Source organism: Achromobacter kerstersii (assembly GCF_902859595.1).
Taxonomy (GTDB): Bacteria; Pseudomonadota; Gammaproteobacteria; order Burkholderiales; family Burkholderiaceae_B; genus Achromobacter; species Achromobacter kerstersii.
In genome coordinates this window covers 1-55,933 of sequence record NZ_CADIJQ010000005.1, presented here as the reverse complement: position 1 = coordinate 55,933, position 55,933 = coordinate 1, and the positions used below count along the sequence as shown (strand labels likewise).

Annotated in this window: 54 protein-coding genes (1 of these 54 cut by a window edge); 20 read left to right on the top strand and 34 right to left on the bottom strand. The window is 64.1% G+C overall.

All coding sequences use genetic code 11. The features are described 5' to 3' along the window. From HV765_RS16040 to HV765_RS16025, 4 genes are all read right to left on the bottom strand, one after another. On the bottom strand, positions 1-151 hold the start of the coding sequence (locus tag HV765_RS16040) for a transglutaminase family protein (protein ID WP_054420726.1). 653 nt of this gene lie to the left of the window's left edge; only the first 151 of its 804 coding nucleotides appear in the window; it begins with the start codon at positions 149-151; the stop codon falls past the left edge of the window. A gap of 13 nt (positions 152-164) precedes the next feature. Further along, positions 165-1,139 (bottom strand): alpha-E domain-containing protein, encoded by a 975-nt coding sequence (locus tag HV765_RS16035; RefSeq protein ID WP_054420725.1) that lies wholly within the window; start codon positions 1,137-1,139, stop codon positions 165-167. Between the two features lie 2 nt (positions 1,140-1,141). Beyond that, positions 1,142-2,572 carry a circularly permuted type 2 ATP-grasp protein gene (locus HV765_RS16030; protein ID WP_054420724.1) on the bottom strand — a complete coding sequence of 477 codons (1,431 nt, stop codon included), beginning with the start codon at positions 2,570-2,572 and terminating at the stop codon, positions 1,142-1,144. A 267-nt stretch (positions 2,573-2,839) separates the two neighbouring features. Continuing rightward, on the bottom strand, positions 2,840-3,517 hold the full coding sequence (locus tag HV765_RS16025; RefSeq protein ID WP_175170329.1) for a 5-formyltetrahydrofolate cyclo-ligase: 678 nt from the start codon (positions 3,515-3,517) through the stop codon (positions 2,840-2,842). A gap of 142 nt (positions 3,518-3,659) precedes the next feature. On the opposite strand from HV765_RS16025, the gene HV765_RS16020 reads away from it, so the two are divergent. Both HV765_RS16020 and HV765_RS16015 read left to right on the top strand, forming a co-directional pair. Continuing rightward, complete coding sequence (locus HV765_RS16020) at positions 3,660-5,795, top strand: lytic transglycosylase domain-containing protein (RefSeq protein ID WP_175170328.1); 2,136 nt, start codon at positions 3,660-3,662, stop codon at positions 5,793-5,795. Beyond that, positions 5,792-6,895, top strand: coding sequence for a tRNA nucleotidyltransferase/poly(A) polymerase-related protein (locus tag HV765_RS16015; RefSeq protein WP_175170327.1), 1,104 nt, complete (start codon positions 5,792-5,794; stop codon positions 6,893-6,895). The genes HV765_RS16020 and HV765_RS16015 overlap by 4 nt, the downstream gene beginning before the upstream one ends. 55 nt (positions 6,896-6,950) lie before the next feature. Here HV765_RS16015 and HV765_RS16010 read toward each other — a convergent pair whose 3' ends face one another. The 4 genes from HV765_RS16010 to HV765_RS15995 form a co-directional block, all read right to left on the bottom strand. Next, positions 6,951-8,138: a class I SAM-dependent methyltransferase gene (locus tag HV765_RS16010; protein WP_175170504.1), complete on the bottom strand. Its 1,188-nt coding sequence runs from the start codon at positions 8,136-8,138 to the stop codon at positions 6,951-6,953. A gap of 139 nt (positions 8,139-8,277) precedes the next feature. Next, on the bottom strand, positions 8,278-10,092 hold the full coding sequence (locus tag HV765_RS16005; RefSeq protein WP_054420720.1) for a DEAD/DEAH box helicase: 1,815 nt from the start codon (positions 10,090-10,092) through the stop codon (positions 8,278-8,280). Positions 10,093-10,370: 278 nt separating this feature from the next. Then, positions 10,371-11,132, bottom strand: a complete 762-nt coding sequence (locus HV765_RS16000) for a uracil-DNA glycosylase (RefSeq protein WP_175170326.1) — start codon at positions 11,130-11,132, stop codon at positions 10,371-10,373. Between the two features lie 163 nt (positions 11,133-11,295). Next, entirely contained in the window at positions 11,296-12,081 is a 786-nt protein-coding gene (locus HV765_RS15995; protein WP_175170325.1) for a 3-hydroxybutyrate dehydrogenase, read from the bottom strand. Positions 12,082-12,344: 263 nt separating this feature from the next. On the opposite strand from HV765_RS15995, the gene HV765_RS15990 reads away from it, so the two are divergent. Beyond that, on the top strand, positions 12,345-12,989 hold the full coding sequence (locus tag HV765_RS15990; protein WP_175170503.1) for an N-acetylmuramoyl-L-alanine amidase family protein: 645 nt from the start codon (positions 12,345-12,347) through the stop codon (positions 12,987-12,989). Positions 12,990-12,993: 4 nt separating this feature from the next. On the opposite strand, the gene nhaA is transcribed toward HV765_RS15990, so the two are convergent. Further along, on the bottom strand, positions 12,994-14,223 hold the full coding sequence (gene nhaA, locus HV765_RS15985) for a Na+/H+ antiporter NhaA (protein WP_175170324.1): 1,230 nt from the start codon (positions 14,221-14,223) through the stop codon (positions 12,994-12,996). Between the two features lie 315 nt (positions 14,224-14,538). Between nhaA and HV765_RS15980 the strand changes: the two genes are divergently transcribed. Both HV765_RS15980 and HV765_RS15975 read left to right on the top strand, forming a co-directional pair. Continuing rightward, positions 14,539-14,928, top strand: a complete 390-nt coding sequence (locus tag HV765_RS15980; RefSeq protein ID WP_175170323.1) for a hydrogenase — start codon at positions 14,539-14,541, stop codon at positions 14,926-14,928. After that, the gene (locus HV765_RS15975; RefSeq protein WP_420840122.1) at positions 14,915-16,081 is read left to right on the top strand and encodes a glycosyltransferase; all 1,167 of its coding nucleotides are present in this window, start codon (positions 14,915-14,917) and stop codon (positions 16,079-16,081) included. The genes HV765_RS15980 and HV765_RS15975 overlap by 14 nt, the downstream gene beginning before the upstream one ends. Here the strand turns inward: HV765_RS15975 and HV765_RS15970 are convergent. The 4 genes from HV765_RS15970 to HV765_RS15955 form a co-directional block, all read right to left on the bottom strand. Then, positions 16,071-16,535 carry an HIT family protein gene (locus HV765_RS15970; protein ID WP_175170321.1) on the bottom strand — a complete coding sequence of 155 codons (465 nt, stop codon included), beginning with the start codon at positions 16,533-16,535 and terminating at the stop codon, positions 16,071-16,073. The two genes, HV765_RS15975 and HV765_RS15970, sit on opposite strands and share 11 nt — an antisense overlap. Next, positions 16,532-16,981, bottom strand: coding sequence for a GNAT family N-acetyltransferase (locus tag HV765_RS15965; RefSeq protein ID WP_175170320.1), 450 nt, complete (start codon positions 16,979-16,981; stop codon positions 16,532-16,534). The genes HV765_RS15970 and HV765_RS15965 overlap by 4 nt, the downstream gene beginning before the upstream one ends. A gap of 42 nt (positions 16,982-17,023) precedes the next feature. Next, the gene (pap, locus tag HV765_RS15960) at positions 17,024-18,490 is read right to left on the bottom strand and encodes a polyphosphate:AMP phosphotransferase (RefSeq protein ID WP_054420712.1); all 1,467 of its coding nucleotides are present in this window, start codon (positions 18,488-18,490) and stop codon (positions 17,024-17,026) included. Positions 18,491-18,580: 90 nt separating this feature from the next. Then, complete coding sequence (locus HV765_RS15955; protein ID WP_175170319.1) at positions 18,581-19,435, bottom strand: MBL fold metallo-hydrolase; 855 nt, start codon at positions 19,433-19,435, stop codon at positions 18,581-18,583. A gap of 98 nt (positions 19,436-19,533) precedes the next feature. Here HV765_RS15955 and HV765_RS15950 point away from each other — a divergent pair, with 98 nt between their 5' ends. The 3 genes from HV765_RS15950 to HV765_RS15940 are packed head-to-tail and all read left to right on the top strand — an operon-like array spanning position 19,534 to position 20,718. Continuing rightward, complete coding sequence (locus tag HV765_RS15950; protein WP_054420711.1) at positions 19,534-19,869, top strand: ArsR/SmtB family transcription factor; 336 nt, start codon at positions 19,534-19,536, stop codon at positions 19,867-19,869. Continuing rightward, on the top strand, positions 19,866-20,297 hold the full coding sequence (locus HV765_RS15945; protein ID WP_175170318.1) for a YeeE/YedE family protein: 432 nt from the start codon (positions 19,866-19,868) through the stop codon (positions 20,295-20,297). Before HV765_RS15950 ends, HV765_RS15945 begins: the two co-directional genes overlap by 4 nt. A 1-nt stretch (position 20,298) precedes the next feature. Beyond that, a complete protein-coding gene (locus HV765_RS15940) occupies positions 20,299-20,718 on the top strand; it encodes a DUF6691 family protein (RefSeq protein WP_175170317.1) in 420 nt (139 codons plus the stop codon). A 163-nt stretch (positions 20,719-20,881) separates the two neighbouring features. Here HV765_RS15940 and HV765_RS15935 read toward each other — a convergent pair whose 3' ends face one another. The 7 genes from HV765_RS15935 to HV765_RS15905 all read right to left on the bottom strand — a co-directional run bounded on the left by HV765_RS15935 (position 20,882) and on the right by HV765_RS15905 (position 29,375). Then, complete coding sequence (locus HV765_RS15935; RefSeq protein ID WP_175170316.1) at positions 20,882-22,150, bottom strand: phenylacetate--CoA ligase family protein; 1,269 nt, start codon at positions 22,148-22,150, stop codon at positions 20,882-20,884. Between the two features lie 16 nt (positions 22,151-22,166). Continuing rightward, positions 22,167-23,021 carry an ABC transporter ATP-binding protein gene (locus HV765_RS15930; RefSeq protein WP_054420707.1) on the bottom strand — a complete coding sequence of 285 codons (855 nt, stop codon included), beginning with the start codon at positions 23,019-23,021 and terminating at the stop codon, positions 22,167-22,169. Between the two features lie 60 nt (positions 23,022-23,081). Beyond that, a complete protein-coding gene (locus tag HV765_RS15925) occupies positions 23,082-24,422 on the bottom strand; it encodes an ABC transporter substrate-binding protein (protein WP_082386889.1) in 1,341 nt (446 codons plus the stop codon). Positions 24,423-24,564: 142 nt separating this feature from the next. After that, positions 24,565-25,629 (bottom strand): branched-chain amino acid ABC transporter permease, encoded by a 1,065-nt coding sequence (locus tag HV765_RS15920; protein WP_054420706.1) that lies wholly within the window; start codon positions 25,627-25,629, stop codon positions 24,565-24,567. A 25-nt stretch (positions 25,630-25,654) separates the two neighbouring features. After that, the gene (locus tag HV765_RS15915; protein ID WP_046803042.1) at positions 25,655-26,584 is read right to left on the bottom strand and encodes a branched-chain amino acid ABC transporter permease; all 930 of its coding nucleotides are present in this window, start codon (positions 26,582-26,584) and stop codon (positions 25,655-25,657) included. A gap of 11 nt (positions 26,585-26,595) precedes the next feature. Then, positions 26,596-27,393, bottom strand: a complete 798-nt coding sequence (locus HV765_RS15910; RefSeq protein WP_054420705.1) for an ABC transporter ATP-binding protein — start codon at positions 27,391-27,393, stop codon at positions 26,596-26,598. Positions 27,394-27,398: 5 nt separating this feature from the next. After that, a complete protein-coding gene (locus HV765_RS15905) occupies positions 27,399-29,375 on the bottom strand; it encodes an AMP-dependent synthetase/ligase (protein WP_175170315.1) in 1,977 nt (658 codons plus the stop codon). A gap of 168 nt (positions 29,376-29,543) precedes the next feature. Between HV765_RS15905 and HV765_RS15900 the strand changes: the two genes are divergently transcribed. The 3 genes from HV765_RS15900 to HV765_RS15890 all read left to right on the top strand — a co-directional run bounded on the left by HV765_RS15900 (position 29,544) and on the right by HV765_RS15890 (position 31,347). Next, a complete protein-coding gene (locus tag HV765_RS15900) occupies positions 29,544-30,251 on the top strand; it encodes a Crp/Fnr family transcriptional regulator (RefSeq protein WP_054420703.1) in 708 nt (235 codons plus the stop codon). A gap of 75 nt (positions 30,252-30,326) precedes the next feature. Further along, positions 30,327-30,788 carry a MarR family winged helix-turn-helix transcriptional regulator gene (locus HV765_RS15895; protein WP_175170314.1) on the top strand — a complete coding sequence of 154 codons (462 nt, stop codon included), beginning with the start codon at positions 30,327-30,329 and terminating at the stop codon, positions 30,786-30,788. A gap of 133 nt (positions 30,789-30,921) precedes the next feature. After that, positions 30,922-31,347 carry an organic hydroperoxide resistance protein gene (locus HV765_RS15890; protein ID WP_054420701.1) on the top strand — a complete coding sequence of 142 codons (426 nt, stop codon included), beginning with the start codon at positions 30,922-30,924 and terminating at the stop codon, positions 31,345-31,347. A gap of 563 nt (positions 31,348-31,910) precedes the next feature. On the opposite strand, the gene HV765_RS15885 is transcribed toward HV765_RS15890, so the two are convergent. The 6 genes from HV765_RS15885 to HV765_RS15860 form a co-directional block, all read right to left on the bottom strand. Then, positions 31,911-32,633 (bottom strand): ABC transporter ATP-binding protein, encoded by a 723-nt coding sequence (locus HV765_RS15885; protein ID WP_054420700.1) that lies wholly within the window; start codon positions 32,631-32,633, stop codon positions 31,911-31,913. Positions 32,634-32,651: 18 nt separating this feature from the next. Then, positions 32,652-34,577 (bottom strand): branched-chain amino acid ABC transporter ATP-binding protein/permease, encoded by a 1,926-nt coding sequence (locus HV765_RS15880; protein ID WP_054420699.1) that lies wholly within the window; start codon positions 34,575-34,577, stop codon positions 32,652-32,654. 3 nt (positions 34,578-34,580) lie between these two features. Beyond that, positions 34,581-35,453 (bottom strand): branched-chain amino acid ABC transporter permease, encoded by an 873-nt coding sequence (locus HV765_RS15875; RefSeq protein WP_006216335.1) that lies wholly within the window; start codon positions 35,451-35,453, stop codon positions 34,581-34,583. 142 nt (positions 35,454-35,595) lie between these two features. Then, positions 35,596-36,759: an ABC transporter substrate-binding protein gene (locus tag HV765_RS15870; RefSeq protein ID WP_175170313.1), complete on the bottom strand. Its 1,164-nt coding sequence runs from the start codon at positions 36,757-36,759 to the stop codon at positions 35,596-35,598. Between the two features lie 211 nt (positions 36,760-36,970). After that, the gene (locus tag HV765_RS15865; protein WP_254600609.1) at positions 36,971-37,927 is read right to left on the bottom strand and encodes a LysR substrate-binding domain-containing protein; all 957 of its coding nucleotides are present in this window, start codon (positions 37,925-37,927) and stop codon (positions 36,971-36,973) included. 139 nt (positions 37,928-38,066) lie between these two features. After that, a complete protein-coding gene (locus HV765_RS15860) occupies positions 38,067-38,699 on the bottom strand; it encodes a LysE/ArgO family amino acid transporter (protein WP_054420696.1) in 633 nt (210 codons plus the stop codon). A 148-nt stretch (positions 38,700-38,847) separates the two neighbouring features. Here HV765_RS15860 and HV765_RS15855 point away from each other — a divergent pair, with 148 nt between their 5' ends. Next, a complete protein-coding gene (locus tag HV765_RS15855) occupies positions 38,848-39,747 on the top strand; it encodes a LysR family transcriptional regulator ArgP (RefSeq protein WP_054420695.1) in 900 nt (299 codons plus the stop codon). Between the two features lie 19 nt (positions 39,748-39,766). Continuing rightward, positions 39,767-40,258 (top strand): copper chaperone PCu(A)C, encoded by a 492-nt coding sequence (locus tag HV765_RS15850; RefSeq protein ID WP_054420694.1) that lies wholly within the window; start codon positions 39,767-39,769, stop codon positions 40,256-40,258. 147 nt (positions 40,259-40,405) lie between these two features. On the opposite strand, the gene gdhA is transcribed toward HV765_RS15850, so the two are convergent. Both gdhA and HV765_RS15840 read right to left on the bottom strand, forming a co-directional pair. Continuing rightward, on the bottom strand, positions 40,406-41,752 hold the full coding sequence (gene gdhA / locus HV765_RS15845) for an NADP-specific glutamate dehydrogenase (protein ID WP_054420693.1): 1,347 nt from the start codon (positions 41,750-41,752) through the stop codon (positions 40,406-40,408). Positions 41,753-42,173: 421 nt separating this feature from the next. Beyond that, positions 42,174-42,785, bottom strand: coding sequence for a LysE family translocator (locus HV765_RS15840; RefSeq protein ID WP_175170312.1), 612 nt, complete (start codon positions 42,783-42,785; stop codon positions 42,174-42,176). Positions 42,786-42,896: 111 nt separating this feature from the next. Between HV765_RS15840 and HV765_RS15835 the strand changes: the two genes are divergently transcribed. Continuing rightward, positions 42,897-43,811, top strand: a complete 915-nt coding sequence (locus HV765_RS15835) for a LysR substrate-binding domain-containing protein (protein ID WP_175170311.1) — start codon at positions 42,897-42,899, stop codon at positions 43,809-43,811. Here the strand turns inward: HV765_RS15835 and HV765_RS15830 are convergent. Further along, positions 43,808-44,596 (bottom strand): exodeoxyribonuclease III, encoded by a 789-nt coding sequence (locus tag HV765_RS15830; RefSeq protein WP_054420691.1) that lies wholly within the window; start codon positions 44,594-44,596, stop codon positions 43,808-43,810. The two genes, HV765_RS15835 and HV765_RS15830, sit on opposite strands and share 4 nt — an antisense overlap. 99 nt (positions 44,597-44,695) lie before the next feature. Here HV765_RS15830 and pyrE point away from each other — a divergent pair, with 99 nt between their 5' ends. Next, positions 44,696-45,418, top strand: coding sequence for an orotate phosphoribosyltransferase (pyrE, locus tag HV765_RS15825; protein WP_156336313.1), 723 nt, complete (start codon positions 44,696-44,698; stop codon positions 45,416-45,418). Between the two features lie 39 nt (positions 45,419-45,457). Here pyrE and HV765_RS15820 read toward each other — a convergent pair whose 3' ends face one another. The 5 genes from HV765_RS15820 to gatC form a co-directional block, all read right to left on the bottom strand. After that, positions 45,458-45,916: a type II toxin-antitoxin system VapC family toxin gene (locus HV765_RS15820; RefSeq protein ID WP_054420690.1), complete on the bottom strand. Its 459-nt coding sequence runs from the start codon at positions 45,914-45,916 to the stop codon at positions 45,458-45,460. Next, positions 45,913-46,161 carry a hypothetical protein gene (locus HV765_RS15815; RefSeq protein ID WP_054420689.1) on the bottom strand — a complete coding sequence of 83 codons (249 nt, stop codon included), beginning with the start codon at positions 46,159-46,161 and terminating at the stop codon, positions 45,913-45,915. Before HV765_RS15815 ends, HV765_RS15820 begins: the two co-directional genes overlap by 4 nt. 102 nt (positions 46,162-46,263) lie before the next feature. Continuing rightward, on the bottom strand, positions 46,264-47,721 hold the full coding sequence (gene gatB / locus HV765_RS15810; protein ID WP_054420688.1) for an Asp-tRNA(Asn)/Glu-tRNA(Gln) amidotransferase subunit GatB: 1,458 nt from the start codon (positions 47,719-47,721) through the stop codon (positions 46,264-46,266). A gap of 106 nt (positions 47,722-47,827) precedes the next feature. Continuing rightward, complete coding sequence (gatA, locus tag HV765_RS15805; RefSeq protein ID WP_175170310.1) at positions 47,828-49,354, bottom strand: Asp-tRNA(Asn)/Glu-tRNA(Gln) amidotransferase subunit GatA; 1,527 nt, start codon at positions 49,352-49,354, stop codon at positions 47,828-47,830. Between the two features lie 3 nt (positions 49,355-49,357). After that, positions 49,358-49,666, bottom strand: coding sequence for an Asp-tRNA(Asn)/Glu-tRNA(Gln) amidotransferase subunit GatC (gene gatC, locus HV765_RS15800; RefSeq protein WP_054420686.1), 309 nt, complete (start codon positions 49,664-49,666; stop codon positions 49,358-49,360). Positions 49,667-49,893: 227 nt separating this feature from the next. Here gatC and HV765_RS15795 point away from each other — a divergent pair, with 227 nt between their 5' ends. The 5 genes from HV765_RS15795 (at position 49,894) to rodA (ending at position 55,530) form a co-directional block, all read left to right on the top strand. Continuing rightward, entirely contained in the window at positions 49,894-50,937 is a 1,044-nt protein-coding gene (locus HV765_RS15795) for a rod shape-determining protein (RefSeq protein WP_006216320.1), read from the top strand. A gap of 84 nt (positions 50,938-51,021) precedes the next feature. Further along, positions 51,022-51,906 (top strand): rod shape-determining protein MreC, encoded by an 885-nt coding sequence (gene mreC / locus HV765_RS15790; RefSeq protein ID WP_054420685.1) that lies wholly within the window; start codon positions 51,022-51,024, stop codon positions 51,904-51,906. Continuing rightward, on the top strand, positions 51,893-52,453 hold the full coding sequence (gene mreD, locus HV765_RS15785; RefSeq protein WP_054420684.1) for a rod shape-determining protein MreD: 561 nt from the start codon (positions 51,893-51,895) through the stop codon (positions 52,451-52,453). Before mreC ends, mreD begins: the two co-directional genes overlap by 14 nt. Positions 52,454-52,468: 15 nt before the next feature. Beyond that, entirely contained in the window at positions 52,469-54,394 is a 1,926-nt protein-coding gene (gene mrdA / locus HV765_RS15780) for a penicillin-binding protein 2 (RefSeq protein ID WP_054420683.1), read from the top strand. Beyond that, entirely contained in the window at positions 54,394-55,530 is a 1,137-nt protein-coding gene (gene rodA, locus HV765_RS15775) for a rod shape-determining protein RodA (RefSeq protein ID WP_054420682.1), read from the top strand. The genes mrdA and rodA overlap by 1 nt, the downstream gene beginning before the upstream one ends. Positions 55,531-55,933: the final 403 nt, after the last annotated feature.

The window sequence follows — 55,933 nt, the reverse complement described above, 5'->3', positions numbered from 1 at the left end:
CCTGTTTTTCCAGCGCGCCAGGCGCTTCGATGTTCCAGCGCAGCACGCGCTGGTGTTCGTCGTCGCGCGGCGTCAGGCGCAAGGTCTGGATGCTGTAGGTGACCGGCGCGGTGTAGCGGTAATGCGTGACGTGCGTGATGAACTGTTTCATTGCTGTCTCCGTGTTATGCCGACAGCGGGACCAGGAAGTCCTGGCTGATCCGGTTGCCCAGGTCGTTGATGCGGTCCAGGAAGTGGTCTAGGTACTGATGCAGTCCACTGTCCAGGATGTCTTCGACGCGGCCGTATTGCAGTTCGGCGCACAGCATGCCCGCGCGGCGCTCCGTTTCGGTCGAGCGCTGGTTGGACACGCGCGCCAGGTCCTCGGCCACCGCGCGCATCGATGCCAGCAGCGAACGCGGCATGTCGCCATGCAGGATCAAGAGTTCCGCGACGCGGTCTGGCGTGATGACGTCGCGATACACCTTGCGGTAGATCTCCAGCCCCGACACGGAACTCAGCAGCGCCGACCAGCGATAGAACTCGCTTTGCAGCGCGGCGTTGCCGGTGGGTTCGGCGCGCGCTTCGTGCGACCCGTTGCTGCCGCGTTCATGAAATTTCACGTCCAGCATGCGCGCGGTACTGTCCGCGCGTTCAAGGTGCATGCCGATGCGCAGGAAGTACAGCGCTTCGTCTTCAAGCATCGTGCCGATGGTGACGCCACGCGCCAGATGCGAACGGAACTTCACCCATTCGAAAAACTCGCCCGGGTTGCGTTCAAGCAGCCCGGTGTGCAGGTGCTTCAGCAGTTCCAGCCACGTTGTGTTGTAGGTCTCCCAGACTTCGGTGGTCAGGCTGCCGCGCACGGCGCGCGCGTTCTCGCGGGCGGCGCGCATGCAGGAATAGATGGACGACGGGTTCTCCGGGTCGCGCACCATGTATTGCAGGACATCGTTGGGCGAGATGGATGCGTACTTGCTTTGGTACAGGCCCTGCAGCTCGGAAATGCGCAGCACACCCAGCCACGAGCCTTCGCGCGTTTGCGGGTCTTGCGGCAAGAGCGACATCTGCAGATTCACGTCCAGCATGCGCGCGGTGTTCTCGGCGCGTTCGGTGTATCGGCACATCCAGAACAGGTTGTCGGCGGTACGGCTCAGCATGTTCAGTCCTCCAGAACCCAGGTGTCTTTGGTGCCGCCGCCCTGGCTGCTGTTGACGACCAGCGAGCCTTCGGTCAGCGCCACGCGGCACAGTCCGCCTGGCACCGTGCGGATGTCTTTGCCGCACAGCACGTAGGGGCGCAGATCAACGTGGCGGGGCGCCACGCCGGATTCCACATAGGTGGGGATGGTGGACAGCGCCAGCGTGGGCTGCGCGATGTAGTTGGCCGGGTTGGCGCGCACGCGGTCCTTGAACGCATCGACTTCGGCGCGCGTGGACGAGGGGCCCACCAGCATGCCGTAGCCGCCTGCGCCGTGTACTTCCTTCACGACCAGGTCGTGCATGTTGGCCAGCACGTGGGACAGCTCGTCAGGCCGGCCGCAGCGCCAGGTCGGCACGTTCGACAGGATGGGTTCTTCGCTGAGGTAAAACCGAATCATGTCCGGCACGTACAGATAGGTGGACTTGTCGTCGGCGATGCCGGTGCCGATGGCGTTGGCCAGCGTGACGCGGCCGGCGCGATACACCGACAAGAGACCCGGCACGCCCAGCGCGGAGTCGGCGCGAAAGGACAGCGGGTCAAGAAAGTCGTCGTCCAGGCGGCGGTAGATGACGTCCACCTTGCGCGGGCCTTGCGTGGTGCGCATGTAGACGGTGTTCTGTTCCACGAACAGATCCTGCCCTTCAACAAGCTCCACGCCCATCTGCTGCGCCAGGAACGCATGTTCGAAGTAGGCCGAGTTATACATGCCCGGCGTCAGTACGACGACGGTCGGGTCGTCGCCACCGTGCGGCGCGACTTCACGCAGGTTGTCCAGCAGCAGGTCGGGGTAGTGCGCCACCGGTTCGACCTTGATGCGGCTGAACGCATCGGGCATCAGCCGCATCGACATCTTGCGGTTCTCAAGCATGTAGGACACGCCTGAGGGCACGCGCAGATTGTCTTCCAGTACGTAGAACTCGCCTGCGCCCGCGCGCACGATGTCGACCCCGGCGATGTGGCAGTAGATGTCTTCCGCCACGTCCACGTCCTGCATTTCGGGGCGGTATTGGGCGTTCAGGAACACCTGTTCGGCCGGCACGATGCCGGCGCGCACGATGTCGTGGCCGTGATAGATGTCGTGGATGAACATGTTCAGCGCGCGTACGCGCTGCTTCAAGCCGGCTTCCAGATGCCGCCATTCGTCGGCGGGAATGACCCGGGGAATCAGGTCGAAGGGAATCAGGCGTTCGGTGCCGGCGGCGTCGCCCGCCACCGAAAAGGTGATGCCGACGCGGCGAAAGCTCAGGTCTGCTTCAAGCCGCCGTACGGCCATGGCCTCGGCCGATTGCTCTTGATGCCAGCGCTCGAAGGCCTGGTACTGGGAGCGTATGCCGCCTGCGCTGTCGCGCATTTCGTCAAAAGCGGCTGGACGGGATGGTCTGTCCTTCATGGCTCCTCCGATGCTAGTGCTGGCGGCCGGCTTGCAGGCGGCAGCCTTGCACACGGTCATAACCCGGCCGATGTGTGGCCGGTCCCAAACAATAAGCAACCCGCATGCCAGCTTTCAGGGCAGGCGGCGGCCCTGGGCACAATATCCTCTGAAGCGCGCGGAAACGCCATCCCCGCAGTGGCCGAGGGGCTCGGCAAGCCCGCGGGGGAAACGCTGGAAATCTAATTGCACCAGATTGGTGCAAACCGCCGGGGCGGTTCTGGTGCGTCAGTTCATGCGGTAGGTGTGCAGCGTGGTGCCGCTGCCCGTCGCGCCTTGCTCAAGCGGGGCGTGCGGCACCCAGCCGTCCTGAGTCAGCACGGCGTCCAGCGGGAAGTCGTGCGGGGCGGGTTCGTAGTCAGCGTCGAGCTCGCCGCAGCTCCAGGCGATGCCGATGGTGACGAACGGGTGGCCGCGTTCGCGCAGGGCGGCCAGCGTGCGGTCGTAGTAACCGCCGCCGTAGCCCAGGCGGTCGCCTTGCTCGGTATAGCCCAGCGTGGGCACCAGGATCACGTCGGGCAGCACCTCGTCGCCAGCGGCGGGTTCCTGGATGCCGTAGGGGCCGGCGCGCAGTTCGGCCTCGGGCGTCCAGGGCAGGAAGGCCAGCGGGGCGTTGCGCGTGCGGACCACCGGCAGCGCCACGGCCACCCCGTTTTCCACCCATTGCGACAGCAGCGGGCGCAGGTCGGGTTCATCCGCCATGGGCCAGAAGGCCGCGACGGTGGCCGGCGCGGCACGGCCGGCGCGCACCGCTTCGTCACGCGCCACATTCAGCCACGTGAAGAGCCGCGCGCGCATCAGCAAACCGCCACGGCTGCGCTGGTCTTCGGGCAATTCGGCACGCAGTTTCCGCAATCGCGTGCGGTGCTGGACTGCGGTATCCTCTGGAGTATTTTGCGTAGTCATGCAGTGGCTGTGATGGGGGATGGACAATGAAGGCGAACGTGCTGGAATCGGGCATGCAGGAAGTCGGCATGCTGGCGGGCAAGGCCGGTGCGTGCATGGCCGGTGTAGGTTGCAGTGTAGGTCGGCAAATGAGGGACACCGCATGACACAGACCCTGCAATCGCGACGGTATCAGAAAACCGCCCGGAAATCCCCGCGTACCCCCTTCACCTCGGACCCTCGCGCCGGCTTGCGCCGCTGGCTGCCGCTGCTGGCATTGTTCACCGCCGCCTGTGCGCCGGTTGATGCGCAACAACGCAGCGCCGCCGTCAATACCCAGCCCCAACCCCAGGCCGCTGCCCAAGCGGCGCAGCCCGTGATTTCGGTGCCGCCGGCCGTGCTGGCCGGCCTGCCTCCCACAGCCGACACGCCCGCGCTTGCCGCCGTGGTTGCCGCGCGCGAAGCCATGAACCGCAAGCAGTGGTCGGTGCTGGGCGCGCTGGTGCCCCAGGCTAAATCCGACACGCTGGGCATGTACCCCGAATACTGGCTACTGCGCTATCAGCTGTGGACGCCGCCCGCCACGGGCCGGCCCACCGCTGACCTGCAACGTTTCATCAGCAGCAATAACGACGCCTACCTGGCTGACCGTTTGCGTGGCGACTGGCTGCTGGCCGCCGCCCGCAGCGGCGACTTCGAAACCGTGCGCAAGCTGGCGCCCGTGAAGAATAGCAACGCCCAGATCGAATGCGCCATCCTGGACGCCAAGCACATGACCGGCCAGCGCGCCACGGCCGCGCAGGCGCAGGCGGTGTTTGCACCGGGGGGCTCGTGCTGGGCGCTGTATGACCAGCTGGTCGCCGACAACATTCTGGGCTGGGATCAGCTGGAACCGCAGTTGCGCGACGCCATCGAGGCCGACAAGACCACAGACGCCCGCAAGCTCGTGCAGTACATGTTCGAGGCGCGCGACCTGAAGACGTACGACGCCATGATGAAGGACCCCATGAAGTGGCTGACGCGGCAAGACCGCATGCCCGTGGGCCGCAACGAGAAAGAACTGGTGAACATCGCGCTGGCCCGGCTGGCGCGGTCGGATGTCAGCGTGGCGGATTCGTATATGCGCCGCGAATGGGCCAAGTCCATGTCCAAGCCGAATCTGGCCTGGGTGCGCGGCCAGTACGCGCTGATGGCCGCGCTGAAACTGGATAGCCGCGCCGACGACTGGTATCACGAGGCCGGCCACATCCGCATGACGGAATACAACGCGGGCTGGAAGGTGCGCGCCGCGTTGCGCCAACCGAAGATCGACTGGAAGTGGGTCATCGAGTCCATCGACGAGATGCCCGCCTCGCAGCGCGACGATACGTCGTGGGTGTACTGGAAGGCGCGCGGCCTGGCCGCAACCGGCCGCAAGGAACAAGCCAACGCGCTGTACGCCGGCATTGCCGACCGTTTCGATTTCTACGGCCAGTTGTCGGCCGAAGAACTGGGCCGCCGCATCAACGTGCCGCCGCGCCCCGCGCCCGTCAGCGATCGCGAAATCGCCGAAGCCCGCGCCAACCCGGGCCTGCAACGCGCCGTGCAATTGTTCCGCCTGGGCTGGCGGGCCGAAGCCGTGCCGGAATGGAACTACACGCTGCGCGGCATGAGCGACCGCCAACTGATGGCCGCTGCCGAACTGGCGCGCGCCGAAAATATCTTTGATCGCGTGGTCAATACGTCTGACCGCACCGAAAAGGAATTCGACTTCAGCCAGCGCTTCATCGCGCCGTTTGAAGGGCGCGTCACCGCCAAGGCAAACGCCATCGCGCTGGACCCGGCCTGGGTCTACGGGCTGATCCGCCAGGAATCGCGCTTCATCATGGATGCGCGTTCGCACGTGGGCGCCTCCGGCCTGATGCAGCTGATGCCGGCCACCGCCAAGTGGGTTGCGGGCAAGATCGGCATGACCGATTTCACGCCCGCCAGCGTGAACGATTTCGACACCAACACCGAGCTCGGCACCAACTACCTGAACATGGTGCTGCGCGATTTGAACGGCTCGCAAATGTTGGCCAGCGCAGGCTACAACGCCGGGCCGCGCCGCCCGCACAACTGGCGCTCGACGTTCTCGCATCCCGTGGAAGGCGCAATCTTCGCCGAGACCATCCCGTTTAACGAAACGCGCACCTACGTGAAGAACGTGATGTCCAACGCCGTCTACTACGCGGCGATGTTCAGCGGGCAGTCGCAGTCCTTGAAGGAACGGCTGGGCAACATCGTGCCGCTGGGCGCCGAAAGCACGTCGATTCCATGACGCCAGATCCGGCCATCGACGGCTTGCAGGTGTATATCGTGGGCGGGGCGGTGCGTGATGCCCTGCTTGGCCTGCGCCCCGGCGATCACGACTGGGTCGTGGTGGGCGCTACGCCCGAAGACATGGCCCGCCGTGGCTTCATCCCGGTGGGCGGTGACTTCCCCGTTTTCCTGCACCCGCGCACCAAAGAGGAATACGCGCTGGCGCGCACCGAGCGCAAGTCCGGCCGCGGCTACAAGGGCTTTACGTTCTACACCGGCAGCGATGTCACGCTGGAAGAAGACCTGCGCCGCCGCGACCTGACCGTCAACGCCATCGCCCAGACGCAAGACGGTGAACTCGTCGACCCCTTGGGCGGCGCGGCCGATGTGCGCGCGCGCGTCTTCCGGCATGTGGGCGACGCGTTCCAGGAAGACCCGGTGCGCATCTTGCGGCTGGGACGTTTCGCCGCGCGCTTTGACGATTTCACCATCGCGCCGGAAACGATGGCGCTGTGCCGCCACATGGTGGACGCCGGCGAGGCCGATGCGCTGGTGGCCGAACGGGTCTGGAAGGAATTGTCGCGCGGGCTGATGGCGAAAAAGCCGTCGCGCATGTTGGGCGTGTTGCAGGATTCCGGCGCGCTCGCGCGCGTGATGCCCGAGCTGCAAGGCGTGGAGGAAGCCGGCGCGGATGTCGATCGTGCGGCGCAGTCGGGCTTGTCGATGGCGGGGCGCTACGCCTTGCTGTGCCGGCTGACGCCTGAACGCGAGGCGCTGGGGCGGCGCATGCGCGTGCCGACCGAATGCAATGATTACGCCCGACTGCTGCCCGAGGTCTTGGCAGGCTTGAACGCCACCGAGCAAGGCGGCCCCGACGCGCAGCTGGCGCTGATGGAACGCGCCGACGCCTTGCGCAAACCGGAACGCTTTTTTGATCTCTTGAAAACGGCTGCCATCTTGCAGCCCGTGGATACCGACGCGTGGCAATCACGCGTGGATGCTGTGCGCGGTGTGGATGCGGGGGCTATTGCCAAGGCCTGCGCAGGCGACCCGGCCCGCATCAAGGACAGCGTGCGCCAGGCGCGGCTGGAACAACTGGAAAGCTTGCAGGTGGGCTGACGCTTGCAGGAACGGGGCGGCGCGGCCAACATGCCGCGCCCTCCGCCTGACGTCCTTACAGCTTGCCCAGACGGTCGCCGCGCGCAAAGCCAGCCAGCGGTTCCGTCATGCCCCGGCCCACGGCCAGCACCTTGAAGAGTTCGCCCATCTCGGCTTCGGACAGCAGCTTCTGCACGGGCGCGACGGCCTGCGCGTACTGTTGCGCGTCCGACGGGTCCAACTGCGCCAGCAGATCCATCAGCCCCGCATTCATCAGAAAGCGCGCCTGCGACGTATAGCCAAGCACCTGCAAGCCGGCTTCCAGTGCCGCGTCCGCCATGGCCGTGAAATCCACGTGCGCGGTGATGTCCTGCAACCCGGGGGCGGTGAAGGGGTCGCCATGCGCGTGATGGCGCAGATGGCACATCAGCGTGCCGCCCGCGCGCTGCGGATGGTAGTACTCACTGCGCGGAAAACCGTAGTCGATCAGTAGCGCCGCGCCGCGTTCCAGCCAGGCGCCCATCGCGGCAATCCACGCTTCGCCTTGCAGATTGATTTCCGACACATAGCCCGGCAGGGCAGGCATGCGCGCCGCGACGGCGGCGGCAAGCGCGGGCGCGGCAGGGCGGTCGGCCCACGCGAAATGCTGATCGGCATCCAGCGACACGCCGCGCTCCAGCACGGCGCCATCTTCGCCCCAGCAAAACAGCGATACCGGCATCGCGTCCAGCACTTCATTGGCCAGCACGCAACCGGCAAAGGTATTGGGCAGCGCGTCCAGCCATTGCACACGGCTGCCGAACGGCGCCAGCCGCTCGGCCTGACGCGCGCGCAAGTCGGCCGAAACTTCCAGGATCAAGTACTGCGTCTGGTTCAGCCCCAGCGCATCCAGCTCGCGCAGCACGCCTTCGGCCAGCGCGCCGGTGCCGGCGCCAAACTCCAGCACGGCTTGCGTTTGTGTCTGGCGCAGCACCTGCGCCGCCTGACGGGCGATGGTGCGTGCGAAGAGCGGGGTCAATTGCGGGGCGGTGACGAAATCGCCCGCAGGCGTCTTGGCGTCGTCATCCCCATCCGCCAGCTTGACGTTGCCTGCGGCGTAATAGCCCAGCCCGGGCGCGTACAGCGCTTCGGCCATCCAGTGATCAAACGGCAGCCAGCCGCCATTGGCGATGATCGCGGCGCGCAGGTGTGCGGCGGTGGCGTCGCTATGTTGCTGGGCGGCGGGGGACAGCGGGGGCAGGTTGGCGGGCGCGGGGCGTTGCATGGTCGAGGAAGGCGTGGTCATGGGCGCATTTTCCCAAAAAAAGAACGGCCCCGCTGGGGGCGTGGCCGCATCTGTTGGTGACCCCAAAAAACAAACCCCGCGACGGGCGCGGGGTTTGTTAGGGGATCAAGCGGGCGAATTAGCCGCGGCGATCAGCCGGCTTGGCGAAGCGCTTGGCGGGGCCGCCGGGGCGCTTGTCGAACGAGGGCTTGGCGCCACGGAAACCGCCTTCCGGACGGTCACCGCCGCGGAAGCCGCCTTCGCGCTGGGGACGGTCGCCGAAGCTGGGGCGATCGCCGAAGCTCGGACGGGCGTCACGGTCACCACCGCGGAAACCGCCTTCGCGGGGAGCACGCTCGCTGAACGGGCGGGCATCGCGCTGGGGACGATCACCAAAGCTGGGGCGGTCGCCGCCGAAGCTGGGACGCGCATCGCGGTCACCGCCACGGAAGCCGCCTTCACGCTGGGGGCGGTCGCCGAAGGGACGATTGCCCTGGTAGCCGCCTTCGCGCTGGGGACGATCACCGAAGCTGGGACGATCGCTGAACGAACGGGCCGGGCGGTCGCCGAAAGGACGATTGCCTTGGTAGCCGCCTTCACGCGGGGCGCCGTCGCGGTTGCCTTGGTAACCACCTTCACGCGGCTTGAACTCGCCACGGGGAGCGCCGCCTTCACGCGGGCCGGCAAAGGAACGGCCTTCGCGGTTGCCTTGGTAGCCGCCTTCATGACGCGAACCACCGAAACCACCGGGGCGCTTGCCAAACGGCTTGCCGCCACGCGGGGCGCCGCTGCCACCGGCCGACGGACGGGGCGTGCGCTTGGGTTCCAGACCGGCGATGGTTTCCGCCGTAATCGTTTGACCGATGTAGTGCTCGATACGGCGAACCTTGTGGCGCTCGGAGTGCGTCGCCAGCGTGAACGCCAGGCCGCTGCGGCCGGCGCGGCCGGTACGGCCGATACGGTGCACGTAGTCTTCGGCTTGCATCGGCAGGTCGAAGTTCACAGCGTGGCTGATGCCTTGCACGTCGATGCCGCGGGCGGCAACGTCGGTGGCAACCAGAATACGCAGCTGGCCGCGTTGCAGTTGCGACAGGGTACGGGTGCGCTGGCGCTGGTTCATGTCGCCGTGCAGGGCGGCGGCGGCAAAGCCTTGGTCAGCCAGGCGGTCGGCCAGGTCATCGGCGCCACGCTTGGTGGACGTGAAGACAATGGCTTGATCCAGCTTGGCGTCACGCAGCACGTGATCCAGCAATTGCATCTTGTGGCCAGCGTCGTCTGCGTACAGCAGGCTTTGCGTGATGTTGGTGTGCTTTTCCTTGGCGCCAGCCAGCTCGATACGCTGCGGGTCGCGCATCATTTTCGAAGCCAGCTTGGCGATCGTGCCGTCCAGCGTGGCCGAGAACAGCAGCGTTTGGCGATCTTCCGGCAGGCGGCTGACGATGGTTTCGATGTCTTCAATGAAGCCCATGTCCAGCATGCGGTCGGCTTCGTCGAGCACCAGCGTGTGCACGGTGTTCAGCTTGACGCGGCCCGATTGCAGGTGATCGATCAGACGGCCGGGGGTGGCGACCAGCACGTCAACGCGGCGCGACAGCGCCTTCAGTTGCGCGCCGTAGGGCATGCCGCCGACGACGGTGGCGGTGCGCAGGTCAGCCAGCTTGCGGCCGTAGGTGGCGGTGGCTTCGGTAACTTGCAGAGCCAGTTCGCGGGTCGGGGTCAGCACCAGCACTTGCACGCCGACGCCCTTGTTGGCGGGCATCTGGGCAATACGGTGCAGGGCCGGCAGCATGAAGGCGGCGGTCTTGCCGCTGCCCGTCTGCGAGGACACCATCAGGTCGTGACCGGCCAGCGCTTGCGGAATGGCAGCAGCTTGGACGGCGGTGGGGGTGTTGAAGCCAGCTTCTTGGACGGCCGACAACAGAGCGGGTGCAAGACCCAGGTTTTCGAAAGACATTACTTTCCCTTGCCGCAATCAATGCGACGCAGTGCTTGGTCGGGCCAGGGGATTAGGCGGCCGGATCCAGGCGACGGTTGATGGAGCATCGTGCCGACCGAATCAACCGTGCGCATGGCGCGTTCTCGTATACAGATTGGAACGCAGGGCGAAAGGAAAGGAGGTCAGGAATCGATGATAGTTCGGCATGGGGCCGGGGCTAGACTGCCCGGCAGACTGCAAAAAATTCCGCTAAATCAAGGCGGTAAATGCCGAACTCGTTTTGTGCAGTGCGGCGATCATAACCCGAATTCGCCATGCAAGGAAATTATTTTTTTGTCCAGTCCCCAATCAATAGGGTTTTTCCCTTGGTTTACCAGCCACTGGTTTGTGGTCAGGAAGTGGCCGCAGCCCAGAAACGGAACGGGCGGCCTGCGGGCGGACAGCGGGGAGGGGTGGTTGGACATCAGGATCAGATGGCCGCTGTTGTCGGGCAGCAACAAGCGCTTGGCCTGCGCATGCGCGCCCCACAGCATGAAGACCTTGGGCGAGGGGTCGCGGGCCACCAGCGAAATCAATGCATCCGTCACCGTTTCCCACCCGCGTTTGGCGTGCGAGGCGGGCTGGCCGTCTTCCACGGTAAGCGCGGTGTTCAACAGCAGCACACCCTGATCGGCCCAGGGGCTCAGGTCGTTGCCCGCGGGTACGGCCGTGCCGGGAAACTCTGCGGCGATTTCATTGAAGATGTTGCGCAGGCTGGGCGGGCGCTTGCAGTCGTCCGGGACCGAGAACGCCATGCCTTGGGCCTGGCCCGCGCCGTGGTACGGGTCCTGGCCCAGAATCACCACGCGCACGTCTGACGGCGCCATGCCGTGCAGCGCGCGAAAGGGCGTAGCGGGATACACGACCGCGCCTTCGGCAAGCCGCTTTTCCACATGCGCGGTGGCGGCGGCCAAGGCGTCGGCCACGGCGCGCGGCGCAAAAGCGGCCGCCCAGGCGGCGGGAAGTTGCGCCGTCTGAGCGGCGAGGGTGTTGGGTAGCAGGCGGTTATCGAGGGGCATGGGCGCAATTTTGGCATAGCGGCGCGGATTGTCCGGCGTGCCGCACGCGGACCGATCAGCTACTGCAATCCGCTACTGCATCTACCCGCCCCGCACATGCCAGCCGCGGCTGACCCCAAACCCGCCTACTGCATGTCCCAGCCGTGGCAGACCCCAAACTCACCTACTGCATATACCAGCCGTGGCTGACCACGAACGACTGGCCGGTGAACGCCGCGCTGGGGAAGGTGCACAGGAACAGCGCGGTCTGCGCCACGTCTTCAACGGTGGTGAACACGCCGTCCACCGTGTCGCCCAGCATCACCTTTTTCACAACGTCTTCTTCGCTGATGCCCAGCTCTTTGGCTTGCTCGGGAATCTGCTTTTCAACCAGCGGCGTGCGCACAAAGCCCGGGCAGATCACATGCGAGCGCACGTTATGCGCGGCACCTTCCTTGGCCAGCACGCGCGCCAGGCCCAGCAGCGCGTGCTTGGCGGCCACATAGGCCGACTTCAACGGCGAAGCTTCGTGGGAATGCACCGAGCCCATGTAGATGACCACGCCGCCGCGATCGCCCTGATACATGTGCTTGAGCGCCGCCTTGGTGGTGAGGAAGGCGCCGTCCACGTGGATGGCCTGCATCTTCTTCCAGTCCGAGAAGGCGAACTTGTCGATCGGGTTGACGATCTGGATGCCGGCGTTCGAGATCAGGATGTCGATGCTGCCGTAGGCGGCCGCCACCTTGTCGATGCCTTGATTCACGGCGTGTTCGCTGGTGACGTCCATGGCCACGCCCATCGCCTTGCCGCCGGCCTGTTCAATTTCTTTGGCCACCGCGTCCGCGCCCGCCTGATTCAGGTCGGCAATCGCGATGGTGGCGCCTGCGCGGGCGAGCGTCAGTGCAATTTCCTTGCCGATACCGCTGGCCGCGCCGGTGACAACGGCGACTTTTCCATTCAACGAGTTCATGCTGCAACCTCCTGGTGGGGAATGCCAAGTCTTGATCGTAGTCCTTCAGCTTGAGCGCAGGCTGAATGCCCGTGTCGTTTTTGTCTCGGAATCGAATCGGATCATTGCGTCCGCCGGGGCGCTGCGCGAGAATCCGCCCCAACCGGCGGCGGGAGCCCTTCCCACGACGCCCTACATTCCTCTAGGCGGTCAGCCGCGTGGCATTTCCATTTATCACTCGCCTTCCCCGGCTGGCGCGCCGCACGGCGCTGTGCATCGCCGCGATGTTTGCCGCACTGCCCGCGCACGCGGCGCATATCGTGGTGGACACCGGCCACACGCCCGCTCGCCCCGGCGCTACCGGCGCGAGCGGGCGGGTTGAGTATCTGTACAACCTGGACATCAGCAACCGCGTGGCGATGGCGTTGCGCGTCATGGGCGACCGTGTGACGCAAGTGGCCGCCGATGGCGCCGAGATAGATCTGGGCAAGCGCTCAAGGATCGCGCCGCGCGCGGATTTTTTTGTCTCGATTCACCACGATTCCATGCAGCAGTGGCTGATCGATGCGGGCCGTCAGCGCGAGTTCTCGGGCTACGCCGTCTTCGTGTCATCGCGCAATCCCCGATACGAGCAGAGCGTGCGATGCGCCCGGGCAATTGGCGAACAGCTGCTGGCCGCGGGCGAGAAGCCGTCGCTGTATCACGCGGACCCGATCGTGGGCGAAAGCCGGCCCGTGATTGACGCCCGGCTTGGCGTGCAGCGCTTCGATAACCTGGCGGTGCTGAAGACCGCGCCGATGGCCGGTGTGCTGGTCGAGGTGGGGGTGATTGTGAACCCGGACGAAGAGCGCCGCCTGGCCCGGCCCGAGGTCATTGACCGGCTGGCGCGTGCGATTGCCGATGGCGCGCACGCTTGCCAGCAGCCGTAGGCAGTCAGGAGGCGGCTTGGTGCGCCACGTCTTCCGATGGCGCTGCGGGCTTGATACGCAGCAACAGGAAGCCAATCAAGCCAGAGGCCAGTGAACCCGCCAGCACGCCGATCTTCGTGGCGTCAACGTTCGCGGCATCGGTAAAGGCCAGCGCACCGATGAACAGACTCATCGTGAAGCCGATGCCGCACAGCAAGGCGATGCCGTACAGCTGCGTGAACGTGGCATGGCGTGGCAGGCTGGCGACGCCGGCTTTGATGGCCAGCCACGCGAAACCGAACACGCCCAGCTGCTTGCCCAGGAACAGGCCCAACGCCACACCCATCGGCACAGGCTGCGCCAGGCTGGCCAGGCCCATCCCGGCAAACGACACGCCCGCGTTGGCGAAGCCGAAGATCGGCACGATCAGCAAGGCGACCGGCTTGTGCAACGCGTGCTCCAGATCATGCAAGGGGGAATGGGCGCCGGGCTTGCCGGCATTGCGCGGGCTCAGCGGGATGGTCAGCGCCAGCGCCACGCCGGCAAGCGTTGCATGCACGCCGGATTTCAGTACGAAGTACCACAGCACAGCGCCGATCAGCAGATACGGGGTCAGGCGTGTGACGCCCGCGCGGTTCAGGCAGAACAGGCAGACCAGCAGCGCGCCCGCCATGGCCAGCGCCACCACCTTGAGCTGCGCGGTATAGAACAGCGCGATGATGATGATGGCGCCCAGGTCATCCAGGATGGCCAGCGCGGTCAGGAAGATTTTCAGCGATGTCGGCACGCGGCTGCCCAGCAGCGCCAGGATGCCAAGCGCGAACGCGATATCGGTGGCGGCGGGAATGGCCCAGCCGCGCAGCGTTTCAGGGCTGCCGATGTTGATCAGCACGTAGATCAAGGCGGGCGCGACCATGCCGCCCAGCGCAGCGATACCCGGCAAGACGATGCGCGAGACGCCACGCAACTGGCCGTCCAGCACTTCGCGCTTGATTTCCAACCCGACCAGCAGGAAGAACACGGCCATCAGGCCATCATTGATCCAGTGCAGCACCGTCTCGCGCAGCACGATGGGGCCCGCCTGGAAACCCAGTTTGCTACCCAGCACATCAAAGTAGAGCGGCGCTGCCGGACTGTTGGCGATGATCAACGCGGCCAGCGCGGCCGCCATGAGCACGTAGCCGCCGAGCGCCTCGGAGCGCAGAAAGGCCTGAAGAAATGAGGGGCGAGGGTGCGGGGTTACCACGTGGGTCAAAGGAAATTCCTGGATTCGGGTTGCGAAAAATAGAGCTGAATTTTACCTGAACGATAGGAAAATTCCGGGCATTGTCGGCGAAATGCGTGCCATTTTGCTGTCATCCTGAGGCCCGCTGATGGAGAGCCGGCTGTGGCCGGAAGCGGGTTTTCGAGCAGGGTGTTGCTGCGTCGGGTGGTCTGAGCAGCCGATCATCACGAGATGTATGGCGACGGGGAATATTAATGACCCGCAATGCCTACAAGAATAAGAAAGTTCTCGAACATTTTGCGCCTCGGGCGGAATGCAATAACGCCTTGTTATGAGTGCGATGCGATGCCCTTCCTGCCTTCCCTTTCCGTTTTAACTCACACGCTTTCGACCGCCAGCGCCATACCTCGCTTGGTGGACATCGGGTTGTCGTTGACGCCACCCGCTGACGCCGCGTCAAACGGGGTCTATCAACTTACGCGCCTGGTACCCAGCGCGCGGGTGCAGACGTGGCGCCGCGACGGCGCAGAGTTTTCGATGTCGCCGATGGGCGCTATCCGCGTCTGGCAAAAGCAACGCTTGGTTGCGTCGGAATGCGTCCATGATCGTCAGGCGCACGGCGCGGCGCCGCTGAACCCGGAAGACTACGCCTACCTTGAAGCCTTCCTGCTCCTTGAGGGGCGCGCGTGGAATGATCTCCATCCGGTGCAGGCCAAGGGGCATGACGATGCGTAATTCCCCTGCGCCGCGCGGCGCCCGGGCCACCGGCGGCCTGCGCATCCTGCACACCGAGGCCGCCACGTCGTTTGGGGGTCAGGAGTTCTGCATCTACAAAGAGATGATCGCCATGCGCAAGCGCGGCCATCATCTGGAACTGGTCTGCCAGCCGGGGGCGGAATTGGGCGATCGTCTGGCGCAAGCCGGTTTCACCGTGCACCACACCGTGATGGACGGCCCCTTCAATTTCTTGCGCAGCGTCGCGGTTATCCACCGCCTGCTGCGGCGCGAACGCTTTGATGTGCTCAACACCCACAGCCGTCGCGATACCGTGCTGGCGGCATTGGCCGCCCGGCTGGCCGGCACGCCGCTGATCGTGCGCACGCGCCATTTGGCCAACCCCATCCGTTCCCTCTATGCCTATACGTGGCTGGCGCATCGGGTCATTGCCGTCAGCCGGTTCGTGCGCAAGCAGCTGCTGGATGGCGGTGCGCGGCCCGGGTCCGTCGCCACCATTCATTCCCCGGTGGAGTTGCCGCAGTTGCGCGAAGGCGCTTGCGTGCGGCGCGAATTGGGTTTGCCGGACGACGCTCTCGTGGTGGGTTGCGTCGCCGTGATGCGGGCCGACAAGGGCCATGCTGATCTTATCGACGCCTTCCTGCATGTATCCGCCCGCTTCCCGTCGGCGCACCTGGTGTTGGTGGGCGACGGCATGCCGGTGCTGAGCCAATTGCACGCGCTGGTGGCAACCCTGGGCCTGGCGTCGCGGGTGCATTTCCTGGGGCGGCGGGACGACATTGCCAATGTGCTGAAGGCCTTTGACGTGTTCGCGTTGCCGACTCACCGCGAGGCCCTGGGCACCGTGTTCATCGAAGCCGCGGCAATGGGCGTGCCGGTGGTGGGTACGGCCGTGGGCGGCGTGCCTGAAACCATGGTGGAAGGGGTGACCGGCCTGCTGGTGCCGCCGCACAATCCCGCCGCGCTGGCCAGCGCATTGGACAGGCTGCTGGCCGACCCCGATCTGCGCCGCCGAATGGGAGATGCCGGCCGTCACCTGATCTGTGGCCTGGGGCTGTTCACCGCCGAACGCGCGGCGGATCAGGTCGAGCGTGCATACACGCACTGGCTAGCCGAACGGGGGCGGCCCCGTCGCGCCGCGCTCAGTGCATGAGCAGCGCGTTCATCGCCTCAACGATCCGGTTGCGATAGCGCGGCAGCAGCGCTTGCGTGCGCGCCTGGCGTTCCGCCCAATCCGCCGGTTCGGCGCCGGCCGCCACGCGCGGCGCGGCCCAGATCGGATCAGGAAAGTGGCGGTCGCCGCGCCAGCGCGGGATCACGTGCCAGTGCAGATGCGGCACCATGTTTCCCAACGACGCCAGGTTGATCTTGTCCGGCGTCAAGATGGATTGCTGCGCCTCTTCGACGGCGTACACGGCCCGCATCAGCAGGTCTCGCCCATGCGTGGACAGGCTTGTCATCTCGGCCAGATGGCCGTTCCAGATCACGCGGGTGAAGCCGGGATAGTCGGCGTCGTCTACCTCGATCACGCGCAGATGCGGCCCGCGCCACAGCACGGTGCCGCCGTCTTCCTGGCACAGCGGACAGTTCGGGTCGCGAGCGCTCACGCCATCACCTTGCGGTATTGGAGGAAGCCTGAGCGGTCTGCAATGCGGTCGTAAAGCTGCATGGCCGCGGCATTGGTTTCATGGGTCAGCCAATACACACGCGCGGCGTTGGCGGCGGCGGCTTCGGCGTACACGTGTTCGATCAGCTTGCGGCCTGCGCCCGTGCCACGCACGTCGGGGTCCACGTACAGGTCTTGCAGGTAGCAGTAATCGCCCGCGGTCCAGGTAGAACGGTGGAAGATCCAGTGCACCATGCCGATGGCGCGTCCGTTTTCATACGCCAGCGCTGCGTGCATGGGTTCGGCGGGGTCCAGGAAGCGGGCCCAGGTGTTGCGGGTTACGGCGTCATCGATGTTGACGCGGTAGAACTCCTGGTAGCCCTTCCACAGCGGCAGCCAGACGTCGAAGTCGGCGGCGACGATGGGGCGGATTTCAGCGGTACTCATGGCGCAAAGCCTCCTGGCGGATGCGGATCAGGGGAGAGGAATTCAGAGCTTTTCTTCCATGGCTTCGACGATGTGTCGCAGCACTTGCAGACGAGCGTAACGCTTGTCGTTGGCGGACACCAGATGCCAGGGCGCGTGGCCCACATCCGTGCGCGTCAGCATCTCGTTGGCCGCCGCCGCATAGTCTTTCCATTTCTCGCGGTTGCGCCAATCGTCAGGCGTGATCTTGAAATTCTTGAAGGGCGATTTCTCGCGCTCTTGAAAGCGCTCGAGCTGCACGTCCGCCGTCACCGCCAGCCAGAACTTCAGTACCAGCGCGCCGCTTGCGGCCAGCTGTTGTTCGAAGTCATTGATCTCGGCATAGGCGCGGCGCCAATGGGCCGGCGTGATCAGCTTTTCCACCCGTTCGACCAGCACGCGGCCATACCAGGAGCGGTCAAAAATAGCGACGCGGCCATGGCGCGGCAAGTGCCGCCAGAAGCGCCACAGATAGGGCCGCGACAGCTCGTAGCTATTCGGTGCGGCAACCGGCGTGATGTCGTACTGGCGGGCGTCCAAGGCGTGCGTCACGCGGCGGATCGCGCCACCTTTGCCAGCGGCGTCCTGGCCTTCGAACACCAGAATCAGCGAACGCTCCTGGAAGGCTTTGGACCGCGCGGCGCGCGCCAGCCGGCCTTGCAGCAGGCCCAGCTCGGATTCGTAATCGTCCTTGTCGATCTTGGCGTCGTAATCCAGCTTGCCCAGGCGGTCGACGATGCGGGCCGGGCGGGAATGCGCCAGGAACGATTGGGGAATGCGCGGCACGCCACGCTGGCGCAGCGCGGTGAGCACCGCTTCGGCCGTGCGAACCGAACGCATGTTCTCGTCGGCGCTGGGAATCACCACCCAGGGCGCGTGGCCGCTGTCGGTATGATTCACGACGATCTGCCCGCCGTTGCGAATGCGCTCGTATTTCTTGTAGACCTTCAGGTCTACCGGGCTGACCTGCCACGAGGTCTCCGGGCTGGCCAGCAGACGCTGGGCGCGGTCCTTTTGCGCCTTGGCCGACAGGTGAAACCACAGCTTCACAATCTGCACGCCTTCGGCGGCCAGCATCGCTTCAAAGTGCCGGATGGCGGCGGAGTGCGCTTCGATATATTCCTGGTTGGGCTTCTTGCGCGCGGACTCGATGATCAACGGCGCGTACCACGAGCCGAACACGATGCCCGTGCTGCCCTTGGGCGGCAGATCTTTCCAGTAGCGCCAAAACGGGGGGCGTTCCTGCTCTTCTCCTTCGGGCGGCCCGTAGGCCAGCGTCTTGATGTGGCGCGGGTCCATCCATTCGTTCAGCAGATTGACGGTGGCGCCTTTGCCCGCGCCGTCTATCCCCGCCACCACCACCAACAGGGTTTTTTCCCGCTTCTCAAGGCGTTCGTATTGCGCGTTGAGCAGGGCGACGCGCAGCCGCTCCTCCAGCGGTTTGAATTCGTCCTTGGACAGGCTGGGGTCGGCTTCGGCTTCTGCGAACATGGGCAATCCGTCTGATCGGCAATCGGTTGATCGGGCGATCTTGCGGGATAAGTTTCAGGCGCGCAAGTGCATTGCGAGCCTATTGCGGCCCTAGAGTCCGTCGACGGGAATCTTCAGATAACGCACGCCGTTGTCTTCGGGCGGCGGAAAGTGGCCCGCGCGGATGTTGACCTGGATGGCGGGCAGGATCAGCGTGGGCATGGAGAGCGTGGCGTCGCGCTTGGTGCGCATGGCGACGAATTCCGCTTCGCTGATGCCGTCGCGCACGTGGATGTTGGCGTGGCGCTGCTCGGCCACCGTGGTTTGCCAATGCGCGTCGCGGCCATTGGGCGGGTAGTCGTGGCACATGAAGAGACGCGTGCCGCCGGGCAGGCCAAGCAGGCGTTGGATCGACCGGTACAGCTGGTGCGCATCGCCGCCGGGGAAGTCGCAGCGCGCCGTGCCGACATCCGGCATGAACATCGTGTCGCCCACGAAGGCGGCGTCGCCAATCAGGTAGGCCATGTCGGCAGGCGTATGGCCCGGCACGTGGATGGCCGTGGCGGTAAGCGTGCCGATCTTGAAGGTCTCGCCATCGGTGAACAGGCGGCCGAACTGTGAGCCGTCCAGTTGGAATTCGGGCTCCAGGTTGAAGACGCGTTTGAACACGCCTTGCACGGTGCGGATGCTCTGGCCGATGGCGATGACGCCGCCCAGCTGGCGCTGCAAGTACGGCGCGGCGGACAGGTGGTCGGCATGGGCGTGGGTTTCCAGCAGCCACTGAAGCGTCAGCCCCTGTGCGCGGACATACTCGGCCACCTGGTCGGCGCTGCCCGTGTGAGTGCGCCCGGACTTGGGGTCGTAGTCCAGCACCGAATCGATGATGGCGCAGGCGCTGCCGTCGTGCACCACATAGGTGACGGTGGCGGTGACCGGATCGAAAAACGCTTGGATGTGGGGATTCATGGTGGCCGCTGGGAACAATATATATTTTTAAATAATATTGTTTGATAGTTTATCCGTCAATATAATGAAAAATTACTAGCCCGCCGAACCTGCTTGCCATGAATGCCGCCCTGACCGATTGCGAACTTGCCGCCTTGCGTGAATCTGCTGCCCAAGCGTGCACGCTATTGAAAGCGCTGGCCAACGAAGACCGCCTGCTGCTGCTCTGCCAACTGGTGCAGGGGGAACGCAACGTGGGCGAACTGGAATCGCTGACCGGCATCCGCCAACCGACCTTGTCCCAGCAACTGGGCGTGCTGCGCGACGAAGGCCTGGTCACGACGCGCCGCGAGGGCAAGTACGTCTACTACCAGATGGCCAGCTTCGAAGTCAGCCAGGTCATGAAAACGCTTTCCAGTTTGTACTGCGGCCGCGCGATGGAGTCACTCTCATGAATATGGACTGGCCCGCTTTCACGCCTGCGGCAGCGACCGCGGGCGGTTTGCTCATCGGCGCCGCCGCCGTGATGCTGATGGCGGGCGCGGGCCGCATCGCCGGTATCAGCGGCATTCTGGGCGGCTTGCTGCCGATGCAACGAGACAGCGTGTGGCGGTTGGCGTTTTTGCTGGGGCTGTGCGCGGCGCCCTGGCTATACCAATTGGGGGCGGCGCTGCCCGCCATTGTGGTCCAGGCCAGCACCCCGCGTCTGATCGTGGCGGGCTTGCTGGTGGGCATCGGCACGCGCTACGCGTCGGGCTGCACCAGCGGACATGGCGTGTGTGGCTTGTCGCGCGGATCGCGCCGGTCGTTTGTTGCGACCGCGTTGTTCATGGCCGCGGGCTTCGCCATGGTCTACGCGACGCGGCATATGGTGGGAGGCTGACATGGTGGCGCTGATCGCTTTCGCATCGGGCTTGGTCTTCGGGCTGGGGTTGATCGTGTCCGGCATGGCCAACCCGGCCAAGGTGCTGGGCTTTCTGGATATCGCGGGCCAGTGGGACCCGTCGCTGGCCTTTGTGATGGGCGGCGCGGTGGTGATTACGGCAGCAGGCTTCGCCCTGCTGCGCCGCCGCCGTGTGAGCCTGTCGGGGGAACCGATGCGCTGGCCCAGCGCCACCGGCATCGACTTGCGCTTGGCGCTGGGCAGCGTGGCGTTTGGCGCAGGTTGGGGGTTGGCAGGCTTTTGCCCTGGGCCCGCGCTGGTGGCTGCCGCGGCCGGCGTGCAGGAAGCGCTGATCTTCGTGGCCGCGATGGTCGCCGGCATGGCGATCTTCTCGGCGCTTGAATTCCTCAGGCGCAAGTAGCGCCGCGCGCGCGCCGGCGTTACCGTGGGCGCCCGTCAAGGCCCGTCAAGGGGCGGCAGGGCGCGGCAGGGCGCGGCAGGGCGTGGCAGGCCGCGCGGCGCCTTGGCTCCGCCCGTCCCCGCCCTTTACTACTCTGCCCTTTCCTCTGCCCTTTATTCCGATGTCACTCGTACGTGCGCACGTCGTCAATAACCTTGCCGTCGTTCGGCAGGCCGTCGGCGTCCACCCATTCCACGTCAGCGCGCAGCTTCGTCACATCACGCACGGAATCGGCGATGCGCTTGGACAGCTCTTCGCCGCGCACGCGTGATTCCACTTTCAGCACCATGCGGTCCGATCCCGTGCTGCCGCTGATGACCAGCCGCGCGCGCAAAATTTCAGGATGCCTGCGCACCACGTCCGCCACTTGCGACGGGTGCACGAACATACCGCGCACCTTGGTGGTTTGATCCGCGCGGCCCATCCACCCCTTGATGCGCGTGTTGGTGCGGCCGCAAGGCGAGATGCCGGGCATCACCGCCGACAAGTCGCCCGTGCCGAAGCGCACCAGCGGATAGTCGGGGTTCAGCGTGGTGACGACAACTTCGCCGACTTCACCATCTGGCACCGGTTCGCCTGTGCCCGGGCGCACGATCTCGACGATGATGTCTTCGCCCAGCACCAGCCCTTGGCGCGCGGGGGTTTCGAACGCAATCATGCCCAGGTCGGCGCTGCCATACGCCTGATAGCCTTCGATGCCGCGCGCGGCCAGCCAGTCGCGCAGCGACGGCGGGAATGCTTCGCCCGACACCAGCGCGCGCCGCAGCGAATCCAGCTTCACGCCAAGCTCATCGGATTTCTCCAGGATGATCTTCAGGAAACTGGGCGTGCCGGTGTAGCCGCTGGGCGCCAGGTCTTGAATCGCGCGCACCTGTTGTTCGGTCTGGCCAGTGCCGCCCGGAAACACCGTGCAGCCCACCGCGTGCGCCGCCGTTTCCATCATGGAACCGGCGGGCGTGAAGTGATAGGAAAAGCAGTTGTAGGCGAGCTCGCCCGCGCGAAAACCCGCCGCGTACAAGGCGCGGGCAAAGCGCCAGTAATCGGCGCGCGAGCTTTCCGGTTCGTAGATGGGGCCGGGCGACGCAAACACCCGCATCGCTTCGCCCCAGCCGATGGCGGAAAATCCGCCGAACGTTTTGCCTGGCCCGGCGGGGGCGGCGGCATCGTCGCGGCTGTGCTGCTGGCGTTCCAGCAATTCGTGCTTGCGCAAAACGGGCAGGCGGGCCAGCGCCGCCCGCGACGTAATCGTGGCGGGATCAACGCCGCGCAACTGCTCGGCAATTGCCGGGGCGCGGGCCATCGCCCGGGTGATCGCGGCGGGCAAGGCGGCCATCAGCTCGCGCTCACGTTGCTCGGGCGCTCGCGTTTCCAGGACATCGAAAAACTCGGACATGGGATCGCACCCTCTCTCAAGCCAGCCAGCGTTTGCGGCGGCGATAGAACTTGTTGTCGCGGAAGCTCTTGCGCTCGCCGCTGGAAATACCCAGGTAGAACTCTTTCACGTCCTCGTTCTGAGCCAAGTCCGACGCCGCGCCGTCCATCATCACGCGCCCGTTCTCCAGGATGTAGCCGTAGTCGGCATAGCGCAGCGCGATGTTGGTGTTCTGTTCGGCCAGCAGGAAGCTCACGCGTTCGCGCTGGTTCAGGTCGCGCACGATTTCAAAAATTTCTTCCACGATCTGCGGGGCCAGGCCCATGGACGGTTCGTCCAGCAGGATCATGTTGGGGTTGGCCATCAGCGCGCGGCCGATCGCCGTCATCTGCTGCTCACCGCCCGACGTGTAGCCGGACTGACTGCCGCGGCGCTGTTTCAAGCGCGGGAAATATTGGTAGACGCGTTCCAGTGCGGCCGCGGTATCGCCCCGGCTGATGTTGCGCGTGTAGGCGCCGGTCAGCAGATTTTCTTCGATGGTCAGGTGCGCAAAACAATGCCGGCCTTCCATCACCTGCACGACGCCGCGCTTGACCAGTTCGGCCGGCGACAGCCGTTCGATGCGTTGGCCACGGTATTGGATGTGGCCTTTGGTGACGTCGCCGCGCTCGCCCTTGAGCAGGTTTGATATGGCGCGCAGCGTCGTGGTCTTGCCCGCGCCGTTGGCGCCCAGCAAGGCCACGATCTTGCCTTCCGGCACCTGCAGGGACACGCCCTTGAGCACCAGGATCACGTGGTTGTAGATCACCTCGATGCCATTCACGTCGAGCAGCACGTTCGGCGTGTCGACGGGAGAGGCAGCGAGGGTTGCAGCGGAAGATGCAGCGGTCATGACGATTCCTGCGGCGTGGTGGCGGCGGGCGCCCCGAAGGACGCCCGCCGCCGGTTCACATCAGTTCTCGCAAGTGCGGGGCGTGATGTTCTTTTCCTTGGCGTACTTGGCCGCGGCGTCCTTGACCATCGGGTCCAGGATGGTCTTGTCGGCCTGATACCAGTCGGATGCCACCTTGAACTTGGCGCCGTCCCACTGCACGATGCGAGCCCAGTCGTCGCCCTTGTGGTTGCTGCACGAGGTCTTGACCGGACGCATGATCTGGCCGAAGCCCAGCTTGTCCAGCTTTTCCTGCGTCAGGTTCAGGTTCTCGAAGCCCCAGCGCACTTGCTCAGGCGTCAACGCCTTGCCCTTGCCGAACTTCTCTTGCGCCGTGCGGATCGCTTCCACTTGCAGCATCGAAATCATCATGCCGCGCGTGTGGGCGATGGTGCCCAGCGTGTTCTTGGCCGTCTTGTCCGAACCCTGGCCCTTGTCGTAGACGAACTTCTTCAGGTCGTCATAGACCTTGTCGTGCTCGGCGCCGCTGTTGTGCACGGTGATGGCGTTGTAGCCCTTGGCGACATCGCCCAGGTCTTTGACGTCGCCTTCGGAGCCGGCCCACCAGATGGCGTACATCTTGTCGCGCGGGTAGCCGCTGGCCTGCGCTTCGCGGATGGCGGTGGGCGTCATGATGCCCGCGCTCCACAGCAGCACGTAGTTCGGGCGTGCCTGGCGGATTTGCAGCCAGGTGGATTTTTGCTCAACGCCCGGCGCGGTCACCGGATACAGCACCAGCTCGAAGCCTTCTTTGGCGGCGCGCTTTTGCAGCAGCGGAATCGGTTCCTTGCCGTACGGCGAGTCGTGATAGACAAGCGCAATCTTCTTGCCCTTCAACTTGTCCATCCCGCCTTCTTTCTTGGCGATGTCCTGGATCATCACGTCAGCGGCGGTCCAGTACGTGCCCAGCAGCGGGAAGTTCCACTCGAACACGCTGCCATCCACCGATTGCGACAGGCCGTAGCCCATCGTTTCGACGGGCACCTTGTCGACCATGGCCTTGTCGCTGACGGCGAACGTGATGCCGGTGGACTGGGTGTCAAAGCCCGACGCGCCCGTGCCCTTGCCCTTTAGGCGTTCATAGCATTCCACACCGCGGTCGGTGGCGTAGGCGGTTTCACATTCTTCGTACGTGATCTTCACGCCGTTCACGCCGCCATCGCGCTCATTGACGAGCTTCAGGTAGTCGAGCTTGCCATCGGCCCAGGGAATGCCCAGCGGCGCGAACGACCCGGTGCGATACACCAGCAACGGAACGAACTGCTCTTCGGCCGCCATTGCCGGCGTGGCCACGGCGCCGATGGCGCCGGCTGCGGCCACCAGGGCTGCCGCCAACTTCAGGTTAAGACGCTTCATCTCCATTTACCTCCTGCGTGGTGCTTGGGTCAGTAAACCCTGGGACACCGGGATTGGCCCGGTCTTGAGCCGGGTATTCAGGATGTGGATCACGGCACTTTTGCCGCCGCGGTCCGCAGAAATCAATGCGAAATCAGTACGAAATCAATCAGTGCGGGAACGGCCAGATGCGCAGCTTTTCCTTGCCGATGCTCCACAAGCGCGCCAGGCCGTGCGGCTCGGCGATCAGGAAGAACACGATCAGCGCGCCGAACACCATGTGCTCGATGTGCGCGGCCGTATCCACCGACAGCGGAATGCCCAGCGCATGCGGAATGTTCGACAGCGCCACCGGCACCAGCACGATGAAAGCCGCGCCAAAGAAGCTGCCGATAATCGACCCCAGCCCGCCGATGATCACCATGAACAGCAGCTGGAACGAACGCGTCAGGTCAAAGGCCAGCGGCTCCCATGAGCCCAGGTGGATGTAGCCCCACAAGGCGCCGGCCACACCAACGATGAACGAGCTCACCGCAAACGCTGTGAGCTTGGCGTACATCGGGCGAATGCCGATGACGGAAGCCGCCACGTCCATGTCGCGAATTGCCATCCATTGCCGGCCGATGGCGCCGCGCACCAGGTTCTTGGCCAGCAGGCTGAAGACCACCACCAGGATCAGCACGAACAAGTATTTTTCCAGCGCGGTCTGCACCGGCAAGCCGAAGGCGGTCAGCGGCGGCACCGACACGTTGCCCGACGACGAGTAGTTGGTGAAGAAGGGGATGCGCAGGAATGCCCAGTCCACAAAGAACTGCGCGGCCAGGGTTGCCACCGCCAGGTACAGGCCACGGATGCGCAAGCTGGGAATGCCGAAGATCACGCCCACCAGCGTGGCGAAGCAGCCGCCCAGCAGAATCTGGATGATCAGCGGCATGCCCGGAAAGCGCACGCCGAAGTTCCACGCCGCATACGCGCCCACCGCCATGAAGGCGCCGGTGCCCAGCGAGATCTGGCCGCAGTAGCCCACCAGAATATTCAGGCCGACTGCCGCCAGCGACAGGATCAGGAACGGAATCAGGATGGCGCGCAGCAGGTAGTCGGACGACAGCGCCGGCACCGCAATGAACGCCACCGCCATCAGCAGCCAGATGAAGATGCGGTCCTGGCGGATCGGGAAGATCTGCTGGTCGGCCCGGTACGTGGTCTTGAACTGGCCGTTTTCGCGATAGAACATGTTTTTATCCTAGAGGCCTGGTGGTTTACACGCGGTCGATGATCTTCTCGCCGAACAGCCCTTGCGGACGGAACAGCAGGAACACCAGCGCCAGCACATAGGCAAACCAGATTTCGATACCGCCGCCCACGAGCGACCCCAGGTAGACCTCGGACAGCTTTTCCCCCACGCCGATGATCAGGCCGCCCAGAATGGCGCCCGGCACCGACGTCAAGCCGCCCAGAATCACCACCGGCAACGCGCGCAGCGCTGCGGTGGACAGCGTGAATTGCACGCCGAACTTCGAGCCCCAGATAATGCCGGCCACCAGCGCCACCAGCCCCGCCACGCACCACACGATCACCCAGATGCGGTTCAGCGGAATGCCGATGGACTGCGCGGCCTGGTGGTCATCGGCCACGGCGCGCAGCGCGCGGCCCGTGGACGTGTACTGGAAGAACAGCGCCAACGTGGCCACCAGCAGCGCCGCAATGACGGCGGCTGTCAGGTCTTCCAGGTTGATCAGCAACCCGCCTTCAAAGACCGTGTCCAGAATCATCAACGGGTCTTTCGGCATGCCCACGTTGATGGAATACACCGAACTGCCGAACGTGATTTGCCCCAAGCCATCCAGGAAGTAGCTGATGCCGAGTGTCGCCATCAACAGCGTCGTGGCTTCCTGGTTGACCAGGTGGCGCAACACAAAGCGTTCAATGGCCACCGCCAGCAGGAACATCACCATGGCGCTGACAATGAACGCCAGCACGTTGGCCAGGATCATGTTGTCAAAGCCAAGCCAGCGCGGAATCCACTCCGAGAAGCGCGCCATCGACAAGGCGGCCACCAGCACCATCGCGCCCTGCGCAAAGTTGAAGACGCCGGATGCCTTGAAGATCAGCACAAAGCCCAGGCCGATCAGCGCATACATCATGCCGCTCATCAAGCCGCCGAATAAGGTCTCTAGAAAAAATCCCATGTCTGTCCGCCTTAGTGCGACACGCCGAGGTAGGCTTTGATGACGTCTTCATTCGCCCGGACTTCGTCCGGGCGGCCGTCGCCGATCTTCTTGCCGTAGTCCAGCACCACCACGCGGTCGGAAATATCCATGACCACGCCCATGTCGTGCTCGATCAGCACGATGGTGGTGCCGAATTCATCATTCACATCCAGGATGAAGCGGCTCATGTCCTGCTTCTCCTCGATATTCATGCCGGCCATGGGTTCGTCCAGCAACAGCAGGCGCGGCTCCATGGCCAGCGCGCGGCCCAGGTCCACGCGCTTTTGCAGGCCGTAGGGCAGGCGGCCCACGGGCGTTTTGCGATAGGCCTGAATTTCCAGGAAGTCGACGATGTTCTCGACGAATTCGCGGTGCTGCGTCTCTTCGCGCTCGGCCGGCCCCAGGCGAAACGCCTGCGACAGCAGCCCGCACTTCATGCGCAGGTTGCGGCCCGTCATGATGTTGTCCAGCACGCTCATGCCTTTGAACAAGGCCAGGTTCTGGAACGTGCGCGCGATGCCCATTTCGGCGGCGCGGCGCGGGTTCATCTTCGAGAAGCGTTCGCCGCGGAATTCGATGCCGCCTTTCTGCGGCGTGTAGACGCCGTTGATGACGTTGAGCATCGAGCTCTTGCCGGCGCCGTTGGGGCCGATGATGGCGCGAATCTCATGCTCGCGCACATTGAAGGAAATGTCCGTCAGCGCCTTCACGCCGCCAAAGGACAAGGAGATGTTCTGCATGTCCAGCATGACGTCGCCGATACGCTGGTCGCGGTCGTTGTTGCTCATGATCTCTACGCGGCTCGGGCTGTGATGGCGGGGAACGTCTTGACGGGGCGGATCTTCAGGTCGGCCGAGATCTTGCCGGTGCGTCCGTCTTCGAACTTCACTTCGGTCTCGATGAACTGCGATTGCTTGCCGCCAAACAACGCGTCGATCAGCACGCCATACTTCTGCGCGATGAACGCGCGGCGCACCTTGCGCGTGCGGGTCAGCTCGTCGTCATCGGGGTCCAGTTCTTTGTGCAGGATCAGGAAGCGGCTGATCTGCGATGCGCACAGCTTGGGGTCCGTGGCCAAGTCGGCATTCACCTGTTCGACGCATTCGGCGATCAGTTGATAGACCTCTTCTTTGGCGGCCAGGTCGGTGTAGCCCGCGTACGCCAGGCCACGGCGTTCGGCCCAGTTGCCCACGGCTTCGAGATCAATATTGATGAAGGCGCAGACGTCATCGCGGTCGGCGCCAAACGCCACGGCTTCCTTGATGTGCTGGAAGAACTTGAGCTTGTTCTCGATGTACTTCGGCGCGAACAGGCTGCCATTGGCCAACTTGCCCACGTCTTTCGCGCGATCAATGATCTTCAACTGGCCATCGGTGTCCAGGTAGCCCGCATCGCCCGTGTGGAACCAGCCGTCGGCGCTGCGTGCTTCGGCGGTGGCGGCCGGGTTGCGGTAGTACTCCTTGAACAGCCCCGGGCTCTTCACCAGAATTTCACCGTTGTCCGCGACGCGGATTTCCACGCCGGCCACCGGCGGGCCGACGGTGTCATCGCGCACCTTGCCGTCGGGCTGCACGCAGACGAACACGGACGTTTCAGTGGAACCGTACAACTGCTTCAGGTTGATGCCGATCGACCGGTAGAACACGAACAGGTCGGGGCCAATGGCCTCGCCCGCGGTGTACGCCACGCGCACGCGGCTCATGCCCAGCGCGTTGCGCAAGGGGCCGTAAATCAGCGCGTTGCCCAGCGCGTAACGCAGGCGGTCCCAGGCATTGACGGATTCGCCGTCCAGAATGCGCGTGCCCACGCGGCGCGCCAGCTTCATGCAGGCGCCGAACAATTTGCGCTTGATGTAGCCCGCGTCTTCCATGCGGATCATCACGTGCGTCAGCAGGCCTTCCAGCACGCGCGGCGGCGCGAAGTAATAGGTGGGGCCGATGTCGCGCATGTCGATCGACACGGTGTCGGGCGATTCGGGATGGTTCACGGTAAAGCCCGTGACCAGCAGCTGCGTGTACGAGAACATGTTCTGGCCGATCCACGCGGGCGGCAGGTACGCCAGCACGTCTTCCTGGTCGGTCAGCTTTTCCATTTCAGACACGGCGCGCGCGCGGTCGATCAGCGCATGGTGCGTAAGCACCACGCCCTTGGGCTTGCCTGTCGTGCCCGACGTATAGAACATGGCGGCCGGGTCGTGCGGCTGCACGGCGGCGATGGCGTGGTCCAGATAATCGGGATGCTGCGCGGCGTATTGCTGGCCCAGCGTTTCCAGCTGCTCGTACGATTGCAGCATCGCGTCGGTGTAATGGCGCAGGCCGCGCGGGTCATCGAACACCACCGCTTTGAGCGCGGGGCATTGCTCGCGCACTTCCAGCATCTTGTCGACCTGTTCCTGGTCTTCCACCACGGCCACGCTGATCTCGGCGTCTTGCAGCACGTAGACCATTTCTTGCGCAACCGCGTCTTGATAAAGCGGCACGGGAATCGCGCCCAGCGATTGCGTGGCCATCATGGCCATATACAGGCGGGGACGGTTTTCGCCGATGACGGCGACGTGCATGCCGGGGCGGATGCCCAGCGCCGCCAGGCCATTGGCCACATGGCGCACATGCGTCGCCACATCAGACCACGTCAGGGTTTGCCAGATCCCCAGATCTTTCTCTCGTATCGCGGGCCGCGACCCACGAACCTTGGCATGCGCGAACAGCAGCGCTGGAAAGGTATCCAGCGCCGCCGGCACCTGTGCAGATGCGGGCGATGAATGTGCCACGTTGTCTCCTCCGGTTTGGGCACATCGCGCCAGGGCCCGCGGGAGCGGTGATGGCGATGAGGGGCTTGACCAGTTGGTTTTAGATTTACGGCAGGAGTTAAGGTATAAGGTTGGGTTGCTACCAACTGTCACCATCGCGACATTCAAGGAACTTTTAGGGTATTCCCGATGCAGCTAGCCGACTCCCTGCAACTTGCCGCGGCCTGGTTTCGCGTGCTTAACGCCGAGCAGCAATCGCGCGTCGAGCGGGACCTGTCCGTGCAGCAAGTCGTTGCCGGATCGATCATAGAGCGCAAAGGTGAACTCGCACAGGCTTGGATTGGCGTATTGGCCGGATTGGTGAAGGTGTCGGTCGGCAACGCGGAAGGCAAGGTCGCATCATTGACGGGCGTACCCGCCGGCGGCTGGATCGGCGAGGGCTCGCTCTTGAAACGCGAAGTCCGCAAATATGACATCGTCGCCTTGCGAGATTCGGTCGTGGCGCGCCTGCCGGCTCCTGCTTTTGATTGGCTGCTGGACAACAGCATTCCGTTCAACCGCTACCTGCTCCACCAACTGAATGAGCGCGTGGCGCAGTTCATCGGCAAAGCGGAGTACGACCGTCTGCTGGACCCGGACGCGCGCGTGGCCCGTTGTCTGGCTGAACTCTTCAACCCCTTGCTGTATCCCGGCATGGGGATGCGCCTGACGATTACACAAGAAGAAGTCGGCTATCTGGCCCGGGTGTCGCGCCAGCGCGCAAACCAGGCGCTGCGCAAGCTGGAAGAAGCGGGCTTGCTGAATGTGGAATACGGCGCGGTGCGTGTGCTGGACCTGGATGGCCTGAAACAATACGGGTCGGATCGCAGCACGGTGGAAGGCGAACACGCGGCCTGACGGGACCAGTGGCCAGGCGGATGAAAAGTAAAAAAACCGCTTGACGTTAAATAGTGCGCTATTTAATATTGCGCAATGAAATCCAGATCCAAACCCAAAGCCGCGTTCAATCCGCTGCTGCTGGACAGCCAGCTGTGCTTCGCCTTGTATTCAACGTCACTGGCGATGAACAAGGTGTACCGCAAGCTCTTGCGCGGTCTGGATCTGACGTATCCGCAGTATCTGGTGATGCTGGTGCTGTGGGAGCGCGATGAAATTACGGTAACGGATATCGGCGACCGCCTGTTCCTGGATTCCGCCACGCTGACGCCGCTGTTAAAGCGCCTGGAAGCGGCAGGTCTGGTGACGCGCAAGCGGGCGGTGGACGACGAGCGCCAGGTGATTGTGACGCTGACCAAGCAAGGCCGCGACTTGCGAGAGCAAGCGGAAAACGTGCCTCACGCGATTGCCGGCGCCGCGCAATGCACGCTGGACGAAGCGCAAGGCATGATGAAGACGCTGCACGCGCTGCGGGAAAAGCTGGTCGATAGTGTTTGAAAGATGGGTGATCAGTGTCATCATCCGGTCTAGTAAGTAGCGCACGATTTACTTGTGTGCGATATTTATCGCTGACGCGGGAGGTCCCGCCCGGCAGGCAGTTCAACTTTTCATTCCAACAAGGAAACGCATCATGTCTATCGAAAAAGTCCTCTATCGCGCCAATGCCACCGCCACCGGCGGCCGTGAAGGCCGTGGCGTCAGCGACGACGGCAACCTGGACGTCAAGCTGACGACCCCGCGCGAACTGGGCGGCGCAGGCGCTGCTGGCACGAACCCGGAACAACTGTTCGCAGTGGGCTACTCGGCCTGCTTCCTGGGCGCAATGAAGTTCGTCGGCGGCCGCGACAAAATCGCGATTCCGGCAGACGTATCGGTGAACGGCATCGTGGGTATCGGCGCGATCCCCACCGGTTTCGGCATCGAAGTCGAACTGAAGATCTCGCTGCCGGGCATGGACCGTGAACTGGCGGAAAAGCTGGTCGCCGCCGCCCACATCGTCTGCCCGTACTCGAACGCCACGCGCGGCAACATCGATGTGACGTTGACGATTGTCTGATCGTTAGTCGAAGGTTGTGAATCGATTCAGACTGCATTTTTCCATGGACGGCTCCGTGGAAAATGCAGTCTGACTCCGCTGTTTAAAAATGCAGTCTGAATGCGATTTTTAAAAATGCAGTCTCGTCGAAATTGCAGTCTGATTGCGTTTGTCGAGCGACCAACATCGCCCAAAAAGCACCCAAACAAATCAGCCACACGCGAAGCGAAAAGAGCGACGACGCAGCACGATGCGTAAGCTCCAAAAGGCCGCCCGCGCGGCCGGCCTGGAGCGGGCCCCGCAAGATCTTCCACCACCCAAAACCCGTGGTGAGAACCCTAAGAAAACTATTCGCCCCAGCTGACGTCAAATTTCAACTACTCGAGCTCGTGTCGCCGGGGGCCTGCGGTGCGTGGGGCGTCGATAAGCCCGAGGGAATCTGAAGGAACCCGCCAACGGCGGGTGACGAAGATGACGACGGGGCAGTCCGGAGCGAAGGCTCCGGACCGCAATCGTTGCCCCGCGCACCGCAGGCCCCCGGCGTCACGGGCGGCATTAGAAAACGAACCAACGCCAACCCCCCCTCAATGCCCCCCACCCAAATAAGCCGCCACCACCGCCGGATCCCCCCGTAACTTCTCCGCACTTCCGTGCACAGAAATCCGCCCGTTCTCCAGCACATACCCGTAATCCGCCACCTGCAACGCCGCAGCCGCGAACTGCTCAACCAGCAGCATCGTCACCCCTTCATCCTTCAGCCGCGCAATAATCCTGAATACCTCTTCCACCAGAATCGGCGCCAACCCCATCGACGGTTCGTCCAGCAGCACCAGCTCCGGATTCAGCATCACGGCGCGCGCCATGGCCAGCATCTGCTGTTCACCGCCCGACAACGTGCCGGCCAGTTGATCGCGGCGTTCCTTCAGGCGCGGAAACAGATCCATCGCACGTCCCAGATCCGCCTGCACATCGCCTTTCGGCCGGCTTCCCGTCAAGCGCGGAAACGCGCCCAGCAGCAGGTTGTCCGTCACCGACAGTGTCGGAAACACACGCCGCCCCTCCGGCGAATGCGCCAGCCCCAGCCGCGCGATGCGATGAGACTCCAGGCCATCAATGCGCTTGCCGCCCAACGTGATTTCGCCCGCCGTCGGGCGGATCATGCCGGACACGGCACGCATCGTTGTCGTCTTGCCCGCCCCGTTTGAGCCAATCAGCGTCACGACTTTCGCCTTCGGCACCTCCATGCTGATGCCGTGCAGCACCTTCACCTTGCCGTAACCCGCTTCCAGATTCTTGATCGATAGCATCTTGTTGTCCTCTTGGCGTCAGGCGGGCGCGCCGCCCAGATACGCCTCGATAACCTTGGCGTTGCTTTGCACTTCGTTCGGCAGGCCCTCGGCGATCTTCTGGCCGAAGTCCAGCACCGACACCGTGTCGCACACCCCCATCACCACATCCATGTGGTGCTCGATGAGGATCAGCGTGATGCCGTGATCGCGCACCTTGCGGATGATGGCCAGCAGCTCGACGATGTCGGGCGCGGTCAGGCCGGCCGCGGGTTCGTCCAGCAGCAGCAGTTGCGGGTCCAGCGCCAGCGCGCGGGCGATTTCAAGCAGGCGTTGCTTGCCATAGGGCAGGTTGCGCGCTTCTTCGGTGGCCAGGGATTCCAGGCCCACGAACTCCAGCAGCGCCATCGCGCGGGCCCGTGCGCCTTGCTCTTCGCCCTTCCACTTCGGCGTGCGCAGCGCAATGCCGGCCAAGCCCGTGGTGAACGTGTGATGCAGACCCACCAACACGTTCTCCAGCGCCGTCATCTCGCCAAACAGCTGCACGTTCTGGAAGGTGCGCGCAATGCCTGCGGCCGCGATGTCCGCGGGCGCCAGGCCGACCAGCGACTTGCCCGAGAACTCCACCGCGCCAGCCGTTGGCACATAGATGCCCGTCAGCACGTTCATCATGGTGCTCTTGCCCGAACCGTTCGGGCCGATCAGGCCGTGGATGGTGCCGCGCTTGATGGTCAGGTCGACTTCGTTCAACGCCTTCAGGCCGCCGAACTGCATCAGCACGCTCTTGGCCGTCAGCAAGGTCTCGCCCTTGCCGGCCACCACGGCGTCCGGCACCGCGTCCTGCTCTTTGACCAGGTCCTTCTTCACCGATAGCGCCGCGCGGCGATTCGAGAAGAACAGGTTGCGCACAAAGCCCACGATGCCGTCAGGCAGGTAGTACACAACGAACAGAATCATCGCGCCGAAGATGGTCAGGCGCCAGTCGGTCACGGCTTCCAGCCAGTACGAGAAGATCGCCAGCACGATGGTGCCGACTACCGGCACCACCACGCGGCGCGGTTCGGCGCGGCCCTTGGACACGGCGATGATGCTGCCCACCGTCACCAGGATGGCCACCGCCAGCGCGATCAGCCGGAAGGTGCCGATGTCGTCCAGCATCTTGGGCAGCAGCACGATGATGGACGCGCCCAGCAGCGCGCCCGTGCGGCTCTTGCGCCCGCCCATGATGATGGCCAGCAGGAACAGGATGGTCAGTTCGAAGTTGTACGTGTTGGGCGAAATGTACTGCTCGGAATACGAATACAGCGCACCCGCCAGGCCGGCGAAACCGGCGCTGATCACGAACGCGAACACCTTGTGCCGGTAGACCGACACGCCCATGCAGTCGGACGCAATCGGGCTGTCGCGCAACGCTTCGAACGAACGGCCCAGGTGCGACTTCAGGATGCGGTGCACGACGATCAGCGAGATCACCAGCAGCGCGCCCACCAGCCAGAAGTATTCGCTTTTGGTCAGGATGTGCCCGCCGATGGACGGCTTGGGAATCTTGATGCCCAACGGGCCTTCGGTCATGAAGGTCATCTCGTTGATCAGGATCTGGATGATGGTGCCAAACGCCAGCGTCACCATCGCCAGGTACGGCCCCGTGACCCGTAGCGCCGGCAACGCCAGCACCGCGCCAAACGCCGCCGCAATCAGGATGGCGGCGGGAAGAATCACCCAGATGGGCATTTGCAAGTGAAAGAACAGCACGCCCGCCACATACGAGCCGATGCCGAAGAGCCCGGCGTGGCCCAGCGAGACCTGGCCGGTGTAGCCCACCACGATATCGAGCCCGAACAGCAGGATCGAATAGATCATGATCGTTTCGATCAGGTGCAGGTAATACGTGTTGGTCACGCCCAGCGGCACGGCCGCCAGGCAGGCGATAGCCACGATGGATAGCAACAGGTGCAAGGGTTTCATCGCTTACACCTTCTTGATCGCGGTCTTGCCGAACAGGCCGGCGGGCTTGAAGGTCAGTACGAGCAGCAGCAACACCAATCCCGGCACGTCTTTGTACCCCGTCGAAAGATAGAAACCGGTGGTCGTTTCGGCGATCCCCAGGATCAGCCCGCCCACCACAACACCCATCCCGCTGGACAGGCCGCCGATAATCGCCACGGCGAACGCCTTCAAGCCCAGCACCGCGCCCATCGTGGCGCCGGTGAGCGTCAGCGGCGCGACCAGCACGCCCGCAAACGCGGCGGTCAGCGACGACAGCGCGTACGAGAACGTGATCACCATGCCCGTGTTGATACCCATCAGGCCAGCCGCGTCGCGGTCATTGGACGTGGCGACAAACGCTTTGCCGTAGATGGATTTGCGGTTGAAGATTTCCACCAGAATCATCATGCCCAGCGCGCCGAAGACCACCAGCAGCTCCATCGGCAAGACGTTCGCGCCCAGCACCTGGATCGGCGCTTCGGGCAGCGGCGAGGGGAAGCGCAAGTCGTCGCGGCCCCAGATGTTTTCGGCCACGTTCTTGAAGATGATCCCCAAGGCGATGGTGGCCATGATCCAGCCGAATTCCGATCGCGTCTTGATGGCCGGCCGCACGCCAACCCGCTCGACCAGCGCGCCTTGCGCGAAGCCGAAGATGCAGACGATGGGAATCATGACCCAGTAGTTCACGCCCAGGCCGACGAGCGTCAGCCCGACCAGTGCGCCCAGCATCAAGGCTTCGCCTTGACCGAAGTTGAGTGTGCCGGATGTGGCGAAGGTGAGCTGGTACCCGAACGCAATCACGGCATAGATCATGCCTAGCGCGATACCGCTATAGATGAGCTGTAGAAGAATCATGGTGTGTGTCTTGAGGCGCTGTGTTCCGTCCCAACCCCCTTGGGCAGAACGCTGTTTTCAGACGGCTGCATGCCCCGCACCCGATCACCGGGGCGCGGGCGGCGGCGGCCGGGAAGCCGCCGCCTTCCTGCTTGTTTCAGGCTTAGTTGGCCTTGACGACGCGGCCGCCCTTGACCTCGCCGATCACCACTTCCTTCGCGGAGATGGCGTCGTGGTTGTTGTGGGTGAACGGCTTGTTGTAGGTCATCACCACGCCTTCGACGGGCGTTTGCAGGTTCTCAAGCGCCTCGCGGACCTTGGGGCCGTCGGTGGAGTTGGCCTGCTTGATGGCCGCGGCCAGCAAGAAGATCGAGTCATAGCCCTGGGCCGCCGACACCGGGGAGTCGATGCGGTTGTTCTTGGGCTTGAACTTGGCCAGGTAGGCGTCGATGAAGGCCTTGCGCTTGGGCGTGTCGGGGTCCTGGATGAAGGTTTGCGGCATGCGCGCGCCTTCGCCGTTGGCGCCGGAGTTGTCGATGTAGTTGGCCATCGACAAGGTCCAGCTGCCGATGATCGGCACCTTCCAGCCCAGCTTGGTCATGCCGTTGGCGATCTGGGCCAGCTCGGGGCCGATGCCGTAGGTCAGCACGGCTTCGGCGCCGGCGGACTTGGCCTTCAACAGCTGGGCCGTCATGTCGACGTCCTTGATGTTGAATTTCTCAACGGCCACGGGCTTGATGCCCTTGGCGTCCAGGGCCTTTTCCAGATCCTCGCGGCCAAGCTGGCCGTAGTTGGTGGAGTCGGCCAGGATGGCGACCTTCTTGAAACCGCGGCGCGTGATCGCTTCTTCCACGATCATCGGGGCCTGGATGCTGTCATGCGCCGCATTGCGGAACACGTAGTTGTCGGGGTATTCCGGCGCCTTGAACTGGTGCGTGATCACGCTGCCTGTTGCCACGTTGTTGAAGACGGGGATCTTGGCGTCCTGGTAGAACCGTTGCGAGGCCAGCGCCACGCCGGTGTTGATGTAGCCGACGGTGGCGGCCACTTGTTCCTTGTTGATCAGTTCCTGGGCGATCTGCACGCCGCGCTCGTTCTTGGCTTCGTCGTCGCGTTCGACGGCAACCAGCTGGCGGCCGAGGACGCCACCGTTCTTATTGATTTCTTCAATGGCCAGACGCACGCCGTCGCGCATGCTGACGCCCATGGATGAGGAGCCGCCGGTGTACGGGCCGGCCACGCCGATCTTGATGGGGTCGGCGGCGTAAGACGCGGCCGATGCGGCAAATGCAAGGGTTCCTGCTAGCAGCTTCAAACGAAAATCCATGGATGTCTCCGTTGTAATTAGATTGACTGCGTGGAAAACCGGTTGCCGGCGCCAGGCGGCGAGAAATCAATGTTGCGGCGCTCTCCTGTGTTGCGTGTTGTGACTGTCTGCTTAATCGCTTACGCGAATCTGACCCGGCGGGGTTTTTCCGCGTAAATACCTAGTACGAGCGCAGGGGTAGCGGAAATTCATTCCGCATCCGACTAGAAATTTATTCCTGGCTGGCCGCCAGGCCGCGTGGCCATTGGGAGGCTTGTTCGCAGACGTCTTCGAGCCATAGGGAAAACGCTTGGACCGCGTTGCCGGGCGGCCGCGAGGTTTCGGTGCAAAGGTGATATTGGGATTCGCCGGGGATGTCGATGCCGAGCACGCGCACGAGCTTGCCCTCGTCCAGCCATTCCGCCGCCAGCGAACGGCGGGTCAGCGCCAGGCCCTGGCCCGCGCGCGCCGCCGCCAGCATCATGCCCAGATCCACCAGCCAGACCCCGCGTGACGGCTCGGGCCAGTCCAGGCCGGCTTCGGCCAGCCACGGGCGCCACGGCTCCATCGGGCAACGCAGCAAGCCGGCACGGGCCAGATCTTCCGGCCGGTCAAAGGGGCCATGATCGGCCAGGTAGGCGGGCGAGCACACTGCGAATACGCGGTCAGACGTCAATTGCCTTGCGGTCAGGCCGGGATACTTGCCGCTGCCAAAGCGCACCCAGACGTCGGCGTTGGGCGGCATGATATCCAGATAGGGAATGGACAACATGATCTCCAGCTCGACCTCGGGGTGCGCGGCGGTGAAGCCGGGCAGGTAGGGGATCAGCACCTGCCGGGCGAAGGTGGGCGTGGAGACGACGCGCAGCGGTTCGGGCTTGGGCTCACCGCGTTTGTGCAGCGAGGCGTCCGACAGCAGGTCCAGCGCGGTGCGGACCTGGTTCAGGTAGTCGCGCCCGGCGGCGCTGAGCGTGGCGCCACGGCTGCTGCGGATGAACAGGGAAACGTCCAGCAAGGCTTCCAGCGCGGCAATGCGTTTGCCGATGGCGCTGGCGGTCACGAAGAGTTCTTCGCTGGCGCGTTCGAAAGAGCCCAGCCGCGCCGCCGCCTCGAACGCCTGGATGGCGGCGAGCGGAGGCAGGCGCACGTCTTTGGAGAGTGAGGCACTGCGAAGTGAGGAACCGCGCATGATCGTCTGGCGGGCCGGCCGTGCGCCCGACGAAGAGTGGCAACGGGGGAGATTATAAAAGTGATGGCAAAGCGCCGCCCCGGCCATCAGGCGGGGGCGGCGCGGAACCGTCTGCCGAAGGACGGCTGCGAGAAGGGGCTTAGACGCCCTTGACTGCCAGGCTGATCGCCAGCCCGATCATGACAACCGCGATAACGCCGTCCAGCACGCGCCACGCTGATGCGCGGGCAAAGAACGGTGCGAACAGGCGCGAACCGATGCCCAGCACGGCCAGCCACAACAAGCTGGCGGTGAACGCGCCGCCGGCAAATGCCATGCGGGCATCGTCAAAGCCGTGCGCCAGCGAGCCAACCACCACCATGTCCAGCCAGAAATGGGGGTTCAGCAGCGAAAAGCCCAGCGCGCCCAACATGGCGGCACGGCGCGACGGCACTACCTCGCGGGCGGCGGCCAGGCCGCCGGTGGCGGTCCAGGCGCGGCGCGCGGATTGCAGGCCGTACCAGGACAGGAACGCCACGCCGAACCACAGCACGGCAGTCGTCAGCCAAGGGAACCAGGCGGTCAGCGCTTGCAGGCCGGACACGCTGGCAAAGATGAAGACGGCGTCGATCAGCGCGCAGATGGCGACCACGCTGAGAAGATGCGCGCGCATCAGGCCCTGGCGCAGGATGAAGGCGCTTTGCGCGCCGACGACGGCGAACAAGCCCAGGCCCGTGGCGGTGCCGCTGGCCCAGGCGGTCAGGAAGAGGGGGGACGAAAGGGTGGCGAACATGATGCGATTACCTGTAACTGCAACGCCTGTGGCGGCGCTTTGATGTCGGTGCCGGACGCATTGCGCGCTCCGGTGATAACGAATTGTCCCTTGCGCACCCTATGAAATACAGCTAATTTTCCTTCACTATATTAAGCAAAACTAATTTATGAAAATCGATCATGGCAACCTGCGGGCGCTGGCCGCCGTGGTGCGGGAAGGCAGTTTCGAGCGGGCCGCTTTGTCGCTTAGCGTGACGCCGTCGGCCGTGTCGCAGCGGATCAAGGCGCTGGAAGACCGCATGGGCCGCTTGCTGGTGCAGCGCACGGTGCCGGCGGCGGCCACGGCGGATGGGCGGGTGCTGGTGCAACTGGCCGAGCAGACGGCGCTGCTGGAGCACGACGCGCTGAACCGCTTGGGCGTGACGGACGACGATGTGCCCCACGCCAGCATCCCCATCGCGGTCAATCACGACAGCCTGGAAACCTGGTTCGTCGATGCGGCCCTGGCGTTCTCGGCCCGCACCCGCGCCACGCTGGACATGCTGTCCGAAGACCAGGACCACACCGCCGCGCTGCTGCGCAACGGTTCGGTGCTGGGGGCGGTGACGACGCTGGCGGACCCGGTGCAGGGCTGCCGCATCCACGCGCTGGGCAGCATGCGCTACGTGGCGACCTGCACGCCCGATTTCCACAAGCGCTATTTCGCAAGCGGCGTGAACGCACAAACTCTGGCGCAGGCCCCGGTGCTGGTGTTCAACCGCAAGGACGCCTTGCAGGCGCGCTTTGCACACAAGATCTCGGACCCCGCGCCCTGGCAGCCGCCGGTTTGGTGGGTGCCGTCCACGCGCGCGTTCGTGCAGGCGACGCTGGGCGGGCTGGGCTGGACGATGAATCCGCTGCCGCTGGTACAGGAACACCTTGATGCCGGTCATCTGATGCTGCTTCGGGGGCGCGCCTGGGAGGATGTGCCCCTTTATTGGCAGCATTGGCGGGTAAACTCCGAGGCGATGGAAGCCTTGACCGATTCGGTTCTGTCAGCCGCCCGCAGCTTGGTCCGGCGGCGTTAACCCACTAGGAGGACACCCCATGAACATCCGCAAGTTCGCAGTCATTGCCGCATTGGGCTTGTGTACGGCCGGCTCGGCTTGGGCGAAGGACTATAAGGTCGGCCAGATTGAAGTTGACGACCTGTGGGTCCGGGCGTCGGCGCCGGGGCAGTCGAACGGGGCGGGTTATATGGATATCGACAACGACGCCAAGACCGAAGACCGCTTGCTGTCGGTGTCGTCCGACGCCGCCGAGCGTGTCGAGCTGCACACGGTGCAGACCGAGAACGGCGTGTCGAAGATGCGCCAGGTTGAAGGCGGCATCGTCTTGCCCGCAGACAAAGAGGTCAAGCTCAGCCCGGGCGGCTATCACGTCATGTTCATCAAGCTGAAGGCGCCGTTCACCGATGGCGCAACCGTGCCCGCCACGCTGAAGTTCGAAAAGGCGGGTGAAGTGGCGGTGCAGTTCAAGGTCAAGCCGGCCTCGCACAACCCCGGCATGAGCCACGACCACGGCGCGATGAAGCACTGAATCTGATTCCGCCGTTGGCGGAGGAATAAAAAATGGCGGCCCACTGTTTCAGGGGCCGCCATTTTTTTGTGACGCGTCAGGGCTTTGTGACCTGCTTTGGATTTGCAACGCGCGAAGGGGCGCAATGCCCCGCGCGCATCGGCAGAATCAATACAGGCCTTGCTGGCGCATGGCGTCGGCAACCTTGACGAAGCCGGCGATGTTGGCGCCGTCCAGGTAGTTGACGTATTCGCGTTCGCTGTGGCCGTGGCGCACGCAGTTCTCGTGGATGTCGCGCATGATGGCGTGCAGGCGCGCGTCGACTTCTTCGCGCGTCCAGGCCAGGCGGGCCGAGTTCTGGGCCATTTCCAGGCCCGACACGGCCACGCCGCCGGCGTTGGTGGCCTTGCCCGGGGCGTACAGCACGCGGGCGGCGATGAATGCCTTGGCGGCATCCAGCGTGGCTGGCATGTTGGCGCCTTCCGCCACGCACAGCACGCCGTTCTTGATCAGCGTCTGGGCGTCGGCCAATTCCAGTTCGTTCTGGGTTGCGCACGGCAGCGCCACGTCAACCGGCACGTGCCACGGACGCTTGCCCGCTTCGTACTTCAAACCGAATTGCTGGGCGTACGTGTCCAGACGGCCGCGCAGGTCGTTCTTGATGTGCATCAGCGCAACCAGCTTTTCATGCGTGAAGCCGGCTTCGTCGACGACCGTGCCGTTCGAATCCGACACCGTCACCACCTTGGCGCCCAGCGACATGGCCTTTTCGATGGCGTATTGCGCCACGTTGCCCGACCCCGAGACCGAGACACGCAGGCCGTCAAACGACTTGCCCACGCGCTTGAGCATTTCTTCCGCGAAGTAGACGGTGCCGTAGCCGGTGGCTTCGGGGCGGATCAGGCTGCCGCCGAACGTCAGGCCCTTGCCGGTGAAGACGCTGGCCGTGGAGTTCGACAGCTTTTTCATCATGCCGGCCATGAAGCCGACTTCGCGCGCGCCCACGCCGATATCGCCGGCGGGGACGTCGGTGTCCGGACCCAGGTGGCGATACAGCTCAATCATCAGCGCCTGGCAGAAGCGCATGACTTCGGCGTCGGACTTGCCCTTGGGGTCAAAGTCCGAACCGCCCTTGCCGCCGCCCATGGGCAGCGTCGTCAGCGAGTTCTTCAGCGTTTGCTCGAACGCCAGGAACTTCAGGATGGACAGGTTCACCGACGGGTGAAAGCGCATGCCGCCCTTGAACGGGCCAATGGCCGAGCTGTGCTGAATGCGGAAAGCGCGGTTGACCTGGGCGCGGCCCTGGTCATCGGTCCAGCACACGCGGAACTGGATCACTCGTTCCGGCTCCACCAGGCGCTCAAGCAGGGCGTGCTCGGCGTAGTGGGGGTGCTTTTCGATGAACGGCCACAAGCTCAGCATCACCTCCTGGACGGCTTGCATGAATTCAGGCTGCTGCGGGTCGCGCGCGGCGACGCCACGCAGGAAGTCGTCCAGACTCTGCACTTTCAACATGATCTCCTCGGGGGTGCTTCGAATAGGTGCGGATTGCGCCATTGTGGGGCGCTGAATATTTATTCTGGTGCATGAACTGCACCGGCTTGGTGCGCAAGTGTAGGGAAAATTGCTGCCCTGCGCAAAGCTGGAAATGCCGCCAGGCGCTTGATATCAAAAGACTTTTTTCTGATTATTAATGGGGACGTATTAAGGTGTGACGAAGTTGAAAACAAGCTGAAATTCGGCGTGAAAAACACAGGATGCTTGAATTTGCAGGGAAATTTAATATGTCCCCGTTTTAATGGGTCTGGACTGTCGAGCAGAACCGGGGCGTGTACCCCGTAAACAAAGGCTGGTGCAGGGGGTGGTCTTCTTGGTGGCTGTCCAAATTTCTTTCAATACGTCCCCAATATTTATTTGATCTAGGGCAGCTCGGGCATCACACCTGAACAACCGCCAATGCGGCGCCCAGCAGCATCAAGACGACGCCCACCACGCGGTCGACCCCCCGCTGGTGCCCCAGCAACAGGCGGCGCAAGCCGTCTGATGAGATCGACCACGCCACCACGCTGAACCACAGCCAATGTGCGAACGACATGAACAGCCCATAGCCGAACTGCTGCGCCAGCGGCGTGCCGGGCGACACCACCTGGGTATAGGTGCTGATCACGAATAGCGTGGTCTTGGGGTTGAGCGCATTCGTCAGAAAACCGCTGGCCACCGCTTGCCAGGCCGTGATGGCGGGCGGCGCAGACAGGTCCTGGCTGACCGGGGTGCGGTTGAAGAAGGTCTTCCACCCCATGTAGACGAGATAGCAGGCGCCAGCCAGTTTGATGCCCTGCAGCACCGGCTGCGCGTAATGGGCCAAGAGGCTGACCCCGAACATCGTATAGAACACATGGACCTGCACGCCCAGCCCGATGCCCAGCGCGCAGACCAGCCCGGTGCGCCGGCCGAACTGATAGCTGTAACGCGTCACCATGGCAAAGTCCGGCCCCGGGCTGATGACCGCGAGCAGGGTGATGAGGGCGACGGCAATGAGTTCGGTCATGGCGGGCAGAAGCAGGGATATCGGGAAAGGGCGCCCATTGTGTGACCCTGGCGTGGCGGTGAAAAACGATTTTTAATGCCGGATATCCGTCAGAAAAACTCAACAATTGCCATGAAACTGCCCCCGCTCAATTCGCTGCGCGTCTTCGATGCCGCCGCCCGCCATGAAGCGTTTGGCCGTGCTGCTGAAGAGCTGCATGTCACCCATGGCGCAGTCAGCCGTCAAATCAAGCTGCTGGAAGCGGCGCTGGGATTGACGCTGTTCGAACGCCGGAATCGAGCTGTTTTTCTAACCGATGCAGGGCGCCAGCTGCTTGCCGTGACGCAAGGCCTGTTCGAGCAGTTGAGGGCGGGCTTGGCGCAGTTGCAGCAGCCGGACACGGCCGCGCCTCTCGTTGTGTCCTGTGAACCCACGATCGCCATGATGTGGCTGATTCCCCGCCTGCCCGATTTTCAGCGCACCCATCCTGGCGTGCAGGTGCATCTTTACGCGGCGGGTGGCGCGGTCGATTTCGCGGCGCAGGGGGTGGATGTGGCGTTCAGACGCAATGATTTTGAATGGGACGCGGCGCTGCATGCGGAGCGGGTGTGCGATGAATGGACGGGGCCGGTGTGCCGGCCGGGCCGGGAGCGGGCAGCGGATTGGAACGACGGCGTGGCGTTGGGCAGCGCCACGCGCCCGCGCGCGTGGCGGCAATGGGCGCAGGCGGCAGGACGCAAGCCGCCGCGCCGCGCCGGCCTGGTCTATGAGCATTTCTATCTGAGCCTGCAAGCGGCTGCGGCGGGCCTGGGCGTCGCCATCGGTTCGGCGCTGATGGCGCGGGATGCGCTGCGGGATCACCGGTTGGAAGCGCCGTACGGCTTTGTCCGTGATGGGTCCGCGTATTTCCTGCTGTCGCCCCGGCCGTTCGTCAATGATCCACGCGCGGCGGCGTTTCTGGCATGGCTGCGGCAAGAGGCCGAACGGTCGCTGCGTGAGGCGGTGGGCGTTGCTACGCCGGACGCAACCCCGCCCGGCGTGGCTTAGAGCGTGGTGTCGTAGTCGATCGTCAACGGCGCGTGGTCCGAGAAGCGCTCGTCCTTGTAGATGGCGACGTTGCGAGCGCGCGCGGCGATGCCGGGCGTGGCGATCTGGTAATCAATACGCCACCCCACGTTCTTCGCCCAGGCCTGGCCGCGGTTGCTCCACCACGTGTACTGGTCGGGCCGGTCGTCGATGGTGCGGAAAACGTCCACAAAGCCGCGCTTGTCGAACACGTCGGTCAGCCACGCGCGCTCTTCGGGCAAGAAGCCCGAATTCTTCAGGTTGCCCTTCCAGTTCTTCAGGTCGATTTCCTTGTGCGCGATGTTCCAATCGCCACAGATAACGAACTCGCGGCCGGTGGTTTTGTGTTCGTGCATCAAGGCGTCGATCCACGGGCCGAAGCGGTCCAGGAAGCGGTACTTGGCTTGCTGGCGTTCGTCGCCGCTGGAGCCCGAGGGCAGGTAGGCGCTGATCACCGACAGGTTCTTCCAGTCCGCACGGATGATGCGGCCTTCGGGGTCGAATTCATCGCAGCCCAAGCCGATGTTCACGCGTTCGGCCGCGTCGCGCAGGTAGATGCCCACGCCGCTGTAGCCCTTCTTCACCGCGTGATGGAAGTGGCCGGTGTAGCCAGGCGGGTGACGCAGATCGTCAGTCAGATCGGCGTCGGCGATCTTGATTTCCTGAAGGCAAAGGACGTCTGCGGCATGCTTTTCCATCCAGGGTTGCAGGCCCTTGCGAAAGGCGGACCGGATGCCGTTGAGATTGATCGACGTGATGCGCAGCAAAGCGAAACTCCTGTAGAGCGGCCGCCAGGGGCCGGAACAATGCCAGGAATTTAACCGACTCGGCGCGACCGCTCGGGAATAGCCCTGACAACGGATAAAATGCGGGCGTTTGCCATCTTCTACCGGACCTCTCGCATGCCCGCCGCCACCTCTACTGCCACTTCCCTGGATTTTGTCCGCTTTGCCCTGAACGAAGGCGTGCTGCGTTTTGGCAGCTTCAAGGTCAAGTCGGGCCGGATCAGCCCCTATTTCTTCAACGCTGGCCTGTTCAACAGCGGCCGCTCGGTCGGCAAGCTGGCGCAGTTCTACGCCCAGGCGCTGCTGGATTCGGGTGTGGAATTCGACATGTTGTTCGGCCCGGCGTACAAGGGCATCCCGCTGGCCACCGCCACGGCTGTGGCACTGGCCGCGCACCCCGGTATGGACGGCCGTGGCGACGTGCCCTTTGCCTACAACCGCAAGGAAGCCAAGGACCACGGCGAAGGCGGCACGCTGGTCGGCGCACCGCTCAAGGGCAAGGTTGTCATCATTGACGACGTGATCACGGCAGGCACGTCGGTGCGTGAATCGGTGGAAATCATCCGCAACGCGGGTGCAGAACCGGCCGCCGTGCTGATCGCCATGGACCGCATGGAACGCGCCGGCCCCGACGATGCCCTGTCGGCGCACTCGGCCGTGCAGGACGTGGCCAAGACCTACGGCATTCCCGTGGTGGCCATTGCATCCCTGTCGGACATCATGGCGCTGCTGCAAGACGACACGTCGTTCGCGGAAAACCGCGATGCAGTGCAGGCGTACCGCACGAAGTACGGGGTGAAGTAAGGGGCTTCGATTCGGGCCGTGCAGTCGCCGCGCGCCCGGTCAGCCATAGCGCGCCAGCGGTTCGGCGACGCCATGGGGCTGGCCGAGCACGGGTACCCCATGGGCGCGTGCCGCATCGGCCAACTTTCTGTCGAACGTCGCCAAGTCGCCGCCTGACCTGGCTGCAAGCTCAACGTAGGCGGCGTCATAGGCCGTCAAACCGTGCGTGAGTGCAATTTGGTGGATGGCCCACCACTGATCAGCCGTGTGCGGCTGATCAGGCAGCACCGCCAAGCGCTCAAGTGCGGCGACGAAAGCGGCCACTTCATCCGCAGTCACCACCCTCGCCCGCTGTATTCGAAGCATGCCGTTGCCTACCTCGGCATGCCAATGGCGAGGAACGCGTATCTGGAAATGCTGGGCCTGATCCAACAAGTGCCTTGCCATCATGGCCTCGGTGCAATCATTTCGCGCGAGCAACCAGGCGAGCGCGACCGACGCATCCAGTACGGTTTTCATCGCTGGTCCTCGGTTATCCAGGCGCGGACTTGTTCGTCCGAAATGCCCCGGTCCAACGCGAAGCCCCGCAACGCCAAGATGGCGTCGTACATGTCTTCGGTCATATCAGGATTCGCCGGCCGTATGTAGGCACGGGCTTTTCCATCTTTCACGATGACGATACGCGCGCCGCTTTGCGCCGCGGCGATCAACGTATCGAGCTGCTTTGCAACCGCTTCCTGCGGCACTTCGATGTAGTCAGACATCGGGGGGCTCCGATCAAAAATTGGCCATCCCCATTCTTCGCAAAATAAAAGGCCGCGGCAATGTGCCGCGGCCTTTTATCAGACTGATCCCCGTTGGGGCTGTCAGTTGTCGAGCTTCTGCTTGAGCAGGTCGTTCACTTGCTGCGGGTTGGCCTTGCCGCGAGCGGCCTTCATGATCTGGCCTACCAGCGAATTGAACGCCTTTTGCTTGCCGGCCCGGTACTCTTCCACGATCGCCGGGTTGGCGGCCAGCACCTCATCGATCATGGCGCCGATGGCGCCCGTGTCGCTGATCTGCTTCAAGCCGCGCGCGTCGATGATGGCGTCGGCATCCCCGCCGTTTTCACCCGCCCACATCGCACCGAAAACTTCGCGGGCGATCTTGTTGGAGATCGTGCCGTCGATGATGCGGCCAATCAGGGCAGCCAATGCCGGTGCTTGCACGGGCGAATCGGCGATGCTCTTTTCGTCCTTGTTCAAGGCGGCGGCGACTTCACCCATGACCCAGTTCGCGGCCAGCTTGGCTTGGCCCGCCGGCAGCGCGTGCGCCACGGCTTCGAAGTAAGCGGCCAGATCGCGGCTGACGGTCAGTTGCGCGGCGTCGTAGGCGGGCAGGCCGTATTGCGTTTCGAAGCGGGCGCGCTGGGCGGCCGGCAGTTCGGGCATCGCGGCGCGCACTTCGTCCACCCACGCGCTGGAAATCACCAGCGTGGGCAGGTCGGGGTCCGGGAAGTAGCGGTAGTCGTGCGCGTCTTCCTTGCTGCGCATGCTGCGCGTTTCGTCGCGGTCGGCGTCGTACAGACGCGTTTCCTGCACAACCGTGCCGCCGTCTTCGATCAGCTCGATCTGGCGGCGCGCTTCGTAAACGATGGCGCGTTCCAGGAAGCGGAACGAGTTGACGTTCTTGATCTCGGTGCGGGTGCCGAATTCCTTCTGGCCCACCGGGCGCACGGAGACGTTGGCGTCGCAGCGGAACGAGCCTTCCTGCATGTTGCCGTCGCAGATGCCCAGCCAGACCACCAGGCTGTGCAGCGCGCGGGCGTAGGACACGGCTTCGGCGGCCGAGCGCATTTCGGGCTCGGTCACGATTTCCAGCAGCGGCGTGCCGGCGCGGTTCAGGTCGATGCCGCTGGCAGGCGACCCGTTGGCCAGCGTGAAGTCGTCGTGCAGCGATTTGCCGGCGTCTTCTTCAAGGTGGGCGCGCGTCAGGTTGATGGTCTTTTCTTCTTCGCCGACGAAGAACGACAGCGTGCCGCCGACAACCACCGGCAGCTCGTATTGGCTGATCTGGTAGCCCTTGGGCAGGTCGGGGTAGAAGTAGTTCTTGCGCGCAAAGACCGAGCGCGGCGCGATGGTCGCACCCACGGCCAGACCGAAGCGGATGGCGCGTTCCGCCGCACCGCGGTTCATGACCGGCAGGCTGCCCGGCAAGGCCAGGTCAACCACGTTGGCATGCGTGTTGGGCGCGGCGCCGAATTGCGTGCTGCTACCCGAAAAAATCTTGGAGTCGGTGGAAAGCTGGGTGTGCGTTTCCAGGCCGATGACGATTTCCCAGTTCATTATCTGTAGTTCCAATCAGTAGTGCCGCAGCGCTGCGGCGCCGGGCCGCCCCAAACGCAGGCAGCCCCCTTTGGGGGCAGCGAGCGAAGTGAGCGTGGGGGCATCATCAGAGCGGAGACCGCTTGTGCCAGTCGGTGACTTGTTGGTAGCGGTCGGCGATGGCCAACAGGCGGCCTTCGTCGAAGTAGTTGCCAATGATCTGCAAACCGACCGGGCGCTTGCCGTTGTCGCCGCCGAAGCCGCACGGGATCGACATCGCGGGCAGGCCGGCCAGGCTCACGCCCAGCGTGTAGATGTCGGCCAGCCAGTCGGCCGTGGGGTCGTCGCGGTTGTCGCCGATGTTCTTGGCGACCGTCGGCGTGACCGGGCCCATGATCACGTCGCACTGGCCGGCGTAGGCGCGCTGGAAGTCTTGCGCGATCAGGCGGCGCAGGCGTTGCGCTTGCAAGTAGTAGGCGTCGTAGTAGCCGTGCGACAGCACGTAGGTGCCGATCAGGATGCGGCGCTTGACCTCGTCGCCGAAGCCTTCGGCGCGCGAGCGGCTGATCATCTCGTTCAGGTCGCCGTACTGCTCGGTGCGGTGGCCGTAGCGCACGCCGTCGTAGCGAGCCAGATTGCTGGACGCTTCGGCCGGGGCGATGACGTAGTAGGCCGGGATGGCGAGTTCCGTGCGCGGCAGCGACACGGGCACGCGCACGGCGCCCAGCGCTTCGAATTGGGCCAGCGCGGCTTCCACCGCGGCGGCCACATCGGCGGCCAGACCGGCGCCGAAATATTCTTCCGGCACGCCGATGCGCAGGCCCTTCAGGGGCTGGCTGCCAGCGGCGTCAAACGAGGCCTGAACCGAGTCGAAATCGCGGCGGACGCGGCCGGGTTCGTTCACGGCGGCGTCGCACTTTTCCAGGCTGGTGGCATCACGCGGATCGAAGCCGCTGACGACGTCCAGCAGTTCGAGCAGGTCGCGGCTGCTTTGCGCCAGGGGGCCGGCCTGATCCAGGCTGGAACCGAAGGCGACCATGCCAAAGCGCGACACCGTGCCGTAAGTCGGTTTGATGCCGCTGACGCCGCACAGCGCGGCGGGCTGGCGCACCGAGCCGCCGGTGTCGGTGCCGGTGGCGGCGGCGACCAGGCGGGCGGCCACAGCTGCTGCCGAACCACCCGACGATCCGCCCGGAACCGCAGCGTGATCCCAGGGGTTCTTCACGACGCCGTAGGCCGAATTCTCGTTGCCGGAACCCATGGCGAATTCGTCGCAGTTCAGCTTGCCGATGGACACGGCGCCAGCCGCGCTCAGGCGCTCGACGACGGTGGCGTCAAACGGGCTGACGTAGCCCTCCAGCATCTTGCTGCCAGCGGTGGTGCGCCAGCCGCGCGTCACGAACGCGTCTTTGTGGGCGATGGGCACACCGGCCAACGGGCCGGCCGAGCCATCGGCCAGCGCGGCGTCGGCGGCGCGGGCCTGGGCCAGCGTCAATTCAGCGTCAATATGTAAAAAGCAATTCAGGCCGCTGGCCGCGTCGGCGGCCGCGAGCGCGCTTTGCGCAAGCTCGACGGCGCTGACCTGGCGTTGGGCGAGGGCCGCGCGCAAGGCGGCGATCCCCTCGAATTGGGTATGCAAGGCGGGTTTGGTCATGGCTTAATCCAGCACTTTCGGGACCAGGAACAAGCCTTCCTGGGCGTCGGGGGCATTGGCCAGAAGTTCCTGGCGGCGGGCTTCCGAGCTGGTCTCGGTCACGGCGTCTTCACGCAGGCGCAGCACAATGTCCTCATGGGCGGACAGGGGGTGAGCCAGGGGTTCGACGCCTTGGGTGTCGACGGACTGAAGCCGTTCGATCAGGTGGAGGATGCCGTTAAGTTCGGCCTGCGCAAGCGTGCGCTGGTCGGGGGTCAGTTCGATTCTGGCCAGCCGGGCAATGCGGGCCACATCTGTGTCATTGAGCGCCATAGGGATTGCAAAATCGATAAGCGAAGGCCGAAGGGCGGGACTGGGCAGTATGTACGCACCAATACCGTTACAAAGCTTGAATAGCCTGCATTTATGCGCTATTTCCGGTGAAATTATAAGTTATGATTCACGGTTTAATCGCCGTGATGACAGGCGGACCCGACCTTTTTCGGGCCAAACGCCCCGCGGCATGAACCCAATTCCCCCCAGAATTTAGCTGAGCTCCCATGTTCGGATTCCTGCGCAGTTATTTTTCCAGCGATATGGCGATTGACCTCGGTACCGCCAATACGCTGATTTACGTCCGCGGCAAGGGCATCGTGCTCGATGAGCCCTCCGTGGTCGCAATCCGTCATGAAGGCGGGCCTCACGGCAAAAAGATCATCCAGGCCGTCGGCCACGAAGCCAAGCAAATGCTTGGCCGAGTTCCCGGCAATATCGAGGCCATTCGGCCCATGAAGGATGGCGTTATCGCCGACTTCACGGTCACCGAACAGATGCTCAAACAGTTCATTCGCATGGTGCACCCCCGCAACATGCTGGCACCCAGTCCGCGCATTATCGTCTGCGTGCCTTGCGGCTCGACCCAGGTCGAACGCCGCGCCATTCGCGAATCCGCGTTGGGCGCGGGCGCGTCCCACGTCTTCCTGATCGAAGAACCCATGGCCGCGGCCATCGGCGCCGGCCTGGCCGTGTCCGATGCCAGCGGCTCCATGGTCGTCGACATCGGCGGCGGCACCACGGAAGTGGCCGTCATCTCGCTGGGCGGCATGGTCTACAAGGGCTCGGTGCGCGTGGGCGGTGACAAGTTCGACGAGGCCATCGTCAACTACATCCGCCGCAACTACGGCATGCTGATCGGCGAACCCACCGCCGAACTGATCAAGAAGGAAATCGGTTCCGCATTCCCGGGTTCCGAAGTCCGCGAAATCGAAGTCAAGGGCCGCAATCTGGCCGAAGGCGTGCCGCGCAGCTTCACGGTCTCTTCCAATGAGATCCTGGAATCGCTGACCGATCCGCTGAACCAGATCGTATCCGCTGTGAAGATCGCCCTTGAGCAAACTCCGCCCGAACTCGGCGCCGACATCACCGACAAGGGCATCGCCCTGACCGGTGGCGGCGCGCTGCTGCGCGATCTCGATCGCCTGCTTCAGGAAGAAACCGGTCTGCCCGTCGTGGTGGCCGATGATCCCCTGACCTGCGTCGTGCGCGGTTGCGGCGAGGCGCTGGAACACCTTGAGAAACTGGGCGCCATCTTCATCAACGACTAATACCGCCCGCCAGCCCGGAGCCCCGCTTTTTTCCGGCTCCGGCCGCTGCGGTGGCTACGGACGCGGGCGTCCGGGCTGAGATTCATGCAACGACAAGGGACTCCTCCCCTATTCAGGCGCGGCCCACCTGCGGAGGTGCGGCTGGTCGTTCTGGTCGTCCTTGCTTTGGCCCTGATCATCATTGATTCGCAATTTCGCATGCTGGAACCAGCACGCCGTGCGATGTCCGTGGCGATTTACCCCTTCCAGCGCGCCGTCATGGCGCCGCGTGACCTTGTGCAACAGGTCAACGAATGGGTCAACGCGGCCAACCTTATCCGCAGTGAAAACGAAGCCTTGCAGCGCCAGCGTATCGAGCTGGCCCAGGTGGCGTCGCATGCTGCCCAATTGGCCGCCGAAAACGCGCAATTGCGCCGTCTGCTGGGTGTGACCGATACCGTGGCGCAATCGGCGGTGGTGGTCGAAGTGATGTACGAACCCACCAACGCGTTCACGCAGCGGCTGGTGTTCAACAAGGGCAGCAAAGCCGGCCTGGCGCCGGGCATGCCCGTCATCGACGAAGGCGGGGTGGTCGGCCAGATCGTTCGCGTGACGCCGATGACGGCCGAAGCCGCGCTGGTCACCGATGAGCAAGTGTCCATCCCTGTGCAACTGCTGCGCAACGGCCTGCGCCTGATTGCCTTTGGCGGCAACTCGCCCGGCAAGATGGAAGTCCGTTACCTTGCCGCCAATGCGGACATCAAGGAAGGGGATACTATCGTTACCAGCGGCGTCGGCGGTTTGTTCCCTGCCGGCCTGCCCGTGGCCAAAGTGACCTCGGTTGAACGCGATACCGCTTCTGGTTTCGCCCGCGCCGTGTGTGAACCGCTGGCCCATCCCGAACGCTATCGCCACTTCCTGGTGCTCCAGGTAGATGTGGCCCGCGCCGAGTCCAACCGTCAGGAGGTCGATTCCGGTGGATCGGACTAATCAATCGCAACCCAGGCGCCGCCTGGGTACGCCCAGCAATGTGCACCCCGACCGCCTGTCTGGTCCGGCGCACGGCGTGTTCGTCTGGGGCACGCTGCTGCTGGTGTGGCTGGTGTCGTTGCTGCCGTGGCGCTTGTGGCAAGGCGCGCCCGATGTGCTGCTGCTGATCATCGCCTTCTGGTGCGTGCACGAGCCGCGCCGCGTCGGCTTGTTCACGGCCTTCTTCTTCGGCTTGCTGATGGATGTGCACGATGCGGGCTTGCTCGGCGAGCACGCGTTGTCCTACACCCTGGTCGCCTATGGCGCCGTGGTGCTGCACCGCCGGCTGCAACGGTTCGACCTCTGGAGCCAGGCGATGCACATGTTGCCTGTCTTCTTCATCGCCCGTTTCCTGACCCAGATCATTCACGCCTGGCTGGCCGGCAAATGGCCGGGCTGGGACTGGACGATCAGCGTGGCCATCACCGCCGCCCTGTGGCCGTTGGCGGGTTGGGTCCTGCACTTGCCGCAGCGCGGTGCCGACGACGCCGAATCTTCCTCCGCCTGATGGCGGCGTCGCCTCATGTTTGAATTCAAGAAAACCGGCCAGCAGCAAAAGCAGCGCTTCCGCCTGCGTGCCTGGGTGGGCGGCGTGTTCGCCCTGGCGTGTTTCGGCGTGCTGGTGGGCCGGTTCTGGTACTTGCAGGTGGACCGCTACGAAGGCCTGTCTGAACGCGCCGACCGCAACCGCATCGCGGTGGTGCCAATTCCGCCGCGCCGCGGCGAGATCCTGGACCGCAATGGCGAAGTGCTGGCGCGCAACTACCGCACCTATACGCTGGAAGTGGTGCCCGCCCACGCCGGCAACATGAACGAGTTGTTCGAACGCCTGACCGAAGTGGTCTATATCAGCCCGTCCGATCAGCGGCGCTTCAAGCGGCGCGCGGCGGAGTCCAGCCGCTACGCCAGCCTGCAACTGCGCAACAACCTGAACGAGACCGAAGCCGCCTGGTTCGCCGCGCACGCGTTCCAGTTTCCGGGCGTTGAGCTGCGCGCGCGCTGGGTGCGCGAATATCCGCAGGGCGTATCTGCCGCGCACGTGGTGGGCTATATCGGCCGCATCGCCGAAGGCGACAACGAAGAGCTGGAACGCGCCGGCCAGCTGGGCAACTATCGCGGCACCGATGTCATCGGCAAGAAGGGCATCGAGAAAACCTGGGAAGAACAACTGCACGGCCGCACCGGCTTGGAAGAAGTCGAAGTCACCGCAGGCGGCCGCCCCATGCGCACGTTGCGCCGCATCGACCCGGTGCCCGGGTCGGACATCATGCTGTCCATCGACCTGGGCTTGCAGAAGGTGGCGGAAGAAGCCTTCGAAGGCCAGCGTGGCGCGCTTGTCGCCATCGACCCGGACACGGGTGAAGTGCTGGCCTTTGTGTCGCAACCGTCGTTTGACCCCAATCTGTTCGTGGACGGCATCGACGTGGACAACTGGCGCATGCTGAATGAATCGCCGGACCACCCGCTGATCAACCGTCCCCTGTACGGCACGTACCCCATCGGCTCCACCTACAAGCCCTTCGTCGGCCTGGCCGCCCTGGAACTGGGCAAGCGCCGCGCGACGGATCGCATTTCGGACCCGGGCTACTACGAATTTGGCGGACAGAAATTCCGCAACGCGGGTGGCGCGGCCTACGGCATGACCGACATGCACAAGGCCATCGTTGTGTCGTCCGACACGTATTTCTATTCGCTCGGCCCCGAGATCGGCGTGAACGCGCTGCACGATTTCACCAAGCAATTCGGCTTTGGCCAGATCACCGGCATCGACCTGGAAGGCGAGAAGCGTGGCGTGCTGCCGTCCACCGACTGGAAGCGTTCGGCTTACAAGGACAAGGACCGCCAGCGCTGGTATGCAGGCGAAACCATTTCGGTTGCCGTGGGCCAGGGCTACAACGCGTTCACGCTGTTGCAGCTGGCGCAAGGCACGTCGACGCTGGCCAACAACGGCCTGTTTCGCCGTCCGCATCTGGTGCACGCGGTGCGCGACCCGCGCTCCGGCGTGGCCAAGCCCACCGAGTCCACCCCTGATTACCGTATTCCGTTGAAGCAGGCGAACGTGGACGTCATCAAGAACGCGATGGCGGACGTGGTGCGTGCCGGCACGGCGCGCCGCGCCTTCGCCAACGCACCATACCAAGCCGCCGGCAAGACCGGCACCGCGCAGGTGTTCAGCCTGCGCGGCGGCCACTACCGCGCCAGCGCCATCGACGAACGCCTGCGCGATCACGCCTTGTTCATGGGCTTCGCACCGCTTGAGCACCCGCGCATCGCGGTGTCGTTGATTGTCGAAAACGCGGGCTGGGGCGCGAGCGTGGCCGCGCCTGTGGCGCGCAAGGTATTCGACTATTGGCTGGCCAAAGACCGGCAGGACAAGATCGTGCGGCCCGACCGCAGTGACCCCCTGGCGTCGGTCGAGACCATTACCTCCGACGTGGTGCGCCAATAATGAAGCGCTTGGGCCTTATCCTGTTACGCGTGTTCACGGCATTTGATTGGCCGCTGCTGGCCATCTTGCTGATGTTCGCCGCGCTGGGCCTGACCGTGATGCATTCCGCCGTGGGCGGCACGGACTGGCGTTTCGCCGAGCAGTCGCGCAATTTCATCATCGCGTTTTTCGCGATGTGGACGATGGCGCTGATCCCGCCAAAGTGGCTGATGAAGCTGGCCTTGCCGTTTTACGTGGTGGGCGTGGTGCTGCTGCTGGGCGTGGAGTTCTTTGGCGAAACCAGCAAGGGCGCGACCCGCTGGCTGAACCTGGGCGTAACGCGCATCCAGCCATCCGAGATGATGAAGATCGCCGTGCCGATGATGCTGGCCTGGTACTTCCAGCGCCACGAGGGCGCGGTGCGCATCCGCGACTTCCTGGCCGCCGCCGCGATGCTTGCCGCCCCATTCGGCCTGATCGTGCTTCAACCCGACCTGGGCACGGCGTTGCTGGTGTTCGGCGCCGGTTTCTTCGTGATCTACTTCGCCGGCCTGTCGTTCAAGCTGCTGGTGCCGGTGATGCTGGCCGGCATCATCGCGATTGGCACGCTGGTTTACTACGAAGACCAGTTGTGCGAACCGGACGTGAATTGGGTGGTGCTGCACGACTACCAAAAGCACCGGGTCTGCACGCTGCTGAATCCTAGTTCTGACCCACTGGGTAAGGGCTTCCATACGATCCAATCAATGATCGCGGTGGGTTCGGGCGGCGTGTACGGCAAGGGCTACATGAAGGGCACGCAGACACACCTGGACTTCATCCCCGAGCGCACGACAGACTTCATTTTCGCGGTGTACGCCGAGGAATTCGGCCTGTACGGCGGCATTGCCATCCTGGTGCTGTACGGTCTGATGATGGCCCGCGGCCTGACCATCGCATCGCGCGCAGCGTCGCAGTTCGGACGGCTGTTGTCGGGGGCGCTGACGATGATGCTATTCATCTACGTCTTCGTAAACGTCGGCATGGTGACGGGGATTTTGCCTGTCGTCGGTGTGCCGTTGCCGTTCATGAGTTATGGGGGGACGGCGTTGTTTACGATGGGGATCGCGTTCGGAATCATGATGAGTATTAGCCGGCATCGGTCAGTTAAGGCTTGATTGTTTGGCGGCGGTCGTTGATCTTCGTGGGTCGGTTGTAGGCCTTTCGTAGATTGGCTGGAGAGCTTCGTGGGTCAGTCGTCGAGCTTCGTAGGTCAGTCGTAGAGCTTCGTAGGTCGCCCGTCGTCGCGGTGGCCCTGCCTGCGCGCGCCCACGATTGCGGTCCGGAGCCTTCGCTCCGGACGTCCCCCTCGTCATCTTCGTCCAGGCCTTTGGCCTTCCCTTCAGATTCCCTCGGGCGCATCGAGGTTGCGCGCAGTCAGGGCCACCGCGCCGACGGGCTGCCGCCGTCTTGGTTCGTAGCGCTGCTAGGGTGTGCCTTAGTGACGAGTGCTGCGGGGCCCGCCGAGTGGCGGCCGCGCGGGCGGCCTTACTCGGCATACGCGGTGGTGGGCGTTTGCGC

Coding starts and splice junctions, on each gene's coding strand:
- HV765_RS16000 (WP_175170326.1), bottom strand. CDS start 11,132: ATGCCCCTCGATAACCGCCTGCTACCCAACACCCTCGCCGCTCAGACG.
- HV765_RS15835 (WP_175170311.1), top strand. CDS start 42,897: ATGAAACTGCCCCCGCTCAATTCGCTGCGCGTCTTCGATGCCGCCGCC.
- pyrE (WP_156336313.1), top strand. CDS start 44,696: ATGCGGGCGTTTGCCATCTTCTACCGGACCTCTCGCATGCCCGCCGCC.
- HV765_RS15815 (WP_054420689.1), bottom strand. CDS start 46,161: ATGTCTGACTACATCGAAGTGCCGCAGGAAGCGGTTGCAAAGCAGCTC.
- HV765_RS15940 (WP_175170317.1), top strand. CDS start 20,299: ATGGTGGCGCTGATCGCTTTCGCATCGGGCTTGGTCTTCGGGCTGGGG.
- HV765_RS15975 (WP_420840122.1), top strand. CDS start 14,915: ATGACGATGCGTAATTCCCCTGCGCCGCGCGGCGCCCGGGCCACCGGC.
- HV765_RS15990 (WP_175170503.1), top strand. CDS start 12,345: ATGTTTGCCGCACTGCCCGCGCACGCGGCGCATATCGTGGTGGACACC.
- HV765_RS15950 (WP_054420711.1), top strand. CDS start 19,534: ATGAATGCCGCCCTGACCGATTGCGAACTTGCCGCCTTGCGTGAATCT.
- gatA (WP_175170310.1), bottom strand. CDS start 49,354: ATGACCAAACCCGCCTTGCATACCCAATTCGAGGGGATCGCCGCCTTG.
- HV765_RS15920 (WP_054420706.1), bottom strand. CDS start 25,629: ATGTTCTATCGCGAAAACGGCCAGTTCAAGACCACGTACCGGGCCGAC.
- HV765_RS16005 (WP_054420720.1), bottom strand. CDS start 10,092: ATGTCTTTCGAAAACCTGGGTCTTGCACCCGCTCTGTTGTCGGCCGTC.
- HV765_RS15850 (WP_054420694.1), top strand. CDS start 39,767: ATGAACATCCGCAAGTTCGCAGTCATTGCCGCATTGGGCTTGTGTACG.
- HV765_RS16030 (WP_054420724.1), bottom strand. CDS start 2,572: ATGAAGGACAGACCATCCCGTCCAGCCGCTTTTGACGAAATGCGCGAC.
- HV765_RS15995 (WP_175170325.1), bottom strand. CDS start 12,081: ATGAACTCGTTGAATGGAAAAGTCGCCGTTGTCACCGGCGCGGCCAGC.
- HV765_RS16020 (WP_175170328.1), top strand. CDS start 3,660: ATGACACAGACCCTGCAATCGCGACGGTATCAGAAAACCGCCCGGAAA.
- rodA (WP_054420682.1), top strand. CDS start 54,394: ATGAAGCGCTTGGGCCTTATCCTGTTACGCGTGTTCACGGCATTTGAT.
- HV765_RS15885 (WP_054420700.1), bottom strand. CDS start 32,633: ATGCTATCGATCAAGAATCTGGAAGCGGGTTACGGCAAGGTGAAGGTG.
- gatC (WP_054420686.1), bottom strand. CDS start 49,666: ATGGCGCTCAATGACACAGATGTGGCCCGCATTGCCCGGCTGGCCAGA.
- HV765_RS15925 (WP_082386889.1), bottom strand. CDS start 24,422: ATGGAGATGAAGCGTCTTAACCTGAAGTTGGCGGCAGCCCTGGTGGCC.
- HV765_RS16035 (WP_054420725.1), bottom strand. CDS start 1,139: ATGCTGAGCCGTACCGCCGACAACCTGTTCTGGATGTGCCGATACACC.
- HV765_RS15865 (WP_254600609.1), bottom strand. CDS start 37,927: ATGCGCGGTTCCTCACTTCGCAGTGCCTCACTCTCCAAAGACGTGCGC.
- HV765_RS15900 (WP_054420703.1), top strand. CDS start 29,544: ATGCAGCTAGCCGACTCCCTGCAACTTGCCGCGGCCTGGTTTCGCGTG.
- HV765_RS15945 (WP_175170318.1), top strand. CDS start 19,866: ATGAATATGGACTGGCCCGCTTTCACGCCTGCGGCAGCGACCGCGGGC.
- HV765_RS15880 (WP_054420699.1), bottom strand. CDS start 34,577: ATGAAACCCTTGCACCTGTTGCTATCCATCGTGGCTATCGCCTGCCTG.
- mrdA (WP_054420683.1), top strand. CDS start 52,469: ATGTTTGAATTCAAGAAAACCGGCCAGCAGCAAAAGCAGCGCTTCCGC.
- HV765_RS15965 (WP_175170320.1), bottom strand. CDS start 16,981: ATGAGTACCGCTGAAATCCGCCCCATCGTCGCCGCCGACTTCGACGTC.
- HV765_RS15930 (WP_054420707.1), bottom strand. CDS start 23,021: ATGACCGCTGCATCTTCCGCTGCAACCCTCGCTGCCTCTCCCGTCGAC.
- HV765_RS15855 (WP_054420695.1), top strand. CDS start 38,848: ATGAAAATCGATCATGGCAACCTGCGGGCGCTGGCCGCCGTGGTGCGG.
- HV765_RS15870 (WP_175170313.1), bottom strand. CDS start 36,759: ATGGATTTTCGTTTGAAGCTGCTAGCAGGAACCCTTGCATTTGCCGCA.
- HV765_RS15910 (WP_054420705.1), bottom strand. CDS start 27,393: ATGAGCAACAACGACCGCGACCAGCGTATCGGCGACGTCATGCTGGAC.
- HV765_RS15890 (WP_054420701.1), top strand. CDS start 30,922: ATGTCTATCGAAAAAGTCCTCTATCGCGCCAATGCCACCGCCACCGGC.
- HV765_RS15935 (WP_175170316.1), bottom strand. CDS start 22,150: ATGTCCGAGTTTTTCGATGTCCTGGAAACGCGAGCGCCCGAGCAACGT.
- mreC (WP_054420685.1), top strand. CDS start 51,022: ATGCAACGACAAGGGACTCCTCCCCTATTCAGGCGCGGCCCACCTGCG.
- HV765_RS15820 (WP_054420690.1), bottom strand. CDS start 45,916: ATGAAAACCGTACTGGATGCGTCGGTCGCGCTCGCCTGGTTGCTCGCG.
- HV765_RS15895 (WP_175170314.1), top strand. CDS start 30,327: ATGAAATCCAGATCCAAACCCAAAGCCGCGTTCAATCCGCTGCTGCTG.
- HV765_RS15875 (WP_006216335.1), bottom strand. CDS start 35,453: ATGATTCTTCTACAGCTCATCTATAGCGGTATCGCGCTAGGCATGATC.
- gdhA (WP_054420693.1), bottom strand. CDS start 41,752: ATGTTGAAAGTGCAGAGTCTGGACGACTTCCTGCGTGGCGTCGCCGCG.
- HV765_RS16025 (WP_175170329.1), bottom strand. CDS start 3,517: ATGACTACGCAAAATACTCCAGAGGATACCGCAGTCCAGCACCGCACG.
- HV765_RS15860 (WP_054420696.1), bottom strand. CDS start 38,699: ATGTTCGCCACCCTTTCGTCCCCCCTCTTCCTGACCGCCTGGGCCAGC.
- pap (WP_054420712.1), bottom strand. CDS start 18,490: ATGTTCGCAGAAGCCGAAGCCGACCCCAGCCTGTCCAAGGACGAATTC.
- HV765_RS15955 (WP_175170319.1), bottom strand. CDS start 19,435: ATGAATCCCCACATCCAAGCGTTTTTCGATCCGGTCACCGCCACCGTC.
- HV765_RS15915 (WP_046803042.1), bottom strand. CDS start 26,584: ATGGGATTTTTTCTAGAGACCTTATTCGGCGGCTTGATGAGCGGCATG.
- HV765_RS15840 (WP_175170312.1), bottom strand. CDS start 42,785: ATGACCGAACTCATTGCCGTCGCCCTCATCACCCTGCTCGCGGTCATC.
- gatB (WP_054420688.1), bottom strand. CDS start 47,721: ATGAACTGGGAAATCGTCATCGGCCTGGAAACGCACACCCAGCTTTCC.
- HV765_RS16010 (WP_175170504.1), bottom strand. CDS start 8,138: ATGCAACGCCCCGCGCCCGCCAACCTGCCCCCGCTGTCCCCCGCCGCC.
- HV765_RS15980 (WP_175170323.1), top strand. CDS start 14,539: ATGCCCTTCCTGCCTTCCCTTTCCGTTTTAACTCACACGCTTTCGACC.
- HV765_RS16015 (WP_175170327.1), top strand. CDS start 5,792: ATGACGCCAGATCCGGCCATCGACGGCTTGCAGGTGTATATCGTGGGC.
- HV765_RS15795 (WP_006216320.1), top strand. CDS start 49,894: ATGTTCGGATTCCTGCGCAGTTATTTTTCCAGCGATATGGCGATTGAC.